Genomic DNA, 55,733 nt, shown 5'->3' with positions numbered 1-55,733 from the left:
GCCGCGCCCGGCCCTCGTTGGCGCTCATTCTTAACCGCGCCTGTTAACCGGATGGTTTCCACGCGCGGCCGCGAGGGGCCGGCCAGCGGCCGGAACAAAGGAAATGTTCGCAATAAAGTAAATGATCTGAAAACAACACTTTCCAGGAAAGATGCCGGTCGCGCGGGTGTGCGCGCTGACAAGAGCGTGAGGATATGAACGGCCGCTGGCTGCTAGGGGCCGCGACACGCGCACTCGTGTCCCGGACAAGGCGCGGCGCGTAGCGCCTCGACGCAGAGCCGGGACCCAGCTCTTGAGTTGCGCGGAACGATGCGCCCCGGCTCTGCAGCGCATCGCTGGAGTAGCGCTGCGCTGCGGCCGGGGCACGAGAGCGTCCTTACGCCGACTTCCGGTTCTGCCGGTTCTTGACGAGGTCGTCGACCACGGCGGGATCGGCCAGGGTCGAGGTGTCGCCCAGGCTGCCGGGCTCGTCCTCGGCGATCTTGCGCAGGATGCGGCGCATGATCTTGCCGGAGCGGGTCTTGGGCAGGCCCGGCGCGAACTGGATCTGGTCGGGCGAAGCGATCGGGCCGATCTCCTTGCGCACCCAGGTGACGAGCTCCTTGCGCAGATCCTCGGTCGGCTGGACGCCGGCCATCAGGGTGACATAGGCGTAGATGCCCTGGCCCTTGATGTCGTGCGGGAAGCCGACCACTGCCGCTTCCGACACCTTCTCGTGCGCGACCAATGCGCTCTCGACTTCGGCGGTGCCCATGCGATGGCCGGAGACGTTGATGACGTCGTCGACGCGGCCGGTGATCCAGTAATAGCCGTCGGCATCGCGCCGGCAGCCGTCGCCGGTGAAGTACTTGCCCTTGTAGGTCGAGAAATAGGTCTGCTCGAAGCGGGCGTGATCGCCATAGACCGTGCGCATCTGGCCGGGCCAGGACCGCGTCAGGCATAGATTGCCGGTGGTTTCGCCTTCCAGCACCTTGCCGTCGGCATCGACGATCTCAGGCACTACGCCGAAGAACGGCTGCGTTGCCGAGCCCGGCTTGAGCTTGGTCGCACCTGGCAGTGGCGCGATCAGGATGCCGCCGGTCTCGGTCTGCCACCAGGTGTCGACGATCGGGCAGCGGTCGTCGCCGACGACGCGGTGATACCACTCCCAGGCCTCGGGATTGATGGGCTCGCCGACCGAGCCGAGCAGGCGCAGGCTCGCGCGCGAGGTCTTCTTCACGGGCTCGTCGCCCGATTGCATCAGCGCGCGGATCGCGGTCGGCGCGGTGTAGAAGATGTTGACCTTGTGCTTGTCGATGACGTTCCAGAACCTGGAATTGTCCGGGTAATTCGGCACGCCTTCGAACATCAGCGTGGTCGCCCCGTTGGCCAGCGGGCCGTAGAGGATGTAGCTGTGGCCGGTGACCCAGCCGACGTCGGCGGTGCACCAGTAGATGTCGCCGTCGTGATAGTCGAAGACGTATTGATGCGTCATCGAGGCGAACACGAGATAGCCGCCCGAGGTGTGCAGCACGCCCTTGGGCTGGCCGGTCGAACCCGAGGTGTAGAGGATGAACAGCGGATCCTCGGCGTGCATGTGCTCGACCGGGCATTCCGTCGTCACCATCGCCGCCGCCTCGTGGTACCAGAGGTCGCGCGTCGGGTTCATGTCGACCTTGCCGCCGGTGCGCTTGACCACCACGACCCAGTCGACGCCATCGGCCTTGGCGAGCGCCGCGTCGACATTGGCCTTCAGCGGCACCTTCCTGCCGCCGCGCAGGCCTTCGTCCGCGGTGATGATCACCTTGGACTGGCAGTCGTTGATGCGCTGGGCGAGGCTGTCCGGAGAGAAGCCCGCGAACACCACGGAATGGATCGCGCCGATGCGTGCGCAGGCGAGCATCGCATAGGCGGCTTCGGGTATCATCGGCAGGTAGATGGTGACGCGATCGCCCTTTCCGACGTTGCGGGTGCGCAGGATGTTGGCCATCCGGCAGACCTCGTCGTGCAGCTCCTGATAGGTGATGTGCCTGGACTGCGAGGGATCGTCGCCTTCCCAGATGATCGCGGTCTGGTTGGCGCGCTTGGCGAGATGCCGGTCGATGCAATTGTAGGCGACGTTGAGGATTCCGTCCTCGAACCATTTGATCGAGATGTTGCCGGGCGCGAACGAGACGTTCTCGATTCTAGTCGGCGCCTTCATCCAGTCGATGCGCTTGGCATGCTCCGCCCAGAAGCCGTTCGGGTCCGAGATCGAGCGAGCGTACATCTCCTTGTACTCGGCCTGGTCGACCCAGGCGCGCTTCGCCCACTCCGCGGGGACGTCGTAGATCTTCTCGGACATGCTTCCCTCCACATACGGCAGGCCGAACGCCAGCGATCGGCGAGCCGACTTGATCATTGGCTGATTATGCGTCGGGCTAACCGGACCCGACAAGGAGCACAAGCTGGACCTTCGGTGGGCCACCGGCCATGCGGAGGATCAAGGCGACCTGCCGCGACTGTCGCAGATCTGAAACAGGCCTTTTACCCGGATGCGCGGGCAAGGGCGGTGCAGAGCTCTCATGCACCAGCGGAGGTATTTAGAAACCTCATCTCACTGATTCGGGACTCGCAATACGGTTCGGAACACCCTAAATGGCCAACCCGGGTCCAGAGAGACCCCAAGGAACAAAATTCAGAACAGCGGCATTGAACGGTAACAGACAGGGTCAAGGCTTAACATTATGATGGATCAGCAGAATCTCGGGACGATGCGGCCCGCTTCAGCCGATCCAGCGGCAATTGCCCTCGCCAAGGCCCTCGGACAATGGCCGAAACCGTCCGGTTTCAGGCGTCCCAGCCCCAAAAAAACCTTCGATACGGCGCCGGCGACGGTCGAGGCGCTCGCCAAGGAACTGGGCTTGCGGCTTGGCGACCAGAACGAGCTGACCATCCGCCGCATCAAACGCGGCAAGGGCTATTCATTCGTCCGCCCCAACGGTGCGCATATCCGCGACGCTCGCACCATCCGCCGGCTGCACGCCATGGCGGTGCCGCCGGCCTATCGCGAGGTGCGCTACTCCGCCGATCCGAACTCGCATCTGCAGGCCGTGGGCCGCGACGCCGCCGGCCGGCTGCAATATCGCTATCACGCCGACTGGGAGAAGGTCCGCGAGCAGCGCAAGGCGCATCGTCTGGAAAAGCTCGTCGGCGCGCTGCCGAAGATCCGGCGCAAGGTTTCGGCGTTCCTGTCCGGTGACGAGCCGACGCGCGAGTTCGCACTCTCGGCCGTGATCGAATTGATCGCGCGCACCGCGATCCGCCCCGGCAACGAATCCTATGCCCGCCTCAACGGTACCCGCGGCGCCACCACGCTGCTGAAGTCCAACGTCACGCTGGAAGACGATTGCTTCGTGCTGACCTTCAAGGCCAAGGGCGGCAAGGCGGTGCGCAAGGAATGCGACGCGGCCAAGCTGGTGCGCGCCATCGGTATCCTGCAAGGCGTTCCCGGCAAGCGCATGTTCCAGTATCGCGACGCCTACGGCATCGTGCGCGCGGTCAACACCACGCAGGTGAACGCGTTTCTGCGCGAGATCGCCGGCATCAAGATCTCGCTGAAGGATTTTCGTACCCTGATGGCGTCGGCCGTCGTCGTGGAATCGCTGTCGCGGATCACGCCGGCGACGAGCCAGCGCGGCCGCAAGAAGCAGGTGCTGGACGCGATCCGCGCCGCCGCGGACAAGCTCTCCAACACGCCGGCGATCTGCCGCAAGAGCTACGTCCACGATACCATCGTCACCGCATTCGAGGAGGGCATCCTCGAGCGTTTCGCCGCGACCATGAAGGGCCAACGCTCCCAGGCCAGACGCGAGCAGCTGCTGGCGCAGGTGGTGGCGACCGCGGCGGTCTGACCTGCCCGTTGCTAGGTCTTGTTGGAAACGCCGCTGTCAAGACCAGGATCGCCACCTGCGGCTGCGGTGGTGAGTCGTTCCAGATAATGCGCCCAGCCTGTTGCATGCGCGGCTGCCTGCGCTTCGGTCGGCAGGCCGCTATGGGTCATGCGTAGCAGCGTGCCGCCGTCGTGCTCGATCAGGTCGATCTCGATCAGACTCGAGCCGGGCGGCACCTCCTGGCCATCCTCCCAGCCGAACGTGTAGGCGAGACGATGCACCGGCACGACCTCGCGGAAAGCTCCGCGGGCGACGCGGCCGCGCGGGCCGACCCCTTTGAGCAGGTAGAGTCCGCCGGGATGCGGCTCCGTGGTGGCGTCGGACCCCATCCAGCTCAAGATCTTCTCGGGGTCGGTCAGGTACGCGAAAACGGTGGCGCGCGGTGCCGCGATCTGGGTCTCGCGCCGCACGATGAACGGTTCGATCATTGGCGATCATCCCTTCCCTCTCACTGGCACATGGCCGCGCCAAGGCGGCCCGGCAAGGATTGCCCGTGACAAACCCGGAGGGCGTTCGCCATGATCGAGCCATGCAGCTCGCGCCGACGCTCGCCTGGCTTGTCGATGTCGCCTCGGATAGTGCCGGGGCGGACTGTCTGCTTGCGGAACTCGGCGCTCATCTCCTCGCCGACGGCGTGCCGCTCGCGGCGGGTGCCCTGACACTGGAGGTGCCGCATCCGTTAATTGCGAAGCGTACCTGGCTGTGGCGTGCCGACGGTGGCCAGGTAATCGAAGCGCTCGGCTTTGCGCCGGGCGGGCTCGCACCGGATCCGCTCAACGACGCCGGCCGCCGCTGGTTGCGCGACATCGCGCTGGGCGAGGTGCACGAAGACGTGGTCGGACGGCCCGATGGGCCGCTGCTCGGCTGGATCGGGCCGCGTCCGTTCACCGCGGATGAAATCAAGCAATTGCGCCAGGCGGCGCGTTTTGCCGCGACGCCCCTCGCCGTGCTCGCCGCGCGCGCCACGTTGCGCGAAACCCTGGATGCTTATCTCGGCAAGCGCAGCGCGGAGCGGGTGCTGGCGGCACCTCTACGGCGCGATCCCGGCGAGACCATTCGGGCCGCGCGGCTCTATGCGGATTTGCGCAATTTCACGATTCTGTCGGACACTTCCCCGCCTGGCGAGGTCATCGCTGCGCTCGACGCTTGGTTCGATCGCATCGCCGGGGCCGTCCACGCCTTCGGCGGCGAAGTGCTGAAATTTATCGGCGACGGTGTGCTCGCGATCTTTCCCGTGCTCGAGTCATCGCCGCGCCGCGCCTGTGACGCTGCTCTGCGCGCCGCAAGTGCAGCCGAAGCAGGTATGACCTATCTCAACAAGGAGCGCCGCGCGCAAGCGCTGCCGCCACTGTCCTTTGGTGCCGCGCTCCATCTCGGCGAGATGCTGTGGGGCAATATCGGCGCCGCCAACCGGCTCGATTTCACCGCGATCGGTCCCGCCGTCAATCTTGCCAGCCGGCTCGAAGGATTGTGCAAGCCGCTGGGCAGGACCGTGTTGGTGTCGGGCGCACTCGCTGCCGAGACGGATATGCCGCTGGTCGCGCTCGGATCGCACTCGCTGCGCGGCATTGCCACGCCTTGCGAGGTGTTCACGCTGCCGGAGCCGCAAGCGCCGATATCGCAGATGGGATAACTCCTAAACCCCGCCCATCTTGCAGACGAGCTTCCACTCCTCCGCCGTCACCGGCTGCACCGACAGGCGCGAATATTTCACCAGCGCCATGTCGGCGAGCTTCTTCTCGGCCTTGACCGCGGCCATCGTCACCGGCGTCTTCAACGGCTTGTCGGCCTTGATGTCGACGCAGACGAATTTTCCGGTCTTGTCGGTCGGGTCGGGATAGGCTTCCTTGATGATCTCGGCGATCCCGACGATCTCCTTGCCCTCATTGGAATGATAGAAGAAGGCCTTGTCGCCCTTCTTCATGTTCACGAGGTTCTGGCGCGCGGTGAAATTGCGCACGCCGGTCCAGGCCTCGCCCTTGGCGCCCTTCGCGACCTGCTGGTCCCAGGACCACACCGACGGTTCGGACTTCACGAGCCAGTAGTTCATGACAACGCGCCCCATCCATTCGTCATGGCCGGGCTTGTCCCGGCCATCCACGTCTTTGCCGCCAGTTCAATATCAAGACGTGGATGCCCGCGACAAGCGCGGGCATGACGAGAAGACGTCATTCCTCTGCCTTGAAGGGGCGCGTCATCAATCCCGAGATCGCGGCATCGATCGTGCTTCGGCCGCTCAGGATCGCCGCGACCGCTTCTGATACCGGCAACTCGATGTCTTGCGAAGCTGCGAGTTCGATCAAGACAGGTGCCGTGAACTCTCCCTCGGCGAGCTTGCCGGCGGGAGGCTGCTCGCCGCGCCCGAGCGCGAGTCCGAGCGCGAAGTTGCGCGATTGCGGGCTCGCGCAGGTCAGGATCAAATCGCCGAGACCGGACAAGCCGGTGAGTGTCTCGCTACGCGCGCCGAGCGCGCGGCCAAGGCGCGTCAGCTCGGCAAAGCCGCGGGTCGTGAGCGCAGCCTGGGCCGAGGCGCCGAGCCTGCGCCCGACCGCAATGCCGACTGCGATCGCCAGCACGTTCTTGGCCGCACCGCCGATCTCGACACCCCGGATGTCCGTGGAGTGATAGGGGCGGAACGTCGGCGAGCCCAGCGCCTGCACAAGCGCGCGCGCCAGCGCCTCATCGCTTGCCGCCAGGGTCACTGCCGTCGGCAGGCCGCGCGCGACGTCGTCGGCAAAGCTCGGGCCCGACAGGATCGCCGGCTGCGTATGCGGCGCGGCCTCGGCGATCACGTCGGTCATGAACTTGTGGGTGCCGTGCTCGATGCCCTTGGCGCAGGCGACGATCGGTACCGGCCTTGCAAGGTGCGAGGCCAGCATGTTGACCGCGCCGCGCAGATGCTGCGCAGGCGTTGCGATCAGCAGCATGTCGGCGCGCGCGGCGAGCGCCAGCTCGCCCGTGACAACAATCTCCGGAGCAAGCCGCACGCCGGGCAGCCGGGGATTGTCGCGGCTCGATGCAATCCGCGTGGCATGCTCCGCATTGCGTGCCCACAGCGTGACGCTCCGCCCGGCTCGCGCTGCCACCGTTGCCAGCGCCGTGCCCCAGGCGCCCGCGCCGATCACCGCGACGGATTGCAGCGCGGCCATCGCTAATATCCCGCCCGGGTATTGCCGTAACCTGCCGGTGCCGTCGCGTTGGCGTCGAGCAGCCACCGTGCGCGCGGCTGCGCCTCCATCGTGTCGGTCAGGCCGAGCGCGAGGCGCTCGGCGCCGGCCCAGGCGATCATCGCGCCGTTATCGGTGCAGAGCGCCGGCGGCGGCATGATCAGTTGCGTCCCGGCCTGCCTTGCAACGTCATGCAGAGCGCCGCGGATCGCTTGATTGGCGGCGACACCGCCGGCGGCCACGAGCGCGTGCGGCGCGCCGAACTGCTCGCGGAAAAGTCTCAAGCCGACGCTCAGTCGGTCGGCGGTCGAGTCGAGCACGGCGGCCTGAAAGCTCGCGCAGAGATCGCTGATGTCCTGCGGCGTGAGCTCAGCCAGCCGGCTCGCTTCGGTGCGCACCGCCGTTTTCAATCCCGACAGCGAGAAATTTGCATTGGGGCGTCCCTGCATCGGCCGCGGAAACGCAAAGCGCGTGGCATCGCCGCCTGCCGCCGCGCGCTCGACCTGCGGTCCGCCCGGATAGGGCAGTCCCAGCATCTTCGCGACCTTGTCGAAGGCCTCGCCGATCGCGTCGTCGACCGTGGTGCCGAGCCGTACATATTGTCCGACGCCGGTGACCGCGACGATCTGGGTGTGGCCGCCGGAGGCGAGGAACAGGCAATAGGGAAACTCGATTCCATCGGTGAGGCGTGGCGTCAGCGCATGCGCTTCGAGATGGTTCACCGCGACCAGCGGCGTGTCGTGCACCATCGCGATCGCCTTCGCGGTGGTCAGCCCGACGATGACGCCGCCGATCAGGCCCGGCCCCGCGGCGGCCGCGACGCCATCGAGCTGGGCGAAGCCGATGCCGGCCTCGCGCATGGCGCGGTCGATGATGCCGTCGAGCAGATCGACATGCGCGCGCGCGGCGATTTCCGGCACCACGCCGCCGAAGCGGGCGTGTTCCTCGATCTGCGATCGCACGATGTTGGACAGGATCCTGCCGCTGCCGTCGCCCGCGCGCTCGATCACGGCCGCGGCGGTCTCGTCGCAGGTGGTTTCTATGCCCAGCACCAGCATTGGCGAATTGTTATCCAATTTGCGCCCTTGCGCCCATCCGTAAAGCAGCGTTCTGGTACGTCCGGTAGCATCCCGGGGCCAGATTGCGCAATCGTCACGCTCTAGCCGTTCAGGTCAATGCGTCACCGCCAAATGGTTCGGGAACACCAGCGATGTCCATTCTTGTCACACGGCCGCATCCCGACAATGAGGCGACGGCGGAGAATCTGCGCGCACGCGGGCATGCGGTGCTGCTTGCGCCGGCGCTCAGGTTCGAGCCCGTCGCCTTCCATGGCGGGAGTGAAGCTCCCTACGGTGCCGTTCTCGTCACGTCGGCCAACGCGATCCGCGCCATCGCGCCGCAATTGCCGGAGCTCGGTCTGTTGAAGCTGCCGTTGTTTGCGGTCGGCGAGCATACGGCTGCTGCGGCGCGCGAGGTCGGTTTTGCCGAGGTGATCGTCGCCGGCGGCGATGCTGCGTCCTTGCGCGACAAGGTGGTGCAGAGCGCGCGCGACAAGATGCTGAAGAAAAAGAGCACGCTGCTGTATCTCGCGGGCGCCGATCTGTCGCGCGATCTCGGCGGCGAACTCGGTGCGGAGGGCTTCCGCGTGGTCACGCAGACCACTTATCGCATGGCGCCGGTCAAGCATCTGCCGCGCGAGGTCTGCGAGGGCTTTGCCGCGCATGGCGTCGAGGCGGTGCTGCACTACTCCCGGCGCAGCGCACGCGCATTCCTGGATGCGGCGCGGGACGAAGGCGTCGAAATCTCGGCACTGGCGATCCCGCATTGTTGCCTGTCCGAGGCGGTCGCGAGCGTGCTGCGCGAGGCCGGCGCGTCACAGGTTCTGGTGGCCGCAGCGCCGAACGAAAGTGCCTTGTTCGACACCTTGGAGCGTGCTTTGCGCACCCGTTTGGCGTAAGAGGTCAGGCCGAATCCGACGCAATCTAGTTCACCCGGGTAATGGAAGTGTGAGGAACCGTCACGATGGCCGACGACAAGCCTGAAGACGCTGGATTGGCGCCCGACGCGGGTCGTACCAAGCGCACCCCGCCCACCATCGACCTCCAGGCGACGGAAGTTTCGACGCAGCCGCAGCAGGTCGCGGGCGAGCCTGAGGCGTCCGAACATGCCGCGCAGGAGCAGGCCAGGTTCGAAGAACCCGGATCGGAAGAGGTCAAGGCCGAGCCGCAGTCCGGGCCTGCAGAGGAACAGGTTTCCGTGGCGGGCGCACCCGTGTCGGCGCCGATTTCCCCCTGGGTCATCGCGCCGTTCTCCGGCGCTGTCGCAGCCGCGGTCGTGATCGCGGTCGGCTGGATGCTGGGCTGGCCCGCGGTGCAGGCGCCGCCGGCCGCGCCTGAGGTCACCAGTGCGACAATCGATGCGCTGAGCGCACGCGTTGCCGCGGTCGAAGCCAGGGCGGGCAGGCTCGCAGCCGATCCGGCCATGGCGGCGCGGATCGACGCGCTGGAGAAATCCGCAAGCAGCCTGCGCAGCGACATTGCCGGTCTGCGTGCGCAGTCCGACAAGACTGCGAGCGCCCTGAACGACGTGAAGGTGACGTCGCCCGCTGCAGCGCCTGATCTTGCCGCTGTCATCGACCGCATCGCCCAGCTCGAGCGCGCCAGCAAGACGGAGCGCGCCGAACTCGCGCAGCAGGGCCAGAAGATCGCCGCTGCCATGACGGTGGACGACAAGCCGCTGCGCAACGTGGTGGCGGCGGCCCTGCTCGACGTCGCCGTTCGCCACGGCGATCCCTATCAATCGCAATTGGCCGCGGCGCGGTCGCTGGCGACCAAGCCCGATATGCTGAAGCCGCTCGACGCGTTTGCGTCGTCCGGCATTCCGACGCCGGTCGCATTGAGCCGCGAGCTCCTCAACATCGTGCCGAAGCTGTCGCCGCCGGCTGAAGCTCCGGCGAGCGACGCCGGCATTGTCGAGCGTCTCCAGGCCGGCGCGTCAAAACTCGTCCGCATCGAGCGTACCGATGGGGTCGGCAACGATCGTGGCGCCATCGTTGCGCGGATGACGGCGGCTGCGCTTCGCAACGACTTCGCAGAAGCGCGGCGCGAGCTCAAGGCTCTGCCTGAGGCCGATCGTGCCCCGGCTCAGGCTTGGCTCGACAAAGCCGATGCCCGCGACGCCGCGCTCGCCGCGTCCCGCAAATTCGCCGACGATGCCATGGCGGATCTCGCCAAATCCGATCCGGTCAAGCCTCTTCAGTAAAGGTTCGTCAGTAAAGGTTCGCGCAACAATCGGCGCGTATAGGGATCGCCATGCTTCGCATCGTCCTCTTTCTCGTCCTGATCGCACTGGCAGCAGCCGGCGCGGCCTGGGTTGCCGACCAGCCCGGCGATCTCGTCCTGACCGCGAGTGGTTTCAGAATCTCGACGACGCTGCCCCGGTTCGTGTTCTTGCTTGGCCTGTTTGCCGTGGCCGTCGTGCTGGTCTGGAGCATCCTGACGATGATCTGGCGCACGCCGGGGCGTCTGCGCCGCCGTCGCCACGAAAAGCGTCAGGCTCGCGGCCGCCACGCCATCACCCACGGCCTGCTCGCGATCGGCCATGGCGATTCCGCGCTGGCCCGCCGTCACGCCGACGCGGCACGGCGGGATGCGCCGAACGATCCGCTCGCGCTGCTGCTGCACGCGCAGTCGGCGCAGCTCGAAGGCAATCGCGACGAAGCGCAGCGCGTCTTCCGCGTGATGGCCGAACGCGAGGACACGCGGCTGCTCGGCCTGCGCGGCCTGTTCATCGAGGCGCAGCGCGCCGACGATGCGGTCGGCGCGCTGATGATCGCGGAGGAGGCGATCAAGCTGTCGCCGTCGTCGACCTGGGCCTCGCATGCGGTGCTCGGCTTCCGCTGCGCGCGCGGCGACTGGAGCGGCGCACTCGCGATTCTCGATTCGAATCGGTCCGCAGGCCTGCTCGACAAGCAGGCCTATCGCCGGCAGCGCGGCGTGCTTCTCACCGCGCGCGCGCTGGAGCTGGAAACGATGGATCGCGACGTCGCGCGCGAGAGCGTGATGGAGGCGATCAAGCTCGCGCCGACCCTGGTGCCGGCGGCGGTGCTCGCGGCAAAATTCGAGAGCGAGGCGCATCAGGTGCGCCGCGCCATGAAGCTGGTGGAAGCCGCCTGGCTCGCCAATCCGCATCCCGATCTCGCGGATGCCTATGCGCATGTGAAGCTCGGCGATACCGCCTGGCACCGCTTGCAGCGGGTCGAGACCCTCGCCGCGAAGACGCCAGCCGACAAGCCCGGTCATATCGAAGGACAGCTCGCGATCGCACGCGCTGCGATCGAAGCCTCGGAGTTCGCCCGCGCGCGCGAGGTGCTCGCGCCTTATCTCAAGGATCCGACCCAGCGCGTCGCGCTGCTGATGGCCGAGATCGAGCGCACCGAGCATGGCGACGGCGGCCGCGCCCGCGCCTGGACCTTGCGCGCGGTGCGCGCCCGCCTCGATCCCGCCTGGACGGCGGACGGCTATGTCAGCGACCGCTGGCGTCCGGTCTCCCCGGTCACCGGCCGCCTCGATGCGTTCCTGTGGCAGACACCGGTCGCGAGCCTGCCTTCGGACAGGGGCGCCACCATCGAATCCTCGGCCTTCGAGGAGGCCATGCTGGCCGCTCCGCCGCCGAAGCGGGTGACGGCGGCTCCCAGCGACGGCCCGGTGGAACCTCCGATGACGGCCCCGGTGCCGGCGCCGGCCGCCCAGGACAATTCACCCCCCCAGGCCCAAGAGCTTGCCAGGGAATCCGCCAAGGAGGAGCCGGTGGTTACGCCGCCCGAGCCGGTGAATCCGGCGTCGGCACCGGCCGAATCATCGCAGCAAGCCGAAACGCCGGTATTCCGAACCCGGGCCGACCTCGGCAAGCCGGCATCGGCGCCTTTCCAGGCGGTCATCCCGATCGTCCGCGCACCGGATGACCCCGGAATCGACGACGACGGCCCGAGCGACGAATTTACGGAACAAATCGGCACGCCGAAGGCCCAGGCCGGCGGCTGGCGCGGCTTCTGGTCCCGCTGGGGCGCGTGAAGCGCATTTCGCCTCCCGCTTGTCCTTGCCAATTCGGGTCATGCCCGATATCAGGAGCGCGCGTATCGGGGCCGGCATCACCCAGGTCCCGGCAGGGTCGCCGCAATAGCTCAGTCGGTAGAGCACGTCATTCGTAATGACGGGGTCGGGGGTTCGAATCCCTCTTGCGGCACCAGCGCTCAAATTCACCGGATCCCCTGAGCGCTCCGATTGACTGGCGCATGAGCCTGCATCAGGGCGCGTTCGGCTGAGTGATCGTGATCACGTAATCTCCGGCGCGGTTCCCCTAACATCCTGTCCCGCCAATACAGGGAGACTTCACATGCGCAAGTTCATTCTGGTTGCCACCATGCTGCTGGCTTCTGCTTCCGCCCAGGCCGGCGGCTCCCGCGGTCTATCCTTGGCCGCTGCCGGCGAACAGAGCTCCGCGTCGCAAACCACGACCTCATCAACGACCAGTGTGACGACGCGGGTCAGCGAAGCCGCGCCGGCCACCGAGGCTCCGAAATATTCCGATCGTCCGCCGGCATTGTCGCTCTCCGCGCCGGCTGCGGCGACCGATCCGACGGTGACCACACCCGCGACCTCTGCGCCGGTCACGACGGCCAAGCCCGCATCCAAGAGCGCGGCAAGGTCGGATAAGCCGAAGCCCAAGCGCAGCTGGACCGAGCGCCGCATCATCAGCGAGCTGCATCGCCACGGCATCTATTGGTAAGCCGCTCGCTCAAAGCAAACGGCCGGGCGAAAAGCCCGGCCGTGGCGTTCTTGAAGTGGTGATCGCGCTTACTGCGAGACCGTCTGCACCACGCTCGCGATCGGGCGCGTGTTCGTGCCTGCGGTCGGCACCTTCATGTCCTTCATCAGCGCCTCGTCATATTCCGGCAGCGTCTGGAGGCTCGCCTTGGCCTTCATCTGCACGACCTTGTAGCCGCCCGCCTTCAGCCGCGCGAGCAGCGTCGGCAGGGCGAGGCCCGTGTTCTTCTGGAAATCGTGCATCAGGATGATGCCCTTGCCGAGCTTGTCCAGCCTCGTCATCACGGTCTCGACGATCTTCTCCGGCGTCGCGCCCTTCCTGAAGTCGAAGGAGTCGATCTCGGTCGAGAACATCGCGACGTTGCGGGTGCCGAAATAGCTCACCATCGCCGGGTTGTGCTGAAGCTGCGGGAAGCGGAAGAACGGTGCCGGATTGGTGCCGAGCGCAAACCGCACTGCGCTAAAACCCTTCTCGACCTCGTCCTTGACCTGCTGCTCCGTCAACTTCTTGCTGTTGAGGTTGACATGCGACCAGGTATGCGTACCGACCGTGTGGCCCTGGGCCAGCACCTGCTTCAGGATTTCCGGATGGTAGGTCGCGTGCTTGCCGACCGAGAAGAACAGGCCCTTGGTGCATTCGTCCGCGAGCGCCTTCAGCACCGCGGGCGTGTTGACCGGCCACGGACCGTCGTCGAAGGTCAACACGACCTCCTTGTCGGTCAGGAAGTCGAACTGCTTGAAGTGCTCGAAGCCGAAGCCGGGGCCGCCCGTCGTGTCGATCTCGACCACGCGGGACACGCCCAACGCGTTCGGATTGGCGCAGGCCTGCTTCGGCTGCATCGGCATGGCCGGGGCGGGCGCAGGTGCCGGAGCGGCTGCCGCCGGCTTGGCAGCGATGGTCGCGGTGGTCTCGACGTCGTCCTTGGCGGCGAGCTTCGCCTGTGCCGGCAATTGGTCGGCGGCACGGGCGGCAACTGTCTTGGGAGCGCCCTGGTCGGCGCGCGCGGAATAATAAAACCAACCGCCGGCGGCGATCACGACCGCCGCAACTACACTGGCCAGCATCAGGCCCAACGCATTACGCATCGCTACTCTTTCCAATTACGCAACCAAACTGGCGGAATTTTCCGCGCGACCAGCCATTAATGCGAACTAAGAGTTAACGTGACACCAACACGACAGCGGCTGTGGAGGAATTTCAGCGGGGTACGCCAAAGTGACCGGGATCACAGAGGATGGGTCTCCCGTGAGCGTCATCACAGTGGAAACGGTTTTGCCGGAGCATCGTGGCTCCCATCGACAACCGGCCCGCTTTGCGCGGTGCCAATGGGAGCTTCAAATGACCAGTTCTGTGAACACCAAGTCGTTTACCAGCAGAATCCGCGACACCAGCCTGGCTCTGGGCTTTGCCGCCATCGTCTCGATCGCTTCGACGAGCGCGAGCTTCGCCTTCTCGCCCGAGGCGCAGCAGATGTGCACCGGCGATGCCTTCCGCCTCTGCTCGGCTGAGATCCCCAACATCCCGAAGATCACGGCCTGCATGATCAAGCATCGCTCTGACTTAAGCGCCGGCTGCCGCGCGGTCATGGACAAGAACCTCGCTAAGGGCGCCTCGCGCAAGGTCGCTGACGCCCAGGATAAGCAGTAGAAGACAAGCAGTAAGCGCGCGCAACCGAGATCGTCAGCTCCCCTCGCGATGTGCCCCGGCGTCAAGTCGGGAGCCCCCGCGGCGGCGCTCGTTCCGCCCGGCCACAAAGCCGTTGCAGCCCCGGGATGGTCGCACTAGCTTCGCCCGCATATCTTTCCGGGTAAGAGGCATTACGCGATGACCAGGTTTCTTTTCATGATCCCTTTGCTCATGTTCGTATCCGGCGCGTCGGCGCAGCAGCCGGGCCAAGACGCTTGCGCGCGGGACGTCACGCGCTTCTGCCGTGCCGTCATGAACAATGGCGATGGCGCCGTGCTCGCTTGCCTGAAGCAGCACCGCGCCCGCCTCAGCAAGGCCTGCGACAAGGTGCTGACGGAACATGGGCAGTGATCGTCATTCCGGGGCGCGCCGTCAGGCGCGAGCCCGGAACGACAGTCCCTACGTACTGCTGCCCGCGGCGGTCGCAACCACCGGCAGCACCTCGCCATCGGCGCGGTCCGGCGTCTCGTCCTTCCAGCGCACCGAACCGAACGGACGCTCGAGCATGCGGCGGATCCGCACCGGCTCGGGGCCGACGTGGAAGTCGATCGCCTGCTGATGCAGTGCGCGTTCGGACTGGGTCGAGCGGTTGCGCTGGCGCAGGTAATCGAACCAGGTGGGACAATGGTAGCGCTCGGTCCACAGCTCGGGATCGGCAATGTCGCGCGCGATCGACCAGCCATAGGCGCCGTTGCGCTGGCGCGAGAGCTGCACGTCCTGCATCACGTTGTGGAACGCGCGCGCGTTTTCTTGTGAGACCCGGTATTCGATCTCGACCACGAGCGGCCCACTGCGCCCGGTGAGTGACAGCTTCACCTCGGGATCGGCCAGCACATCGGCGTCCTCGTTACGGGCGCCGACGCGCGGCATCGCGAGCCAGATGCCGAGCAGCGGCGAGATCAGCATCAGGCTGGCCGCCGTCAGCAGCGCGACCTCGACGCCCGCATAGTCGGTGAGATGGCCCCAGCCCCAGGCGCCGATCGCGATCCCGCCGGAGATCGAGGCCTGGAACGCCGCGAGCGAGCGGCCCGCGACCCAGCGCGGCGCCGACAGCTGCACGCCGATGTTGAACAGCGCGATCGCAGCCATCCAGACCGCGCCGGCCAGCACCAGCGCGGCCGCCGTCAACACCGGCTCGGTGCTCACCGCGAGGGCCGCCATCGCGAAGGCCATCGAGATGGTGCAGGCGCGGATCGCGGCCTCGCCGCTCATGCGCTTGCGCAATTCGTGGATATTGAGCGCGCCGATCACCGCGCCCATGCCGAAGGCGCCCAGCATGATGCCGTAAGTCTGCGCGCCGCCATGCAGGAGGTCGCGTGCGACCAGCGGCATCAGCGCCATCACGGCGCCCCCGATCAGACCCATCACCAGCGTGCGCAACAGCACGATCTTGATCGGCGGCGAATTGGTGATGTAGCGAACGCCCGAGACCATGGCGCGGTTGAGCTTTTCTCGCGGCAGGCGCGAGGGCTCGGTGCTGCGGCGCCAGAGCAGCAGCACCACCAGCAGCGGCAGATAGAGGATCGCATTGCAGGCGAACGCGGCGACGGCGCCGAGCGCAGCGACGATGACGCCGCCGACCGCAGGGCCGAAGCTGCGGGCGATGTTGTAGCTGATGCCGTTCAGCGCGACGGCGGAAGGTAGAGCATCGGGCGGCACTTGTTCGCTGACCGAGGATTGCCAGGCCGGACCGAACAGCGCGTTGCCGCTGCCGACGACGAAGCAGAAGACGAGCAGCAATTCGGGGGTGATCAGGTTGAGGCCGGCCAGAACGGTGAGCGCCGTCGCGCCGATCAGCGCGATCGAGAGTGAGACCAGGGTGACGATGCGGCGGTCATACATGTCGGCGATGGCGCCGGCCGGCATCGAGATCAGCATGATCGGCAGCATCAAGGCGGTCTGCACCAGCGCCACCTGGTCGGCCGACGCCGCCATCTGCGTCATCGCCCAGGCTGCGCCGACGCCCTGGATCAGGAGGCCGAGATTGGAGAGCAGGCTGGCGAGCCAGATGCGCCGGAACAATGTGTACCGCAGGGGCGCGGTGATGCCGTCGGCGGCCATTCTCTGGCGGTTAGGCTGCTCGGTCATATCCCCTTCCATATGGGCCGGTAGAAGTGGTCCTGGCGATTCCGGCAAATTCAGTGATGCCCGCGAAAGTCCTTCGCTGTCCAGTGGTTACGCCGTTATAAGCGGTGCAAAGAGGCAGGTCCTGCCGGGGAGTAACAGATGAAGCTGTCGCGACGGACGATCCTGCAGGGCGTTGGCAGCTTGCCTTTCGCGGTTGCGAGCATGCGGGCCGGGGCGATCGCCCAGACCGCGCCTGCCGCAACGCCGAGCACCGAGGTGCCGCCGGTCCTGTTCATTCATGGCAACGGCGACTACGATGCGCTCTGGATGACGACCCTGTGGCGGATGGAATCCAACGGCATCGCCCGCGAGCGCATGATGGCGATCAATTTCACCGATCCCCTGGCGCGCAGCGACGACAAGGTGGAACAGGCGAACCGCTCCTCGACCGAGGACCAGCGCCGCGAGCTCGCCGCCGCCATCACTGAATTGAAGCGCCGGACCGGGGCGGCGCGCGTGGCCCTGGTCGGCAACTCGCGCGGCGGCTATGCGATCCGCAAGGTCATCAGGAACGGCGGTGCGGGCGATGTCAGCCACGCCGTGCTGTGTGGCACGCCCAATCACGGCGTGTTCGCGACCGACGACCAGCCGAACAACGAATTCAACGGCCGCGGCACATTCCTGCGCGGCTTGAACGAGGGTGAGAGCGAGGTGACGCCCGGTGTGGCCTTCCTCACCCTGCGCAGCGACGGCATGGACAAATATGCGCAAGCCGACGGCCGCTTCATCGGCAAGCCCGGCACGCCGACCAATGTCACCGCCGAGGGGCCTGAGCTGAAGGGCGCCACCAATCTCGTGCTCGGCGCGCTCGACCATCGCGAGGTGGCGTTTCACCCGCGCGCGTTCCGCGAGATCTACAAGTTCATCGCCGGGCGCGAGCCCATGCGCATCGCGATCGTGCCGGAGACCAACGTGAAACTGAGCGGCCTGGTTACGGCCACGCCTGGCGGCGTGCCGACCAACCGTCCGGTCGCGGGCGCAACCGTCGATGTCTTCCGCGTCGATCCTGATACCGGGGAGCGCAAGGGTGGTGCGCTGCACAGCGCAAAGACCGCTGCCGACGGCCGCTGGGGGCCGGCGCAGGTCGATCCCGCCTGGTCGCTCGAATTCGTCCTGACCTCGCCGGATGCGCCGACGACGCACATCTATCGCTCGCCCTTCCCACGCTCGTCCGACCTGGTGCATCTGCGGCCTGCGCGCCCGCTCGGACCGGCCGACAAGGACGCCGGCGCCGTCGTGATCATGTCGCGGCCGCGGGGCTATTTCGGCCTGCCGCGGGACGTGGTGCTGTTCGACGGCAAGGAGCCGGCCGACGTCAAGCCGGGCGTGCCCACGGATGCGACAGCAACCCTGCGGCTTCCCCCCGGCGAGGTCGGGCGTAACATCGTGGCCCAATTTGGCGAAGAACGGATCGTGGCACGCGCCTGGCCTGCCGCCGAGAACAGGATTGCGATCGCCGAGCTGACTTATTAGCTATTTGCCTGCGCCACATCTCTCGGGAGGGAGCCATGAATATCGCCAGTGTGCGTCGGCCCATCATCCCTCCGGCTCCTCCGCGTGCGCCCGACGACATGTCATTCTTCGGCCGTCTCGCGGTTGTCAGGCAAAATATGATCGCGACCTGGGGGCAGCGCGCCTATGAGGAAGAGGTCATCCCGGGCCGTTTCTTTTTCCGCAACAGTTTCATCCTGAACCAGCCGGACGCGATCCGGCACGTCCTGCTCAGCAATTACGAGAACTATACGCGCACGCCGGCCGGCATCCGCATGCTGCGCCCCGTGCTCGGCGATGGTCTCCTGATCGCGGAAGGTCATTCCTGGACATTTCAGCGCCGCACCCTGGCGCCGGCCTTCACGCCGCGCGCCACGGCCAATCTGGTCCCGCACATGACGGCGGTGCTCGACGAGACCATCGCCAAGCTGGATAGCCGCACCGGTGAAGGGATCGACCTGCGCGAGATCATGCAGCGCATGACGCTCGAGATCGCCGGGCGCACGATGTTCTCGTTCGGCATGGATCGCCACGGCGCGACCTTGCGCAACTTCATCATGGAATATGCCGCGCGGCTGGGACGGCCTTACTTCCTCGACATGCTGCTGCCTGTGTCATGGCCGAGCCCGATGGATTTCGCCCGCGCCCGTTTCCGCAAGCGCTGGACCGCGTTCGTCGCGATGCTGATCGCCGAGCGGCGCGCGATGGGCAAGAAGGAAGGTGCGCCGCCGCGCGACTTGTTCGATCTCATGGACGAGGCGCGCGATCCCGAGACCGGCAAGGGCTTTTCCGACGAGCAGCTCGTCGACGAGGTCGCAACCATGATCCTCGCGGGCCACGAGACCACGGCAACCGCGCTGTTCTGGGCGCTCTATCTGCTGGCGCTCGATCCCGATGCGCAGGAGGAGGTGGCGTCCGAGACAAGCGGCGAGCATCTCGACAGCATGGCCGATATCGATCGCCAGAAATTCACCCGCGCCGTGATCGATGAGACCATGCGGCTCTATCCGCCGGCGTTCCTGGTCGCGCGTGCTGCGCGCGACAAGGACAACGCGGCGGGCGTCGAGATCGGGAAGGGCGACATCATCATGATCGCGCCCTGGCTGCTGCACCGGCACGAGAAGCTGTGGGATCAGCCGAACGCGTTCATTCCAAAACGGTTCATGTCGAAAGAGGCGCCGGACCGGTTTGCTTACCTGCCGTTCGGCGCAGGTCCGCGCGTCTGCATCGGTGCGCCGTTTGCCCAGGCCGAATCCGTGCTGGCCCTGGCCCGGCTGATCGGCGCATTCCGTGTCGAGCTTGCCGACCTGGCCAATCCCGTGATCCCGCTCGGTGTCGTCACGACCCAGCCGGACCATTCACCCATGTTCCGCATCACGCGTCGGTGACAGGCGCTCGTCTGGCCGATGGCGTGATCCACCCTAGATAGAGACCGCCATGAGCGACGTCCAGGCCCAGTTTTCCGTTCTGAAACAGACCGCCGATCCCGATGTCGTGGAGGCCCTGGCGCAACTGATCGCCAACGGTCACGACCGTGACCTCAACCGGATCAATGCGCTGGATTTTGCCAACCGTACCGGGCTCGACCAGGAGAAGGTCATTTCCGGATTCCTGCACGCCTCGCGGCTCGGCCTGTTCGACATGAGCTGGAACGTGCTGTGTCCCGGCTGCGGAGGCGTGTTGGGCGCGCATGCCACGTTGAAGTCGTTGAAGCACGACGACTACAATTGTGCGCTCTGCGCCGCCGGATACGAGGCCTCCGTCGACGAGATGGTCGAGGTGGCCTTCACCGTCAGCCCCCGGGTCCGCCGCATCGGTGCCCATGATCCCGAGACGTTGCCGATCTGGGAGTATGTGCGGCAGATGTTCTGGAGCTCGGGCGTCGACATCAACGACGAATCCTTTTCCCGCCTGATCAACGAAGTGACGCTCGAAGCGCTCGAATTGCCCGCTGGCGAGAAGGCGATCCTCTCGCTCAATCTGCCCAGCCAGTTCATCATCGTGTTCGAGCCGGTCACCCATTCCGCCCATTTCCTGGACGTTCAGGGCGAGCCGACCAGCGAGCGTCAGCAGCTTTCGATCATGTTCAACAAGCTGGAGGCGCCGACGGGGACGACCGTGATGCGCCCTGGACCGTTGCGTCTCACGCTCGAGAACCAATCGGGCAATCGCGTGTTGCCTTCGGTCTGGATTGCCGCCGACGCGCTGCATGAGATGATCGGCAAGCGCAAGCCGATCCTGACCGCCAAGCGCATGCTGTCCAACCAGACGTTCCGTGACGTTTTCAAGGCCGACAACCTCAATGTCGACCAGCGGCTGAAGATCACGTCCCTGACGTTCCTGTTCACCGACCTGAAGGGCTCGACCGCGCTGTATGAGCGGGTCGGCGATCTCAATGCCTTCGATCTCGTGCGGGCGCACTTTCGTGCCCTGCTGGAGATCATCGCCGCCGAGAAGGGTGCGGTCGTGAAGACGATCGGCGATGCCGTGATGGCGACCTTCGTCAGGCCCGAGCACGCCATCGTCGCGGGACTGCACATGCGCGCGGCGATGGAGGAATTGAACAAGCAGCGCGGCGCCAACGACCTCATTCTCAAGATCGGTATCCATGAAGGTCCCTGCCTCGCGGTCATGCTCAACGAGCGGCAGGATTATTTCGGCCAGACCGTCAACATCGCCGCCCGCGTGCAAAGCCTGTCGACCGCGCAGGAGATCCACATCACCGGGCCGGTGGCGGACGCGCCGGCGGTGGCCGAACTCCTCCAGCGGCGCGAGATCAAGCCGATCCAGAAACAGGCCGCGCTCCGTGGCATCGCCGACAAGATGGTGGTCTACGAGATCCCGTGAGGCATCATTCGTCATTCCGGGTTCGATCCCGGCGCATCGCCCCGGAATGGCGGTGAACAGATTGCCGAAACGTAATGCAGCGTGCGGAACTGACGCCGTTGCGCCGGTTGAGATTCCCGCTCATATAATGCTGGTCACGGCCGCGCTCCTCGCGGCCGTCATCGATCTCGGTAGGACCTTATGCTCGACGGCTTACGTCAATTCATCGCCGACATTGTCGGTCCTCAAGCCTCGGACCGCGCATTCGGCGACAGCGATTATCGGCTGGCGGCCACTGCACTGCTGGTCCATGTGGTCTCGCTGGACGGCGAGCCGAGCGCGGCCGAGCGGCGCAAGCTGCACAGCCTGATCGAAAGCCATTTCGGGCTCGATCGCGGCACTGCGGATCGTCTGATCGCGGACGCCACCCAGGTCGAGGGCGAGGCGGTGGACCTTTATCACTTCACCAGCGTCATCATGCGCTCACTCGACGAAGAGGGCCGCAAGCGCATCGTCCGGATGATGTGGGAGCTGGTCTATGCCGACGGCCAGGTCAGCGAGTTCGAGGACAATGTCGTCTGGCGTGCGTCCGACCTGCTCGGGATTTCCCAGCGCGACCGGATCGAGCTGAAGCACGCGGTCGCGGAGCGTGCCGGTGGTCAGGTCAAGGATAGCGCCGTCGGCGGCTGACGGCGTCGGCCTCGGCGAATCGCGGCCTGCACGGACACATGACGAAAGTTTAATATCTTCGTCGCCGGCGCCGAATACGCCTGCAAATCAACGGTTTTTCACCACTGTCCGTCGTTCCGATCAAGCGGCCATGCTGCCGGTGCCGCTTGCCTGTTGCGCACGGCCTATGCTCTCGTTCCGCCATTGCGGGGCGAAAAAGCTTGGATTCAAGAGACTTCCATCGTGGCTGAGCGGGTGACGTTGATTACTGGTGCTTCGGCGGGCATCGGGATGGAGCTGGCGCGTGTGTTTGCCGCCAATGGACACCGCCTCGCGTTGACCGCGAGACGGGCGGATCGGCTCGAAGCGCTCGCGAGCGAGGTCGCTGCCAAGGGCGGCAAGAAGCCGATCGTGATCGCCTGCGATCTCGAGAAGGCGGATGCCGGCGAGACGATCGCGGCGGCACTTGTCGCCGCAGGCGTCGAGCTCGACAATCTCGTCAACAATGCCGGCTTCGGCGTGTTTGGCGACGCGATCGAGCGTGATCGCGTCGAGCAGCTCGGCATCATCGATGTCAACGTCCGTGCCCTGACGGATCTGTCGCTGCGCTTTGCCGATCAGCTCATCAGGAACAAGGGCGGTCTTCTCAATGTAGGGTCGGTCGCCGGTTTCCTGCCCGGCCCCGGCATGGCTGTCTACTACGCTTCCAAGGCCTATGTGATCTCCTTGACCGAAGCGTTGCGGGCGGAGCTTGCACCGCGCGGCGTCCGCGTCACCGTGCTTTGCCCGGGGCCGGTGCCGACCGAATTCCAGGCCCGCGCCGGCGTTGGATCGCAACATGATACGGCCGTTCTCAACGTCTCTGCCGCCGAAGTTGCGCGGGAGGCGTATCGCGGCCTGATGGCCAACAAACGGGCAGTCCTGCCGGGTCTCGGCATCAAGATTGTGCCGTTCGCGCTGCGTTTCTTCCCGCGCGGGTTCATTCTTGCTGCCACCAGCCGGTTCCAAAGGCAGAGGCGCTGAAGAACGCCCCGGCGCATCCGTAGTGGCCCGGAGCTTGCTTCGGGAACGGGGCGTGTGTGCGCAAACTCACACGATGTTAACCATCGCTTAGTTATGCTGGCGGTCTGAACCGATAGCACTCGCAGAGGCCATGTCGTTGCGGACGGACAGGTTTGGTGGCGCAGAGGTGGTGCCCTTCCCACGGAGGGCGCCAAGCGCCGCCGCCTCCCAAACCCGGCTGCCGGTTCTGATCGTCCTGCATCAGGAATGCTCGACACCGGGCCGCGTCGGCAATGCGCTGCGCGCGCTCGGCCACCGCCTCGACATCCGCCGTCCCCGCTTCGGCGATCCCCTCCCCGAGACGCTCGACCAGCATGCCGGCGCCGTGATCTTCGGCGGCCCGATGAGCGCCAACGATCGCGATGACTACATACGCCGCGAGATCGATTGGATCGAAATTCCGCTCCGCGAGCAGCGGCCGTTCCTCGGCATCTGCTTGGGTGCGCAGATGCTGGCGATGCAGCTGGGGGCCCGCGTCGCGCCGCATGCGGAGGCGCTGACCCAGATCGGGTACTACCCGATCAGGCCGACCGCCGCAGGCCATGCGCTCTGCCCGCACTGGCCGGCGCAGGTCTATCACTGGCATCGTGAGGGATTTGAGCTGCCTGTCGGCACCGAGCTGCTCGCCGAGGGCGATGATTTTCCGGTGCAGGCGTTCCGCGCCGGCAATGCCTTCGGCGTGCAGTTTCACCCCGACGTGACCTACGCGATGATGCATCGCTGGACCACGCGCGGCTATGACGGTTTCAGCGCGCCCGGTGCGCGGCAGCGGCACCATCACTTCGCGGATCGTGCCGTCTACGACGTCGCCGAACGCGCCTGGCTCGATCACTTCATCAATGGCTGGCTGGCGCGCCGGCCGGTGCTGGCGCAAGCCGCCGAGTGATCGCGCCTTCACGCAAGTCCTTGCCTCTGCCCTCGATATGCTAGGCTCTCTGCAAACGAGCGCGCACCAATGCGTGCCGGCAAGCAAGGGAGAGCGCCGTGGCCTACGAACACATTCTCTATGAAGTGAGCGACAAGATCGCGACCATCACGCTCAACCGCCCCGACCGCATGAATGCGTGGACGCCGATCATGGAACGCGACGTGCGTCACGCGATGGAAGCGTCAAGTGCCGATGACGATGTCCGCGTCATCGTGCTCACCGGCGCCGGCCGCGCCTTCTGTGCCGGCGCCGACATGGATGCACTGAAGGGGCTCGACCCCGATGACGTCAGGCGTGCCTCGAACCTGCCGCCGTTCGACATGAATCGTCGGCCGGATTGGCAAACGCGCTACGGTTATTACCCTTCGATCAGGAAGCCTGTGATCGCCATGCTCAACGGCGCCACGGCCGGCATCGGGCTGGTGCACGCACTGTATTGCGACCTGCGCTTTGCTGCCGACAACACCGTGTTCACGACGGCGTTCGCGCGGCGCGGTCTGATCGCCGAGCATGGCATCAGCTGGATGCTGCCGCGAATCGTCGGCCACGCCAATGCGCTGGATCTGTTGCTCTCGGCGCGGCGCGTGTCGAGCGCGGAGGCGCTGCGGATCGGGCTGGTCAACCGGCTCTCTCCGCCCGACAAGCTGCGCGAGGAGACTCTTGCCTATGCGCGCGATCTCGCCGATTTCGTCTCGCCGAGCGCGATGGCTGTGATCAAGCGTCAGCTCTATGAGGTGCCGTTCCAGACGCTTGCCGAGGCGACGATCGAAGCCAACCGGGAGATGATGGTGGCGCTGAACGGGAGTGATTTCCGGGAGGGCGTGGCGAGCTTCATGGAGAAGCGGCCGCCGAGGTTTACGGGCAGGTAGGGGAGGAGACAGTCCGTCTTCGCCCTTTGGGCTCGCCGGACACCACGCTTCGCCCTTTAGGCTCCGGCGTGGCTGCGCCACGCGTAGCCCGAAGGGCGAAGCGTGGTGGAGCCAGGCGGGATCGAACCGCCGACCTCGTCATTGCGAACGACGCGCTCTCCCAGCTGAGCTATGGCCCCTTTGCTGGCCGCTCTGGTGAATGCGGCCGACAACCGGGCGCCATTTAAGTCCCCGCCAAGGTCAAGTCAAGGACGGGCGTAACCCGGTTTTAGCCATTCCGGTGCCCGAACTTCCCTTGTTTGGGTCTGACGGAACCGATATCTAGCAAACGGGGCGTCAATCCCGACCGAGCCAGAGTTTCCAAAAGCCAGAGGCCTCATAAGCCATGCGTGCCGTTCTCGACATCGTCATCATCGTGCTCGACCTCTACGTCTGGCTGCTGATCGCCTCCGCGATCCTGTCCTGGCTCATCGCGTTCAACGTGGTGAACACCCGCAATCAGTTCGTGTCGGCGGTGGCGGAGTTCCTGTACCGGATCACCGAGCCGCTGCTGGCGCCGATTCGCAATTTCCTGCCCAGTCTCGGCGGCCTCGACATCTCGCCGATCATCCTGATTCTGATCATCATGTTCATCGAGCGGGTGATCCTGTACTACATCTACCCCAACGTGATCTGAGCAGGCTGGAGCGCCTTGGTTGCGAAAGAAGCTTCTAGGGAACCCTGGCGTTACTCGGCCTCAGGAATCAGCCTCGCGTTGCGGGTGACGCCGCGCGGCGGGCGCGACGACATCGACGGCATCGAGCAACTCTCGGATGGCCGCAGCGTGCTCAAGGTGCGGGTACGCGCCATTGCCGATGGCGGCGAGGCCAACAAGGCCGTTCTGGTGCTCCTGGCGAAATCGCTCGGCATTCCCAAGAGCAGTGTAAAGCTGCTATCCGGAGCCACCTCGCGGCTGAAGCAGATCGCGGTCGACGGCGATCCGGCGCGGCTCGGCGAAGCCCTGCGCCAGCTTGTGTCGGCCAAATCGAACGACTGAGGGACTGACATGACGGCCAAGATCATCGATGGAAAAATCATTGCCGCGGAGTTGCGCGCCCGGGTCGCTGAGGAAGTCGCCCGTGTCAGGCGCGAGCACAATCTGATCCCCGGCCTTGCTGTGGTCCTGGTCGGCAACGACCCCGCCAGTGAGGTCTATGTCCGCTCAAAACACACACAGACCCAGGCCGCCGGCATGGCCTCGTTCGAGCACAAGCTGCCGGCCGACGTCTCGCAGCAAGATCTGCTGGCGCTGGTCGCAAAGCTCAACCGCGATCCGGCCGTGCACGGCATTCTGGTGCAATTGCCGCTGCCGAAGGGGCTGAACACCGAAGCCGTCATCAACGCCATCGACCCCGCCAAGGACGTCGATGGCTTGCATCCGAACAATGCCGGCCGGCTCGCCGGCGGCTTCGAGGCGCTGTCGCCCTGCACGCCGCTCGGCTGCATCATCCTGACTAGAAGCGTGCACGCTTCGCTCGAGGGCATGAACGCCATCGTCATCGGCCGCTCCAACCTGGTCGGCCGCCCGCTGGTGCAACTGCTGTTGAACGAGAACGCCACGGTCACGATCGCTCATTCGCGCTCGCGCGATCTGCCAGGTCTCGTAAGGCGCGCCGACCTCGTCTATGCCGCGGTCGGTCGGCCCGAGATGGTGCGTGGCGACTGGCTGAAGCCGGGCGCGACCGTGATCGACGTCGGCATCAATCGCATCCCGAAGGAAGACGGCAAGACCCGTCTCGTCGGTGACGTCGCCTATCAGGAAGCGCTTGCCGTTGCCGGCGCGATCACCCCGGTGCCGGGCGGCGTCGGTCAGATGACGGTGGCGTGCCTGCTGGTGAACACGCTGCGGGCAGCCTGTGCGATCGCAGGGCTGCCGAAACCGGCGGTGTAGGTAAACTCTCGTGTCCCGGACGCGACGCTGAGCCGGGACCCATGGCGCCACTGTACTGGGCCCCGGCTCAGCAGCGCATCGTTTCACGCTGCGCTGCGTCCGGGGCACGGAAACCTAGCCCTTCTTTTTCTTCTCGCGCTCGATGCCTTCGAGGATCAGCTTGTGCGCCTCCTCTGCGCCGCCCCAGCGCAGGATCTTCACCCATTTGCCCTTCTCGAGATCCTTGTAGTGCTCGAAGAAGTGCTGGATCTGCTGCAGCGTAATGTCCGGCAAGTCGGAATAGCTCTTCACCTTGTCATAGCGCTGCGTGAGCTTGGACGACGGCACCGCCAGAATCTTCTCGTCGCCGCCGGCTTCGTCCTCCATGAACAGCACGCCGACCGGACGCACGCTCATGACGGCGCCGGGAATGATGGCGCGGGTGTTGATGATCAGCACGTCGCAGGGATCGCCGTCATCCGACAGCGTGTGCGGGATGAAGCCGTAGTTACCGGGGTAACGCATCGGCGTGTAGAGGAAGCGGTCGACCACCAGTGTGCCGGCCTCCTTGTCCATCTCGTACTTGATCGGTTCGCCGCCCACGGGGACCTCGATGATGACATTGACGTCGTGTGGTACGTTTTTCCCGATCGAGACCGCATCGATACGCATTCAAGGCTCCGTTGTTGCCGAGGTGAAATCGCGCCCGGCAGCGATTTTGGCGCTGTCATACGCGGGCTTGGCCCGCTGATCCATCGCGTTTTTGTGAAATAATGAATCCTGCGATCACCGGCCCAAAAGGCAACGGCATCGACCGACGGAAAACGCTGCCGAATCAGGTTTCAGCAGCTCAATTGGTCCAGGCGAAGGCAACCTTGTCGAGCGCCTTCGGCCCGAACCGCTCCGACGAGCGCGCCACCATGCGGCCGCCCAGGGCCCGGTAGAACTCGGTCGCCGGGTCGTTGTCCGAGAGCGCCCACACCACCATGCTCTTCAGCCCGCTCTGCATCAGGTCGCGGCGGGCGGCCGCGAACAGGCGGCGGCCGAAGCCGAGCCCCTGGAATTCCGGGCGCAGGTAAAGCTCGTAGATCTCGCCGTCGAAATGCAGGCTGCGGGCGCGGTTGCGGCCGTAATTGGCATAGCCCGCGATCTTGTCACCGAACACGAGCACGCTGACGCGGCTGCCCTTGCGGATCGCGCTGTCCCACCATTGCGGACCGCGACGGTTGATCAACTTTTCCAGCTCGGCGCCGGGAATGATGCCCTGATAGGCCGAGCGCCAGGCTTCGTCATGAGTGGACGCCACCGCAGTTGCATCTGCAGCTTTGGCCGGCCGGACCTCGATCAGGGTTGTGCTCATGGACACGATCAAACCAAGTCGCCGCGCCGGCGGCAAGAGCTATCGTTAATTATCGGTTAACCTGTGGACTTTCTGCATCAGTATTATGGCCATGTTGTACCGAAAGAGGACAAGCCGCCGTTCTAAACGGTATCCTCCGGCCATGTGTCGGTGCAAAAACTAGGCTGCGGGAACGGGAAACGGCAATGGCAACGCAGAAAGTCCGCCGACAATGATTCGTTCCTACTAGTCTGGCTGTCGCAGTTCGCGTTCGTCCCTCGGCAACTCATGCGGCTCGTCAACACCATCGCGCTTCTGCCTCTGCTGGTCTTGCTGACTGCGCCGCCGCTGTGCGCACAAGGCGCGTTTGGCCCATCCGAAGAGGAGGGCGAACCGCTTCGCCGACAAGCGTGGCGGGTGCCGTCGTCGGATGGCGACCTTGCCGCGCGTGCGCTCCTGTTTCGTCCCCCTGGCCCAGGTCCATTCCGGCTCGCGGTGATCGCGCACGCCTCGACGCAGAACGCTCTGCGTCGTGCGCAAATGCCGCCGCCGGAATACCGCCCGCTCGCCGCCTATCTCGTCGCGCGTGGATTTGCCGTGCTGGTGCCGGAACGGCTCGGCCATGGTGCGACCGGCGGCCGCTATGTCGAGGACCAGGGCGGCTGTGACGAGGCCGACTATGCACGCTCGGGCCGCGCCACGGCCGATGCAATCTCCCTCGCGCTGGGCTATTTGCGAGAACAGGATTTCGTTCGCAAGGATGCCGCGATCGTGATCGGCCATTCGGCCGGCGGATGGGGGGCGCTGGCGCTCTCCAATGCCGATCCGAAGGCAATCTCTGCGATCACAGTGTTTGCGCCGGGGCGCGGCGGCCATGCCAACGATGAGCCGAACCAGGTCTGCGCGCCGCATACGCTGCTTGCCGCGGCGGCGGAGTTCGGCAAGGCGGCGCGCATTCCCGTCACATGGCTCGTTGCCGTCAATGACAGCTATTTCGCGCCGGCATTTTCGCAGAAACTCGCTGATGCGTTTCGCGGCAGTGGCGGCAAGGCCGAGTTTCGCTCGCTGCCCGCCGTCGGCAGCGAGGGCCACTGGATGATCGAAAGCGAAGCCGGCGTCAAAGCCGCAGGCAGCGAACTCGCGCGGGCACTGAACGAGAATAGGCCAGCGGCCATCAAGAAGCCTCGGGACAATCGCTGATGGAAATATGGCCCGACGACGACGTGATCCTGTTCGACGGCGTCTGCATCTTCTGCTCGCGCTGGGTCCGGTTCGTTGCGAAGCGCGACATCGGAAAGAGGTTTCGCTTCACGGCCATCCAGTCGGAATATGGGGCGCGGCTGGCGCGCACATTCGGCATCGATCCGGCTGATCCCGACACCAACGCGGTGATCCATGGTGGCGAGGTCTTCATGAAGTCGGATGCCGCGCTGACCGTGCTGTCGCTTTTGCCGGGATGGGGTTGGGTGCGCGCACTATTCGCGATGCCGAAGCCGCTGCGGGACGCCGTCTACAGCCTCGTCGCGCGCAATCGCTATCGCATCTTCGGAAAGTATGACGCCTGTTTCGTGCCTGATGCGGATTTGCGGGCGAGAGTGATCGAGTAGCCCGTCATTGCAAGCGCAGCGAAGCAATGCAGGATCTCTCCGCGGCGGCAGTCCGGATTGATTCGCTGCGCTCGCAATGACGGAGTTCGTGACTACGGCTTAACCAGAGCCGCCAGCACTTCCTTCGCCGCCCGCTCGCCACTGTCCCTTGCGCCATGTGCCGTCGTGAAGAAGGTCGGCGATGTCGCTTCGCCCGCGAAGAACAGCCGCCCATCCACCGGCGCAGCCAGCACGGCGCGATCCCCCGCATGCCCAGGCCGCGCGTGCGAGTAAGACCCTCGCGCAAGCGGGTCATGCGCCCAGCGCGACTCGTACAGCGGCTTCAGCTTGCGGCGGATGTCGTTGCCGAGGAAGCCAGCGATCTCGTCGGTGCTGTGCGCGGCGATGGCACCGCCGCCGGCGTCTTCCAGCGCGCGGGCAAAGCTGCCGCCGAAGAAGCCTTCGATGCAGGGCTGGCCGAACGGGCGGATGTGGTAAGTGCCCATCTCGGTGCGCATGGTGGCGCCGCGCAGATTGCCCTCCTTCGGAAAGGCCTCGGCGTCGTCGAGCGCCAGCGTCACCTTGTCGTTGACGCCGAGCGGCAGGCCGGCCGCGGCATCGATCTTGGCCGGGAGCTGCGGCGAGAAGCGGACCGCTTCCTCGGCGATCAGATTGGTCGGTACGGTGACGATCACCTTGTCCGCGGTCAGCGTGCCCTGCGATGTCTCGATGCGGATACGCTTGCCCGAATGGTCGATCAGCGCGGCGTTGCAGTTCAGCGCCACCGGGCAGGGTGCACCATACGCTGCAACCAGCGCGCCATAGCCACGGCGGACGCGCCAGTTGAGGCCAGTGTCCTCATAGGCGTCCCAGTCCAGCGTGGACATGTCCTTGAGTTCGCAGCCGTTGATGTAGGTCGAGATCGCGTCGATCATCGGATTCCAGCGATTGCCGGCCTCGAGGCTCAGCCTCGCGGGTTCGTCCTGGCCCTTCTGCGCGGCTTCCCACAGGCGCTCGTAGAACGCGTCCATCGCGCGCATGAAATCGTCGCGCTCGGTCTGGGGGAAGGCGTTTCCGAAGGCGCGCTCGCGCCAGGGCGGCAGGTCCTTGTTGACCTCGAAATCGAGCTGTCGGGCGATCGGCACGAAGGAGTTCTTGTCCGCGGAGTGAAGCCAGCCGCAGCCGACGTCGAACGTCACCTCGGGCGAGGCCTGCACGGTCCAGGCCCGGCCGCCGAGCCTGTCACGCGCCTCCAGCACGATGACGGCGAGGCCACGGCCCGCCAGCGCGTGTGCCGCGCCGAGGCCGGCGGCACCGGCGCCGATGATCGCGACGTCGACGGAGAAGGGGAGGGAGGTCATGGGCGGGCTCTAGCACGTTCGCGAAGAGTGCTGAAGCCGGGCCGGCGCAAACCTTCCGCAGCGCACGCGGATTCCGGATGCCACCTTGTCTCCGGTTGCGCGACATTCGTGAAGAAGACCGATGTGGCATCGGATCCGAACCGACTTGTTTTTCGTGCCAAGGTTGTATTCAATTTCGCATTCTCTTTGATCCATTCTTCGAGGAATTTCCCCATGCTGAGCATCGACCCGGGTGTAGAGCACAAGCGAACCGCAATTCTGGTGGTTCACGGTATCGGCAGCCAGCGCGCGCTGGAAACTGTACGCGGAGTCATCCGCGGCGTTTGGCGCAACAAAGGCAATCCCGACGACAAAGGCAACAAACTCTGGACGCATCCGGAGAAGAGCGGTGTCGACATCGATCTGACGGTGATGACGACCAGCGAGGTGCCGGGATCGGCGGACAAGCGCGTTGTCGATTTTCACGAGCTCTACTGGGCTCATCTCATGAGCGAGACCAAGGCGGTCGCCGTGCTGCTCTGGCTCTACGAGTTGTGCCGCAAGGGGCCGGTCATGAGAACCGGACTCAACGGGCTCTGGTGGGCCGCGTCCATCTTTCTGTGCCTGATGAACCTCTCGTTTGCCGTGCTGGCAATCAGAGGCGTGTTGCTGTTCTCGGAAACCAGCGCGCAAAATATCCTGATTGCGCCCTTGCTTCTAATTTTATGCAGCCTTGTGTTCGGCCTTTACGTCGCACTCAAATGGCAGGCACTTCGTCTCGTCTTGTGGCTGGCTGCCTTCTGCGTTGCGGGTTTCGCCGCCGGCCTCGGCTATCTGTGGCTTGAGGGTACTTTCCCCGGCGGAAACGGATTCCTCGACGGCGCCGAGATCTTGACGCTGATTGGTCTTCCGACCTTGGATGCGTTGCTGGCGACGTACCTTGTGATGGGACAGCAGGGATTGCGCGCGTTCTGGCGCACACTCGCGGTCTCGCTGCTCGTGTCCCTTGCCTTCATCTGGGCCGATCAGCACTGGTACGACAGATCGCTGGCCGAAACGGTGCTCAAGGCTTGGCCCTGGGGATTGAATTCGCCTTGGAGCGCCCCGATCGCATTTGGTGTGATCGGCATCTATCTCGCCGCCAACGGTGCGTTCCTCCAGCCCTATCTCGGCGATGCCGCGCGTTATTTCCGCGGCTCACCGGCCAATGTCGCCGTTCGTCGGGCCATCCGGAAGGAGGCCGTGGACACGCTGGCGCGCCTGCATGAAAGCGGCCGATACGACCGTATTGTCGTCGTCGCCCACAGCCTAGGCACTGTCGTCGCCTACGATATGCTGCGAGCCTATTTCAGCAGGATTTGCGACGAGTTGCCGCCGGTCACGTTGCTCGGCCAGGAGTTTTTGGACGTCGACGGTGCGCCGTGGCAGCCCGAGAAAGTGGCCACCCATGAGGAGAAAGTGGAGCTTCGCCGCAAGGCACGGCAGTTCATCGCAAACATCGCTGACGTGACCGTCAGGCGGCCTGTCGAACAGCGGGATTTCAAGAGCTGGCTGGTGACCGACTTCGTCACGCTCGGAAGCGCACTATCCCACGCTTATTTCCTGATGTGCGAAGAGGCAAAGGACCCCGATGCCGCCGAGAAGAATGGACACGAGAGATTGCGCGCGGATTTCAGGCGTCGTGTCGAGGAGCGCGAGTTTCCGACCTGTCCGCCGAAGCGGCTCCAGCAGGATGGCTTGTTGGCCTTCGACAATCCGAGGAAGAAGATCCGGCAGATCCACCATGGTGCGCTGTTCGGGTTGACGCGCTGGACCAATATCTACTTTCCGATCGAGCAGATCTTCTGGGGCGACGCGATCGGCGGACCGTTAGCCCCGACCTTCGGCCGGCACATCGTCGACCTCCCGGTCTCGACGAGATTGGCCGGCGGTGCAGACTTCTTCACCCACACCGCCTATTGGAATGTCGACCGGAAACCCGATACCTGGAAGGCACCGCATCTTGCGGCTCTGCGGGACGCGATCAATCTCTCCGACAAGACACCGACGATCGACTTCGTCAGTCGCGGCGAGGATGCGCCGGGCGAAGCCGGGTAACTCTTACGCCACCGCTTCCTTGGCCTTTTCCGCGCGCTTGCGCTCGTTCGGGTCGAGGTGCTTCTTGCGCAGCCGGATCGACTTCGGGGTGACCTCGACGAGCTCGTCGTCCTCGATATAGGCGAGCGCCTTTTCCAGCGTCATGCGGATCGGCGGGGTCAGCCGCACCGCTTCGTCCTTCGAGGTCGTGCGGATGTTGGTGAGCTGCTTGCCCTTGAGCACGTTGATCTCGAGATCGTTGTCGCGGGTGTGCTCGCCGACAATCATGCCCTTGTAGACCTTCCAGCCCGGCTCGATCATCATCGGGCCGCGATCTTCCAGCTTGAACATGGCGTAAGCCACCGCCTCGCCCTGGTCGTTCGAGATCAGGACGCCGTTGCGACGGCCCTGGATCTCGCCCTTGTAGGGGGCGTAGCCGTGGAACAGGCGGTTCATGATCGCGGTGCCGCGTGTGTCGGTGAGCAGTTCGCCCTGATAACCGATCAGGCCGCGGGTCGGCGCGTAGAACACCAGGCGCTGGCGGTTGCCGCCCGAGGGCTTCATCTCGATCAGCTCGGATTTGCGCTCGCTCATCTTCTGCACGACGACGCCGGAATGCTCTTCGTCGACGTCGATCACGACCTCCTCAATCGGCTCCATGGTGGCGCCGGTGGCCTCGTCCTTCTGGAACACCACGCGCGGGCGCGACACCGAGAGCTCGAAGCCTTCGCGGCGCATGGTCTCGATCAGGATCGCGAGCTGGAGTTCGCCGCGGCCCGAAACTTCCATCGCGTCCTTGTCGGCGGATTCGACCACGCGCAGCGCGACGTTGCCCTCGGCCTCGCGGAGCAGACGGTCGCGGATCATGCGGCTCGTCACCTTGTCGCCTTCGGTGCCGGCGAGCGGAGAGTTGTTGACGATGAACGACATCGACACGGTCGGCGGATCGATCGGCTGCGCCGGTAGCGGCACCTCCACGGTCGGATCGCAGAAGGTGTCGGCGACGGTGCCCTTGGTGAGGCCTGCGATGGCGACGATGTCGCCGGCTTCGGCTTCCTCGAGCGGCGTGCGCTCGAGGCCGCGGAACGCCAGGATCTTGGTGATGCGCCCGGACTCGACCAGCTTGCCGTCGGCGTTCAGCACCTTGACCTGCTGGTTCGGCTTGAGCGTGCCGGAGGAGATGCGGCCGGTGATGATGCGGCCGAGATAGGGGTTGGCTTCGAGGATGGTGCCGATCATCCGGAACGGACCCTCTTCGACCTTCGGCGGCGCGACGTGGCGCAGGATCAGGTCGAACAGCGGCTCCATGCCCTTGTCCTGCGGACCTTCGGGGCTATCCGCCATCCAGCCCTGCTTGGCCGACCCGTAGAGGATCGGGAAGTCGAGCTGCTCCTCGCTGGCGTCGAGCGCCGCGAACAGGTCGAATACCTCGTTGATGACTTCGGTCGGGCGCGCGTCGGGGCGGTCGACCTTGTTGATGACGACGATCGGCTTCAGGCCGACCTTGAGCGCCTTGGAGACCACGAACTTCGTCTGCGGCAGCGGGCCTTCGGCGGCGTCGACCAGCACCAGGGCGCCGTCCACCATGTTGAGGATGCGCTCGACCTCGCCGCCGAAATCGGCGTGGCCGGGGGTATCGACGATGTTGACCCGGGTGTCCTTCCATTGCACCGAGGCCGCCTTGGCCAGGATGGTGATGCCGCGCTCGCGCTCCAGATCGTTGGAGTCCATGGCGCGCTCGGTCACCTTCTGGTTCTCGCGGAACGTGCCGGACTGCTGGAGGAGACGGTCGACCAGGGTCGTCTTGCCGTGGTCGACGTGGGCGATGATGGCGACGTTACGAAGGTTCATGAGTGAGCTTCTTTGCGGTCGAACAATGGGTTAAGCGCGATCTCGCCGGTCAGACCGGGACCTCTTCTCGAAACAACGCTGGAAGACTGGAAACAGGGCGCTCTGCGCCCAAAAAGGAAGCCCGGCCATGTCAGACCGGGCGCCCTGCGCGTTGCGGCGCAATATATGCAAAAACGGCCAAAAAACAATGTGTTCTTTGGCCGTTGGTTGATTGAATTTTGTCCGGGAATCCCCGGGGCTTAGCTCCCGTTCCGGGCTCGTGGGGCCTTTCGCCCCTTGATGGCCGCCCAGATCAAGACGACGCCTCCGATGCCGATGACTAGTCCCAAAAAGACCAGCGACGCAATGTCGGAGGGGATCTGGCCACCCTCGACCACGGACATTCCGCCGAACAGGAGCGCGCAGAGCCCCGGCAGCAGCATGAAGATTCCGGCGACCGCCATCAGCGCGGTCAGGCAGCCGCTGCGCTTTTCCGTTGGAGGAGACGGCGGTCCCGGGGGTGGTGGTGGGTCGCTGATGCTCATGCCTGCATGACTCCCCCGGTCGCCTGTACAGCCAGCGCGGCGCGGATGCCGTCGATCTTGCCGTTGCGGTAGAACAGATTGTAGGTGTCGAACGGAATGATCGCTCCCTGCTCCGTCACGAAATGGATGCAGCTGCGCTTGACGTTGCCGACGCAGAAATTGAAGCGATCGAGGAATTGCACGATGGTGACGCGGAAGACGTTCTCGTAAGTGAGGCCCTGCGGCACCTCGAAGCTCGGCAGGCAGCACAAGAGCTCGCAGACGCGCTCGGACGTGTTGAGCGGGCCCGACGACAGTGAGAACAGATCGACGAATTTCTCCCGCAGCATCGGGTATTTTTCCGGGCTGATGGTGTTGGGCATCACTGCGACGAGCTGCTCCTGTTGTAGCAGCGAGGTCAGCGGCAATACCTTCTCGCCGTTGCGCAGGCCGTAGCCGATCGAGATGCTCTCAGGGTTGCAGGGCAGCGGGATCATGTCCTCGTCGCCGAACACGCCGGTCTCGACCACGCGCCTGCGAATCTCCGATAGCATGATGCGGTGGGTCGTCTTGTCGAAATTCTCGTTGCGGCCGGCATCCTGCACCGGCTGCAGCGTGACGCCGCGAACGCATTTCCAGGTCAGCGCGTGGCGGACGATGTCGCCGATCTCGGCGTCATTGACGCCGCGCTTGACGGTCGCGACCAGCGTGGTCGAGATGCCATAGTGCTCGAGATTTTCCAGCGCCTGCTGGCGGATCTTTCGCAAATCCGCGCCGCGCAGATTGATCAGCGCGTCGCGCTGCAGCGAATCGAACTGGAGATAAACCTCCAGCCCGCGCTTGTTCTCGGCGAGCCGCGCCACGAAGTCCTTTTCGCGAGCGATGCGCAGGCCGTTGGTGTTGATCATGACGTGGCGAATCGGGCGGTCGCGCACGGCGTCCAGGATCTCGAAGAAATCCGGATGCAGCGTCGGCTCGCCGCCGGATATCTGCACGAGATCCGGCTCGCCTTCGCTCGCGACCAGCGCGTCGAGCATCTTCTCCACAGTCGCGAGCGGAGTGAATCTCGTTCGTGCCGGCGAGGATTCGGCGAAGCAGACCGGGCAGGTGAGGTTGCAGTGCTCGGTGATCTCGATCAGCGCCAGGCAGGAATGCTGCTCGTGGTCGGGACAGAGGCCGCAATCATAGGGGCAGCCGAATTCCGTGCGTTGCTGGAATTGCAGCGGCCGGTCGCCCGGCTTGATGAAATCCTTGCACAGCCGCCAATAGGCAGCGTCCGTCGACACCAGCGTCGACTGAACGCCATGCTCCCTGCAGCGCTTTTCGTACCAGACCTCGTTGCCACAAATCTCGATCTTGGTCGGCACCAGCTTCAGGCAGGTCTCGCAAAGGGATTGGGTCTGGCCCCAGAAGATGTAGGGACGCGACTTACGCAACGGCGCGTTCATGCATGGGTCTCGCTTCGGGCGCGGTGGCCAGCATGACGCCGGCGTAGAGCAGGATGGACAGCGACAGCAGGTGAAACAGCGTGAAAGGACCGATCAGCGTGCCGTAGGGCTTGAGGAATTCCCACAGGAAGCGCTGCGCTCCATAATAGGCGAGAACCAGGTAGAAACCATTGGTGATCGCAAAGGCGTTGCGGTTCACGACGGTCAGCACATAGACAATCGCGAATACGGCCATGGCCGCGCTTTCGTACAGCTGCACGGGATGGCGCGGAATGCCGTCGCCGAAATCATGGGCCCAGGGGAGCGCCGTCGGCGTGCCGTAAGTGAAATCGTCGAGACCCGCGCAGTAGCAGCCGATCCGGCCAATCGCGATGCCGATCGCCAGCGGCAGCGCAAACCGCGCTCCGGTTCGCATGGTGATCCCTGCGGACCATTTGTAGAGCTCGATCGCCACGATGCCGCCGGCCAGCGCGCCCTCGACCGAGCGCGCGATGCCGCTCTGCCCGGACAGCCACAGATTGGCGGAGCCAAACAGATAGGCGCCGATGCCCGCGCCGAACACCAGCGCGGCGATATAGGGCAGCGCGAAGGATTGCGCCGGAAACTGCAGGCGCTGTCGCGACAGCCAGTAGACGGCCGCCGCGGCCGCCAGCCACGCCAGGATGTCGAAGAGAGTGTGAAGCAAAGCCCCGCCCATGCGGGGGATACTATAGCATGGCAGACGTTGAGAAGCGCGCGGCACATATTTGTGCCCTCCCTCCTTACGTCTCCTGCCTCAAAAGCCAGTAGCGCAACAGGCCCCTTGCGGGAGAAGGAAGAAAGCAAGTGGAGCTATCCCGCCTCCCGCTCCTCGGTCGGGTAAACCCCGCGCAGCACCTCCTCGAAATGCATTTTCACGGCATCGTTGCACAGGCAGGCGCGAAGCTTCAGGCCATCGCGGCTGCGAACCAGGATCGAGCCTCGCCGCGTGTCGAGAATCCGTTCCGCCTTGAACGACTGAAGAACGCGGCTGGCATAGCTGCGCCCGACCCCGAGCAGCGTCGCGAGCTGTTCATGGGTCAGCGGTACGCTGGTCTCGTCGCCGGTCCGCTCCATCGCCGCCAGAATCCATTTGGCGGTACGCTGTTCTATCGAATGGATCGCGTTGCAGGCGGTCGACTGGAAGATCTGGGCCAGCATGCAATCGGCATAGCGCGCAAAGATGTTGCGCAGTGACGCCGAGCGCAGCTTGGCCGCTTCCAGCTTGGCAACGTGAATGCGCGCAAACGGCCCGCCGAATTTGACGCAGATCCGGGTATAGGCCGGCAGAAACCCCTCGCTGACGATGCCACCCACAGCGCCCTCGCGGCCGACCAGAATGGTTTCGACGTCGCGACCGTCCTCGTTGGGGACGAGGAAGGTCGCGAGCGACGGCCCGCAGGGGAAGTGGACGACCTGCACGTCGTCGCCGGGATTGTAAAGCAATTGGCCTGCCGGGGAGTCTTCGACGGTCGCGTGCGGCGCAAGTAGCGCGTAGTCGGCCGGGCTCAAACGCCGCAGCAGATTGTTGGCCGGCCGGCTCTCGACCTCGGTGATCTTGCCGATACGCGCATCCATCGTGAAACTCCTGTCCTTCCCCCACCCTAGCGAGTTCCGTGCATCCCCTGTGTGCACAAGTGGACAGACTGAAGAACGATGATGTGGTGAGTTTCGTTCCGGGAACCTTTCGATGCGCTACGAGCAGGCATCGTGTCGCGGCAGTCCTGATCCTAAAACCCCCAACGAAAGACGCGATCATGGCACCCGCATTTTCCAACGGCTCAGGCTGGCCAGCCGATGTTCTGATCGTCGAGGACGATCCGATCATCGCAATCGATTTCGAGGACCGCCTGCTCGGATTTGGTGTGAGCGGTGTGCGGACCGTCGGATCGGTGACGCAGGCGCTGGAGGCCATTGCGAAGCGTACGCCCGACTTCGCGCTGCTCGATGTCGAGCTGATCCGCGAGACCAGCTTTGCGATCGCCGAGCGGTTGACCGCGCTGGAGGTTCCGTTCGTCTTCGTCACCGGCTATGGCGCCGAGGCGCGCATTCCGTCCGAATTGGCGGGCCGGCCGCGGTTGCAGAAACCGTGCTCGAGCGATGCGCTGGAAGCGGCGCTCAAGCTACGCGCCGCCGATTAAATCAGCGGTCAGCTTTGCTTCGGTTCGAGCGTGGTCGACCACAGCGCCACGTCAGCGCGGTCGCGCAGGGTCACCGTCATTTGCCCCGAGGCGCCGTCGATCTTGACGTGACCGAAGAACTGCATGCCCGCGGCCGGCGGCAGGTTCTGGCTGTCCTTGCCCGGCGCCTTGACGAAGCGAATCTCGGGGCCAAAGGTGTTGTCGAGCGCGTTCGGACCGAACGTACCGGCATGCAGCGGACCCGACACGAATTCCCAGAACGGCTCGAACTCCTGGAACTGCGCCTTGTTCGGATCGTAATAATGCGCGGCGGCGTAATGCACGTCCGCGGTCAGCCACACCGTGTTGGTGATCGGCGCCATCTTGATGAAGCGGAGGATGTCGGCGATCTCGAACTCGCGGCCACGCACCGGGCCGTCACCCTGCGCAATGGCTTCCGATCCGCCCTTCGGCGTGTCCGAGACGATCAGGCCGATCGGCATGTCTGACGCGATCACCTTCCATGTCGCGCGCGAATTGAGGAGACCGCGCTTGAGCCAGGCGATCTGGTCCGGACCGAGGAAGTAGCTGGCGGGACCGTAGGCGGTCTCGAGATTGGCGCCGTTCGGGCCGCGATAGCTGCGCTCGTCGAGCACGAACACGTCGAGATGCGGGCCGTAGGCGATCTGGCGATACACGCGGCCGGGCTCGATGACGCTCTCGCGCATCGGGTACATCTCGTGGAAGGCGCGCCCCGCGCGGGCCGCGAGCAGCGAGATGTCCCGCACCTTGTAGGCGGCCGGCAGCTCTTTCGACAGCGACCAGTTGTTGGTCACCTCGTGGTCGTCCCACTGAACGAAGATCGGCACCTCGGCATTGAAGGCTCGGAGGTTGTCGTCGGTGAGATTGTATTTGTGCGCGGCGCGGTACTCGCCCAGCGTCTCCGCGACCTTGGCCTTCTCCGGGATGGTCAGATTCTTCCAGATCTTGCCATCGGCGAGCCTCACCTCGGATTGGATGGGACCGTCGGCATAGATCGTGTCGCCGGAATGCAGGAAGAAATCCGGCCGGTGCTTGCGCATCGCCGAAAAGGTGAACATGCCGCCGTCATCGGGATTGATGCCCCAGCCCTGGCCGGCGACATCGCCGCCCCAGACGAAGCTGACGTCGCGGCGGTCGGCCGGCGCGGTGCGGAAGCGGCCGGTCACGGCTTCGCCCTCGACCGCGCTGTGCGAGAGATCGCGGAAGCGGACGCGGTAAAAGATGTCCTGGCCGCCCGGCAGATTCTCCAGCAGCATTTTTGCCGTGAAGTCGCTCTCGGGGAGCGCCGCGATCGGCGGCAGCGCGCGGGCATCCCTGAACGTATCAGTCGTCGCCACCTCGACCAGCATCTGTGCCGGCCGGTCGGTACGCGCCCACACCAGGCCGCCATCGGCGGTGACGTCACCGGACTGCACGCCATGCGTGACCATCGGCCGATCGGCCGCGCGCGAAAGATACGGCATTGCGATCGTGCCGAGCGCACCGGCGCTGGTGGCGAGGAAGCGGCGGCGGGAGAATTTGATGTTCATGAAGGATGGCTCCGAAGGCGAGCTTGCATCAAGGCACGTCATTCCGGGGCGCAATTGCGCACCCGAGAATCCCTTTCTCCTCGCGAATGCAGCTCGATGGATTTCGGGCTCGCGCGTTGCGCGCCCCGGAATGACGGCGGAAGCTATATTGAGACAATGTGACGCGGCCATTACGCCGGCAAGCGCCTACGCGTTGCCGGCGGCCCTGAACTGCGCGCCGGCGCGCTGCAGGTTCTGCGGCAGGCTCATCAGCAACGCCTTGCGGTCGGCGACCGCAGAGTGGAACTGGTCGAGTGCGATGTTGAAGGCGGTGAGTGCGCCTTCCTCGATCGCGCCGTGATCGTAGCAGCGCAGCGTATCGCGCAGGATGTCGTCGGCCTCGGTCTGCATCTGGTCGAGCTCTTCGGCCGTCTCGCACTTGCGTGCAGCGGCGATCATGTCGAGCAGGCGTTCGCGCTGATGATTGTTGCTGTCGCGCTCGTCTCTCTTGAGGTAACCCGCAAACCATGCGCCGATCGAGCCCATGGCGGACAACGCCATCAGGCTCCACCAGATGTAATCGCTGTACTTGTCGAGGAAGGTCTTTTCCTCGCCGTCGACGAAGGCGGCCGCACCCGGATGTACCGGGATGACCGCATCCTTGTCGGTATCAGGCGTTTCGATCTTCGCCGCGAGCGGGAATTCGCTCACCAATTGCTGGCGCACGGCGAAGAGCTGGCGCGTGAACGCCGCAATGGTGGTTTCGGCCACGCCTTTGCGCGCCACGATGTGATGCGAAAAGCTGATGGTCTTGACCTCGTCCTCCGGGCGGGCAGGCGAGCCGCCATAGGTGCCGGCGGGAATCTCGGACGCTTCGTAGACCGGATGGTTTTGCGCGATCGCATCCGCCGAATCGATCGCGAGGAAGGTGGGCGCGCCGAAATCCTTGGTGGAGGCGGCGATCGCATCCGACGTGATCTTGCTGTTGACGGGGCCGGCCGCGAGATAGACGTCGGCCTTCTGCGCCTTGATCGCCTCGGCGGCTTCGTTCGCCGGGAATTGCACGATCTCGACCTTGGCGGGATCGATGCCGTATTGCTGGAGGATCACCTTGAGCAAATTGACGTTGGCCTGGGTGCGGCCGACCACGCCGACGCGATGGCCGGCGAGCTGTGCGATCTTGGTGATCTTCGGGCCCCGCTTCTTGCCTTTGCCCGGCACGGACCACAGCACCACGACGTTCTTGCGCAGGGTCGCGACCGCTTGCGCATTCTTGGGCACGTCGACGTCGCCGCGCACGATGGCGAGATCGACCTTGCCTTCCGCGAGCGCGTCGGCGCTGGCGGTGGCCCCGTCGGTCTGGATCGGCCGCAACCGCACCTGGCCCTTGCTCTGCGAGAAGGCCTGCGTCAGCGCCTGCACGACCTTGACGTCATCGCTGTTGGCGGGGCCGACCGCGATCTTGAGCGTCACCGGACGCATCGCGAAGTAATAGCCGCCGGCGAGCGCGCCGACGATCGCAAGCACGAGAGCCAGGGACACGAGCGCCGTCTTCCGCGCCGCGGATCGCGGCGAAGGCGGAGGGGGCGCTTCGGCCAGGTCCAATCCCCCGGTCATCGATCTCCCAAACAGGCGCTTGAGGCTCAGTTTCATCTTGGCCGGCGATCTACCGTTGCAATTGTAGCAAATTTCCTTGTCCGGCGGGGTTACATCTCCGTCATGGTTAGCGGGCGCGGGAAATCCGTATGAACCCGGGCGTCGGCGCGGTGTTAGAGTAAAGTTCCCCCCAAAAGGCAAGGAGACGATCATGGCAGAACGGCTCTCGGCGGAGGCGCGCAGGCAGGCGCTCGGCGGACTACCGGGCTGGACCGAGGTCCAGGGCCGCGACGCCATCGGGAAAACCTTTGTCTTCAGGGATTTCAACGAGGCGTTCGGTTTCATGACCCGCGCCGCGCTGGTCGCCGAGAAGATGGATCATCACCCCGAATGGCGCAACGTCTACAAGACGGTGGAGGTGGTGCTGTCGACCCATGACGCCGGCGCCGTCACCCCGCGCGACATCGCGTTGGCCAAGGCGATGAACGCCATCGCAGGCTGATACCAGGCGGCGTCTTGCAGGGATGTGCTGCATCCCCATCTTGTGATCAGCCGGGACTGGGATGACCTCCGCCTCCGGCAGAACGGGGAGTTTGAGCATGGCTGCCGAGCACAGCGTCGGCTTCGAGCCGGCCGATCGGCTCGCGGAAGATCGCGAGAGCGTGCGCCGCCGCTTCTGGCGCAAGCTGAAGCGTGTCGCCGCACACTTGCCGTTCGCGGAAGACCTGCTTGCCGCCTATTACTGCGCGTTCGACCGGCAGACGCCGCGCCACGTCCAGGCGTCGCTGCTCGGGGCGATCGCCTACTTCATCCTGCCGTTCGACTTCGTCACGGACGTGATGCCGATGCTCGGCTTTGCCGATGACGCTGCCGTGCTCGCCACTGCCATCCGCATGGTCGCCGGCCACATCACGAACGAGCATCGCGAGGCCGCACGCGCCGCGCTGAAGCGTGGGGTGGGTGAGGCGGAGGAAGAAGCAGCGTAGCAGACGCGGCCTCTCGGTTCAGTCACTGACGTCACGGAATACTGATCGCCCGCCCCTGTGCACAATTGCGCACTAGACGGGCGATGACAGTGAGTGTGTGGCGTGCAGGTTGCGACAAACGCGCTTCCGCCACAACATCCTCAAGGATGCAGGATCACCTTGCCCATCGCCTGACGTCCCGCCAGCACCTTCAGCGCATCCGCCGTCTGCGCCAGCGGGAAGGTGCGGTCGACATGCGATGAGATCTTGCCTTCCGCGGTCCACTTCACGAGCTTTTCCAGATTGGCGCGGTTCTTGGCCGGGTTGAGCCGGGTCCAGGCGCCCCAGAACACGCCGCGGATGTCGCAGCCCTTCAGCAACGCGAGGTTCAGCGGCATTTTCGGAATGTCGCCGGCGGCAAAGCCGATGACGAGGAAGCGGCCCTCCCAGGCGATCGAGCGCAGCGCCTGCTCCGCATAGGCACCGCCCACGGGATCGAAGATGATGTCGACGCCCTTGCCGCCGGTGAGCTTGCGCAGGCCTTCCTTCAGATCTTCCTTGGCGTAGTTCAGCGTCAGTTCGGCACCATGCGCTTTCGCGAATTCGAGCTTCTCGTCCGACGATGCGCAGGCGATCACTTTCAGGCCCATCAGCTTGCCGAGTTCGCAAGCGGCGAGGCCGGTGCCGCCGGCCGCGCCGAGCACCGCGAGCGTCTCGCCGGGCTTCGGGCTCGCGCGATCTTCCAGCGCATGCAGCGCGGTGCCGTAGATGATGATGATGCCGGCCGCGCGGTCGTAGTCGAGATTGTCTGGGATTTTCACGATCGACGCCGCCGGCAGCGCGATCTTCTCGCGCGCGCCGTTGTGACCGCAGGAGGCGACCACGCGATCGCCGACCTTCAGGTCGGTGACGCCGGCTCCGATGCTCTCGATCACGCCCGCGACTTCCGCCGCTGGCGAGAACGGGAACGGCGGCTTGATCTGGTACTTGCCCTGGATCATCAGGATGTCGAAGAAGTTCAGCGCCGCCGCCTTGATCGCGATCACGGCCTCGCCGGGGCCTGCCACCGGATCAGGTACATCGGCGAGCACGAGATCGTCGGGCTGGCAATATTGCGAGCAGAGGATGGCTTTCATGGCAGCACCTGAGGCGTTTCGAGTGGAATTATAGTTGGCCCGTTTCTGCCGGATTTAGTGCGGCCCGACAATCCGGATTCTTTGTCTCGGGTCACGCGACGGCCTATATCCTCCCGTCATTGCGAGCCAACGGGTCCGCGCGAAGCGCGGCCCGATGACAGGTCCGCGAAGCAATCCAGAATCCGTCCTGCGGAAATAGTCTGGATGGCCTCGCGCTCGCAATGACCGCGTGTATGGCAACAGCGAGGATTCGAACGATGTTTGAAACGGGCCTGCTCAAGAACAAGCGCATCCTCGTCAGCGGCGGCGGCTCGGGCCTTGGCGCCGCGATGGGCCGTCGCTTCCTCGCGCTCGGCGCCGAGCTCGTGATCTGCGGCCGCAAGCTCGACCGACTGGAAGCGGCGGCGCGCGAAATGCGCGAGCAGACAGGCGGCAAGGTCACGACGATCACCTGCGATATTCGCGACGGCGTAGCCGTCGACAGCATGATGGATCAGATCTGGCGCGAGGCGCCGCTCGACATCCTCGTCAACAATGCCGCCGCGACGTTCATCGCTCAGAGCGAGCATCTCTCCTTCCGCGCCGCGGATGCGATCCTGGCGCCGACGCTGCATGGCGCGATGTATTGCACGCTCGCCGCCGGCAGGCGCTGGATCGAGGACAAGCATGGCGGCGTCGTGCTGTCGATTCTCTCGACCTCCACCGTCACCGGCCGCGCCTTCACGGTTCCGTCGGCGATGGCGAAGTCGGCGGTGCTGGCGATGACCAAGAGCCTTGCCGTGGAGTGGGGCCCGAAGGGCATCCGCACTGTCGCGATTGCGCCGGGTCCGTTTCCGACCGCGGGGGCCACAGGGCAGCTCCGCCCCGAAGGCCGAGACGCAGGCTGGACGTCGCGCAACCCGCTTGGACGCACCGGCGAGCATAGCGAGCTTGCCGATCTCGCCAGCTTCCTGGTCTCCGACCGCGCCGGTTACATCAACGGCGAGATGGTGGTGATCGACGGTGGCGCTCATCTGCGCAGTTCCGGCGCCGAGGATCTGCTCGGCTGGACCGAGGCGCAATGGGCCGAGCAACGCGCCGCACGATCCAGGGCCTAGCCGTCACTGATACCGCTAACTGCCTTCCCAAATTGGACTTTCCCGGCTATCCCTGCCCGGGGACAAAGCGCGGTCGGGCCATCTTCCAGTCACAATATTGAGGGAACCACTCCAGGCATGTGGCGGGTGCTGATTCTAGCTTTGATGACTGGCGTCATGGCCGGCGGAATTGTCGATTCCGCGCGGGCGCAGACGGCCCAACCGGCGGCCAAGTCCGTTCCAAAAGAGTCTGCTCCAAAAGAGGCGACACCGAAGCCGGCGGCGCCGCCGGCCCATACGACTGCAAAGGCGGCTTCAAAGCCCGAGAGCAAACCGGCGGCATCACCCGCGGCAGTTGCGGGTGGCGCTGAGCCGACTTTGATCGGGCAGTTCGGCACCTGGGGTGCCTATTCGGCGACGCCCAACGGCAAGAAAGTCTGTTTCGCCCTGGCCAAGCCTTCGTCGTCGAAGACCAATCCGCCGAACCGGCCGCGTGATCCCGCCTACGCCTTCGTCTCGACCCGGCCGGCGGAGAAGGTCAACAACGAAGTCTCGGTCATGATCGGTTACGCGCTGAAACCGGGCTCGGAATCAACCGTCGAGGTCGGCGGCGCCTCCTTCGCGATGTATACACAAGGAGACGGCCTCTGGATCAAGAACGCGGCCGAGGAGGAGCGGATGGTCGAGGCCATGCGCAAATCCGCCGACCTCGTGGTCAAGGGCGTCTCGGCGAAGGGCACGGAGACGACCGACACCTTCTCGCTGAAGGGCCTTGCCCAGGCGCTCGACAAGATCGCCCACGACTGCAAGCGGTAAGGCTGTCGGCGTTAAGGCTGCAGGCGATAAGGTCGCAATCGGTGGTTCCGGTTGCTATATAAGGGCCGTTCCAGATTTCCTCCGTCATTCCGGGGCGCGCGAAGCGCGAACCCGGAATCTCGAGGTTCCGGGTTCAGCTCTTCGAGCTGCCCCGGAACGACCACAGCCATTAGGTCCATTCAATGCAACCGACGACCGAGCCGCACAACGCAACCCCGGTGGAGAAGACTCCGCTCGAAACCTATGTGCCGCCGGCAAAACCGTCGCTGATCGGCCTGTCGCGCACCGAGCTTGCCGACCGCCTCGGCGAGATCGGCGTCGCTCCGGCGCAGCGCAAGATGCGCGTGCAGCAGCTGTGGCACTGGCTCTATTTCCGGGGTGCCCAGAGTTTTGACGACATGACTTCGATCTCGAAGGGCATTCGCGCCGAGCTCGCGCAGCATTTCACGGTCGACCGGCCCGAAGTCGTGGCCGAGCAGATCTCCAACGACGGCACCCGCAAATGGCTGCTGCGGCTGCCGAGCGGCGATTCCGTTCAGAAGGCGCATGAGGTCGAGTGCGTCTACATCCCCGAGACCGACCGCGGAACGCTTTGCGTCTCCTCGCAGGTCGGCTGCACGCTGAACTGCGCCTTCTGCCATACCGGCACCCAGCGCCTGGTGCGCAACCTCACCGCCGGCGAGATCGTCGGACAGGTCATGGTCGCGCGCGATCGTCTGAACGATTGGGCCGATCGCGAGGACGGCACGCGCCGCGTCACCAATATCGTGATGATGGGCATGGGCGAGCCGCTCTACAATTTCGATGCGGTGCGCGATGCGCTACTGATCGTCGGCGACAATGAAGGCATCGGCATCTCCCGCCGCCGCATCACGCTGTCGACCTCGGGCGTGGTGCCCAACATCGTGCGCGCCGGCGAGGAGATCGGCGTCATGCTCGCGATCTCGCTGCATGCGGTGCGCGACGAGCTGCGCAACGAGCTCGTGCCGCTCAACCGCAAATATCCGATCAAGGAGCTCTTGCAGGCCTGCCGCGACTATCCCGGCGCCTCGAACGCGCGCCGCATCACCTTCGAATATGTGATGCTCAAGGGCGTCAACGATTCGCTCGACGATGCAAAGCTGCTGGTGAAGCTGCTCAAGGGCATTCACGCCAAGATCAATCTGATCCCATTCAATCCCTGGCCCGGCACCGCCTACGAATGCTCGGACTGGGACCAGATCGAAAAATTTTCCGAATACATCTTCAACGCCGGCTATTCCTCGCCGGTGCGCACCCCGCGCGGCCGCGACATCCTCGCCGCCTGCGGCCAGCTCAAGTCGGAGACGGAAAAGCTCAGCGCACGCGAGCGCCAGGCGCTGCGCGCCATGGCGATGACGGATTGAGTTGTTCATGTTTGGCTCTCGCCACCTCGTCATCGCGAGCGAAGCGAAGCAATCCAGAATGTCACCGCGGAAGCAGTCTGGATTGCTTCGTCGCATCAGCGCAAAATTGTTGCGCAATTTTGTCGCGAGCTTCTCGCAATGACGGGTGAGTGTGGCTTGCCATGTCCCTGATCGGCCGCCTTGTCGTCATCTTCATCGGCTTCCTTGCTGCCTGCTTCGTCGGCGGCATGATCGTCGTCGTCGCGCTGCTGTTTCCGGAGTTCGCCGATCTCGGTGCCGGTCCCGTCGATCAGGGCACGATCGACATCCTGCTCGGCTTCGGCTTCATCTTCGTCTCCGGCTTTGCGCTGGTGCCGGCGGCGGTGATCGTCGCGATCACCGAGGCGTTCTATATCCGTAGCGCGCTCGCCTACGCCGTCGGCGGCGGCGTCGTGGGACTCGCCTGTTATCTCGGTCTCGTTCCCTTCCACGCTGAAACCTTCCAGTTCGAGGACATCGTCCGGCGTCACCTGGAAATCATGACCGGCGCCGGCATCGTTGCTGGCGTGGTCTATTGGCTGATCGCCGGCCGCAACGCCGGCGCCTGGCGCAATCCGCCGCCCCCGCGCAAACCGCCGCCGCCACTGCCGTCGAATTCGCGGCCGGATGCGCGGTGAGTCCCGCTGTCATTCCGGGTTCGGTGCTGCGCACCGCCGCGGAATGATGACGGCAAGGGTTTCCATCCCCTTCCCACTCCGCTAAACCGCGCGCCATGAACCGGACTGGACTCTTCATCGCGCTTGCGCTGTGGCTCGTGATCGGCGTCGTCTTCGGGATCTACCCCGAGCTCGACCTCAAGCTTGCATCGCTGTTCTTCGATCCCGCGACCAGGACATTCCCGCTCAAGCTGAACGGCTGGGCCGGCTTCGCGCGCGACGCGGCGATGTGGATCGCCTGGGCATTCGCGCTGCCCTCGATCGTCGCGCTCGTGGTCAAGATGATCCGGCCCGACCGGCCGCTGATGGTGCCGGGGCGCACCGTCATCTTCCTGCTGGTGACGCTGACGATGTCGGCCGGCATTTTGACCAACCTGACGTTCAAGAATTACTGGGGCCGTCCGCGTCCGGTGGTGGTGACCGAGTTTGCCGGCGATCAGCAATTCGTGCCGTGGTGGGATCCCCGCGGCGGCTGCGGACGCAACTGCTCGTTCTTCTCCGGCGAGGGGGCGACGGCATTCTGGACGCTCGCGCCGGCTGCGCTGGCCCCGCCAGCGTGGCGGCCGCTCGCCTATGCCGCCGCCGTGGTGTTCGGCGCCTTGACCAGCGCCCTGCGCATGGCGTTCGGCGGCCACTTCTTCACCGACGTGTCCATCGCCGGCCTCGTCACCTTCGTCGTGATCTGGTTCGCCTACGCGCTGATTTACCGGTGGCCGCGGACGCGGTTTTCGGACGAGGCGGTCGATGCCGCCCTGACCCGGCTGAGCATGCCCGGCTACCGGCTCCGCCAGCGCCTGTTCGGCCGCAAGACCGGTCCCGAGCCGTCGGTTTGAGCCATTAAATGGGTGCCGAGCCCTGCGAAATTTGATATTCGCGCGGTCAAGTTCGCACCTTCACCAGCCCTTGAGACCCGATTGGAAGCCCCATGACCACGATCCTGAAAAGCCTGCCCAAGGGTGAGAAAGTCGGCATCGCGTTTTCGGGCGGCCTCGACACCAGCGCGGCGCTGCTCTGGATGAAGCAGAAGGGCGCGCGCTGCTACGCCTACACCGCCAATCTCGGCCAGCCGGATGAGGCCGACTACAACGAGATTCCGCGCAAGGCGATGGAGTTCGGCGCCGAGAAGGCGCGGCTGGTCGATTGCCGCACGCAACTCGTCCACGAGGGCATCGCCGCGATCCAGTCCGGCGCCTTCCACATCTCGACCGGCGGCATCACCTATTTCAACACCACCCCTCTGGGGCGCGCCGTCACCGGCACCATGCTGGTCGCGGCGATGAAGGAAGACGGCGTCAACATCTGGGGCGACGGTTCGACCTTCAAGGGCAACGACATCGAGCGCTTCTACCGCTACGGCCTGCTCACCAATCCCGGCCTGAAGATCTACAAGCCGTGGCTCGACCAGCAGTTCATCGATGAGCTCGGCGGCCGCGCCGAGATGTCGGCGTTCATGACCGCGCAAGGCTTCGCCTACAAGATGAGCGCGGAGAAGGCGTATTCGACCGACAGCAATCTGCTCGGCGCCACGCACGAGGCCAAGGATCTCGAGAGCCTCGACAGCGGCATCAAGATCGTCAATCCGATCATGGGCGTGCCGTTCTGGCGCGACGACTGCAACGTCAAGGCCGAGAAGGTCGTGGTGCGTTTCGAGGAAGGCCAGCCCACGGCGCTCAACGGCCAGACCTTCTCCGATCCCGTCGCGCTGTTCCTCGAAGCCAATGCGATCGGCGGCCGCCACGGTCTCGGCATGAGCGATCAGATCGAGAACCGCATCATCGAGGCCAAGAGCCGCGGCATCTACGAAGCGCCCGGCATGGCGCTGTTGCACATTGCCTATGAGCGTCTCGTCACCGGCATCCACAACGAGGACACCATCGAGCAGTACCGCATCAGCGGCATGCGCCTCGGCCGTTTGCTGTATCAGGGCCGCTGGTTCGACTCGCAGGCCCTGATGCTGCGCGAGACCGCGCAGCGCTGGGTCGCGCGCGCCGTCACCGGCGAGGTCACGCTCGAGCTCCGCCGCGGCAACGACTATTCGATCCTCAACACCGAAAGCCCGAACCTCACCTATGCGCCGGAAAGGCTCAGCATGGAGAAGGTGGAGGATGCGGCCTTCACGCCGGCCGACCGCATCGGCCAGCTCACCATGCGCAACCTCGACATCGTCGACACCCGCACCAAGCTGAAGCTCTACAGCGACACCGGCCTGCTCTCGGGCAGCGAAGGCTCGCAGATCTTCCGCCTCGAGAGCGACAAGGGTTGAGCCTTTCGTAGCCCGGATCGCGCTTTCGCTCGATCCGGGCTGCGAATTTAATGACGGTGTCATACTTGATCGCTACGCTTCCTGATCCTGTCGGAAACCGGATTGCGGAGCATCGAGCATGGTCAGGGGATCGGCACTCGCCTCTCTCATTGTCCTCTGTTGGACATCGTCACTGTCGGCGCAGACGATCTATCCGATCGATCGTGCCGAGATCCTGGCCGGAGCCAAATTCGACTTCAAGGTCGAGCTCCCCGGGCCCGTCGATCCCGCCAGGCTGAAGGTGACGGTGAACGGCGCGGATTATGCGACCGCGTTCGGCCGTGCCGGCACCTTCATCGACCGCGAGGACGGCAAGGAGCAGTCGGCCCTGATCCTGCGCGACGTCACGCTGACCAGGCCGGGCAGCATTGCCGTGGACGTGAGCGACGGCACGCACCAGCGCAGCGTCACCTGGACGGTCTACGACACGGGCCCGCGCAAGGCGAAGAACGTCATCCTGTTCATCGGTGACGGCATGTCGCCGGCGCATCGGGTCGCGGCGCGGATTCTGTCCAAGGGGATTTCGGAGGGCAAGAGCCGCGGCAAGCTCGCGATCGACGACATGCCCCATATGGCGCTGGTGGCGACCGCGGGTTCGGATTCGATCATCACCGATTCCGCAAACTCGGCCAGCGCCTATGCGACCGGGCACAAGAGCGCCGTCAACGCCCTCGGCGTCTATGCGGACCGCACCGCAAGCCCGCTCGACGATCCCAAGGTCGAGACCATCACGAGCCTCGCCAAAAGGCGGCTCGGCATGGCGATCGGCGTCGTCACCAATACCGAGATCGAAGACGCGACGCCGGCGGCGATGGTTGCGCACACCCGCCGCCGTGCCGCCTATGACGACATCGTCGAGCAGTTCTTTGCGGCGAAGCCGGATATCCTGATGGGCGGCGGCAGCGCGAATTTTCTGCCGAAGTCGGCCGCCGGCTCGAAACGCAAGGACGAGACCGACTTCATCGCGAAGTTTCGCGATGCAGGCTATCAGGTGGCGACCACCGCCAGCGAGCTCAGCGCCTCTGCCGCAAAGCAGGAGACGAGCAAGCTGCTCGGCCTGTTCGCCACCGGCAACATGGACGGAGTGCTCGACCGCAAATTCCTGAAGGGCGGCGGCGTCAAGAAATTCCCTGAGCAGCCCGATCTGACCGAGCAGGTGCAGGCAGCTTTGAACATTCTCTCGAAGAACGAGGCCGGCTTTTTCCTGATGGTCGAGTCCGGACTGATCGACAAATATGCGCATGCCCTCGACATGGAGCGCGCCGTCTACGACACGATCATGCTCGACAACGCGGTGCGCCAGGCGCGTGAATGGGCGCGGGCACGTGGTGACGACACCCTCATCCTGGTCGCGGCGGACCACAATCATCCCAACAGCCTCGTCGGCACGATAAACGACGACATGGCCACCACGCCCAACGTGCCGCTGCGCGAGCGCGTCGGCGTCTACGATCGGGCTGGATTTCCCAATTATCCGGCCCCCGACGCGGAAGGCTATCCGGCGCGGATCGACGTGAGCCGGCGGCTCGCCATCTTCTCGGCCAGCCTGCCGGATCACTACGAGACGTTCCGTCCGAAGCTGGACAATCCCAACGAGCCAACCGTCAAGGCTGGCGACGACGGCACTTTCAATGCCAACGACAAATACAGAGACGTTCCGGGCGCGGTGCTGCGCCCCGGCAATCTTTCGGCGCTGATCGGCGCCAGCGTGCATTCGGGCGAAGACGTCATCCTGACCGCGACCGGGCCGGGCAGCGAGCGCGTGCACGGGTCGATGGACAATACCGAAGTGTTTCGTGTCATGGCCGACGCGTTGGGATTGGCTGCGGGGCAATGACGCAGCGGTTCACGAGGAGGAAGGGCGGCGTGAAGACCAGCTTCACGCAGCTGCGGAAGAGCAGGATCTGCCGCTCCAGCCGCTTCGGGTCGTTGAGCGTCTTCGACATGATGATCGCGCCGTCGACCACGCACGAGATCATCTCCGCGAGGTCGTCGAGGTCGATCGCCTCGCGCGGCGGATAGACCGCAGCGATGCCGTCCAGGATCGCGCGGAAATGCGCATTCCAGCTCTGGACAGATTGTGCGGTCAGGTCGCGAACCTCGCGGTCGAACAGGCGCTCCTGATAGCAGATGCTGGCGATCAGGCAGCCGGGATGGCCGTTCGGCAGATCGGCCATCACCTCGGCGAGCAGTTTCAGCGAGATCAGGAACGACTGCAGCGGGTCGTCCGATAGCTCGCGCCCCCGCCTGAAGATCTCCTCGAACAGGCGATCGTTCGTCTCCACGTAGCGGCGCAGCATCTCCCGTGCGAGGGCGTTCTTGTCCTTGAAGTGATAGAAGAAGCCGCTCTTGGTCAGTCCGGCCTCGGCGATGACCTCGTCGATCGAGGTCGCTCCGAAGCCCTTTGCGAGCACCGCCGCTTCCGCAATCTCGAGAATGCGCTCGCGCGTCGCTTCGCCCTTTCCCATCGATGCCTCCAAAACCGTACCAACGGTGCGGAATTTGCCGCGCAGGCCAGCGCGCCGATCCGATTGCCTCACGCAAGTCTTTGATTTGTCTCTGCTTGCGGGAGGAAGTTCAGCCGCACCACGGGGCTTCTAGAGCGTCGCGACATTATGCGGCACCACATGCCGGGACCGAAGACGGTCATGGCGCGACCGAAAGAAGAGCGGTCCGTGCAAATGATGGAGCGATCAATGGCGAGATGCAGAAACGATCTGCCGCAGCACCGCGGCGGCATCTTCCTGACCGATGGCGGCATGGAAACCACCCTGATCTTCCACCAAGGGCTGGAGCTGCCGCACTTCGCAGCATTCGTGCTGCTGAACAGCGCCGATGGTCGCGCGCATCTGAAGCGGTACTACGAAGCCTATCTCCGCATCGCGCGGCAGCATGGACTCGGCTTCGTGCTCGACAGTCCAACCTGGCGCGCCAATCCTGACTGGGGCGCCAGGCTCGGCTACGATGCGGCCAGTCTCGAGTCCATCAACATGCGGTCCATCGGCTTCCTCGAGGAATTGCGCGGCGCCTGGGAGTCCCCCGGCATGCCTTGCGTCATCAGCGGCGCGATCGGTCCGCGAGGCGACGGCTACAAGGCCGGCAACATGGACGCGGGGGAGGCGGAAGCCTATCACGCGGCTCAGATCGCGGCCTTCGCCCTGGCCGGCGCCGACATGGTGACCGCGTTCACGCTGAACAGCATCAACGAGGCCGTCGGCGTGGTACGTGCGGCCAAGAGGCAGGAAATTCCGGTCGCGATCTCCTTTACGGTCGAGACCGATGGTCGCCTGATCAGGGGCGAGTCCCTGCGCGAGGCGATTGAAGCGGTCGACGATGCGACGGAGCATGCCTGCGAATATTTCCTGATCAATTGCGCGCACCCAATTCACTTCGAGGGCGCGCTCGCGGCCGGCGAGGCGTGGGTTCAGCGCATCCACGGCATCAGGGCCAATGCGTCCATCAAGAGCCATGCCGAGCTCGACGAGTCGGAGACGCTCGACAGCGGCGATCCCGTCGATCTCGGCCGCCGTTACCTCTCGCTCAGGCGCGCGTTTCCGCAGATGCGGATTCTCGGGGGCTGTTGCGGTACCGATCACCGGCACGTCGCGGCCGTTTGCGATGCCTGCCTGCCGCCAGAGGCGATGTCCGCGTGATACGAATGAAATGGCCGGGAGCAATCCCGGCCATTTGTGCTTCTGGTTCGTGTCTCAGCGCGGCGGGGCCGTGCCGGGCGGGGGCGGCGGCAGCGAGGCCGTCCCGCCATTGAGCAGCGGCGTGATGCGGCGGACGGTGACGCGCCGGTTGATCACGCTCGGCCCTTGCGTCTGCTCCTTCAGATACTGCTCGCCATAGCCTTGCGACGTCAGGTTCTCCGCCGGGACACCGAACTGCTGCGTCAGCAATTCGGCTGCAGACTGCGCGCGACGGTCCGACAATGACAGATTGTCGACCTCGTTGCCGACCGCGTCGGTGTGCCCCTCGATCAGGAACACCTCGCGCGGGTTGCGCTGGATCGCACGGTTGAGGCCGTCGGCGATCACCTGCAGCCGGGCCGCCTGGTCCGGTGGGATGGTCCACGATCCCGTCTCGAAGTTGATCGTGTTGACGTCGATGCTTGGCATCTGCATGCGAACATTGGGGCTGTAGCGGATCTCGTCGAGCGAGTAGCGCCGATCGATCCGCTGCACCGGCGGTGCCTCCATGGTCTCGTAGATCACGTCCGGCGATGCCTCCTGAGCATCGACGATGTAGCGATCGTAGGGAATGCTCACGACCGGCGGCGGCACGTCGACATAGAAGCCGCCGACCGCGCGCGGATCGCGATAGCTGTTGTCGATGATGACGAGCTCCTGCCCGCGCGTGTCCCTGCGGATGCGGCGCAGCAGCCGGCCATCGGAGCCGACCACGGTGATGATCTCGCTGCCGTCGGGACGAATCACGACGGTGCGAGTCTCGCCGCCGACGATGTCGGTGCGGATATCTCGGGCCCCATAGCGGAAGCGATAGAGATCGTTGCCGCGGACATAGGCCTGCCCGCCCGGATCGCGGACGATGATGCGATCCGGCTCGGTATAGATGGTGCGGCCGCCTTCGATGGTCTCGCGGCGCTGGTTGTGGAGATCGGCGATGGTGGCGCCGATCACGGCGCCGGCCACGACGCCCGCGCCGATCGCGAGCGGCGTGAGGTCACGCTGCGGCGGACGCGGCGGCGGCGGCAGCGGTGCTGCAACCGTGGGCGCGGCCCGGAACGCCGGCGCGACCGTCGGCGGCGCGTATTGCGCCCTGTCCGGCGGCGGCGCAGCGGCGGGCGTGCCAGGGACGACTGTCGGCGCCGCGGCGCCGGCAGGAGGCGCCGGCGGCCGGGCCGGGGCACCAGCCTGCGGGGGCACAGGCGGAGCTCCGGTCGCAGGCGCTCCCGCAGGCGGCGTGCCGCCCTGACGGCCGGGAGTCGGCGTAGCGGTCGGAGCCGGGGTTGCGCCAGGTGTGGGCGACGGGGCCGCGCCTGGACGCCCGGGTGGCGGCGTCGGGGCGACGGCGCCAGGTGCCGGTGGGGTCGTCGGTGTGGTCGTCGGAGCGGGCGTGGCACCCGGGCGACCAGCCGGCGGCGCGCCAGGCGTGCTGCCCGGAGCGGGCGTTGCCGTTGGAGCAGGCGTGGCTGTCGGAGCAGGTGTGGCGGTCGGAGCAGGTGCTCCCGGTCGTGCCGCCGGTGCGGCGGGCGCAGGAGTCGGCGTCGCGGTGGGCGCCGGCGCAGGCCGGCCCTGAGGAGCTGCTGCGGGCGGCGGGGCCGGTGGCGTCGGAGCCGGGCGGGCACCTGATGGTGCCGGAGGCGGCGTGTGCGGCTGTGCGGCGGGAGGCGGCGTCGGCGCGCGTGGCTGCGGAGTCGCCGCGGGAGGCGGTGCTGGCGGCGTGGGAGCCGGGCGCGCGGCAGGCGGCGCCGGAGGAGGCGGTGTCGGGGCGTGC

General features: G+C 65.3%; 52 protein-coding genes and 2 tRNA genes. 33 read left to right on the top strand and 21 right to left on the bottom strand.

From position 1 onward, the window contains the following. Window positions 1-376: 376 nt before the first annotated feature. On the bottom strand, window positions 377-2,323 hold the full coding sequence (gene acs / locus EHH60_RS24350) for an acetate--CoA ligase (RefSeq protein ID WP_199751907.1): 1,947 nt from the start codon (window positions 2,321-2,323) through the stop codon (window positions 377-379). A gap of 382 nt (window positions 2,324-2,705) precedes the next feature. Between acs and EHH60_RS24345 the strand changes: the two genes are divergently transcribed. Continuing rightward, the gene (locus EHH60_RS24345) at window positions 2,706-3,872 is read left to right on the top strand and encodes a DNA topoisomerase IB (protein WP_124161957.1); all 1,167 of its coding nucleotides are present in this window, start codon (window positions 2,706-2,708) and stop codon (window positions 3,870-3,872) included. Window positions 3,873-3,883: 11 nt separating this feature from the next. On the opposite strand, the gene EHH60_RS24340 is transcribed toward EHH60_RS24345, so the two are convergent. Continuing rightward, complete coding sequence (locus EHH60_RS24340) at window positions 3,884-4,339, bottom strand: SRPBCC family protein (RefSeq protein WP_124161956.1); 456 nt, start codon at window positions 4,337-4,339, stop codon at window positions 3,884-3,886. Window positions 4,340-4,440: 101 nt separating this feature from the next. Between EHH60_RS24340 and EHH60_RS24335 the strand changes: the two genes are divergently transcribed. Then, entirely contained in the window at window positions 4,441-5,544 is a 1,104-nt protein-coding gene (locus EHH60_RS24335) for an adenylate/guanylate cyclase domain-containing protein (protein WP_124161955.1), read from the top strand. 3 nt (window positions 5,545-5,547) lie between these two features. Here the strand turns inward: EHH60_RS24335 and EHH60_RS24330 are convergent, their stop codons facing one another. The 3 genes from EHH60_RS24330 to tsaD form a co-directional block, all read right to left on the bottom strand. Continuing rightward, entirely contained in the window at window positions 5,548-5,961 is a 414-nt protein-coding gene (locus EHH60_RS24330) for an EVE domain-containing protein (protein WP_124161954.1), read from the bottom strand. A 118-nt stretch (window positions 5,962-6,079) separates the two neighbouring features. Then, window positions 6,080-7,060: an NAD(P)H-dependent glycerol-3-phosphate dehydrogenase gene (locus tag EHH60_RS24325; protein WP_124161953.1), complete on the bottom strand. Its 981-nt coding sequence runs from the start codon at window positions 7,058-7,060 to the stop codon at window positions 6,080-6,082. Window positions 7,061-7,062: 2 nt separating this feature from the next. Continuing rightward, window positions 7,063-8,136 carry a tRNA (adenosine(37)-N6)-threonylcarbamoyltransferase complex transferase subunit TsaD gene (tsaD, locus tag EHH60_RS24320; RefSeq protein ID WP_124161952.1) on the bottom strand — a complete coding sequence of 358 codons (1,074 nt, stop codon included), beginning with the start codon at window positions 8,134-8,136 and terminating at the stop codon, window positions 7,063-7,065. 152 nt (window positions 8,137-8,288) lie between these two features. Between tsaD and EHH60_RS24315 the strand changes: the two genes are divergently transcribed. From EHH60_RS24315 to EHH60_RS24295, 5 genes are all read left to right on the top strand, one after another. Then, window positions 8,289-9,035 carry a uroporphyrinogen-III synthase gene (locus tag EHH60_RS24315; RefSeq protein ID WP_124161951.1) on the top strand — a complete coding sequence of 249 codons (747 nt, stop codon included), beginning with the start codon at window positions 8,289-8,291 and terminating at the stop codon, window positions 9,033-9,035. Between the two features lie 65 nt (window positions 9,036-9,100). Beyond that, window positions 9,101-10,339, top strand: coding sequence for a COG4223 family protein (locus EHH60_RS24310; RefSeq protein WP_124161950.1), 1,239 nt, complete (start codon window positions 9,101-9,103; stop codon window positions 10,337-10,339). Between the two features lie 50 nt (window positions 10,340-10,389). Then, window positions 10,390-12,150: a heme biosynthesis HemY N-terminal domain-containing protein gene (locus EHH60_RS24305; RefSeq protein WP_124161949.1), complete on the top strand. Its 1,761-nt coding sequence runs from the start codon at window positions 10,390-10,392 to the stop codon at window positions 12,148-12,150. A gap of 99 nt (window positions 12,151-12,249) precedes the next feature. Then, a tRNA-Thr gene (locus EHH60_RS24300) sits at window positions 12,250-12,325 on the top strand. A gap of 147 nt (window positions 12,326-12,472) precedes the next feature. After that, a complete protein-coding gene (locus EHH60_RS24295; protein WP_124161948.1) occupies window positions 12,473-12,865 on the top strand; it encodes a hypothetical protein in 393 nt (130 codons plus the stop codon). A 68-nt stretch (window positions 12,866-12,933) separates the two neighbouring features. Here the strand turns inward: EHH60_RS24295 and EHH60_RS24290 are convergent, their stop codons facing one another. Further along, window positions 12,934-13,989, bottom strand: coding sequence for a polysaccharide deacetylase family protein (locus EHH60_RS24290; RefSeq protein WP_124161947.1), 1,056 nt, complete (start codon window positions 13,987-13,989; stop codon window positions 12,934-12,936). 253 nt (window positions 13,990-14,242) lie between these two features. Between EHH60_RS24290 and EHH60_RS24285 the strand changes: the two genes are divergently transcribed. Next, window positions 14,243-14,551 carry a hypothetical protein gene (locus tag EHH60_RS24285; protein WP_124162056.1) on the top strand — a complete coding sequence of 103 codons (309 nt, stop codon included), beginning with the start codon at window positions 14,243-14,245 and terminating at the stop codon, window positions 14,549-14,551. A 177-nt stretch (window positions 14,552-14,728) separates the two neighbouring features. Further along, the gene (locus tag EHH60_RS24280) at window positions 14,729-14,941 is read left to right on the top strand and encodes a cysteine rich repeat-containing protein (protein ID WP_124161946.1); all 213 of its coding nucleotides are present in this window, start codon (window positions 14,729-14,731) and stop codon (window positions 14,939-14,941) included. 48 nt (window positions 14,942-14,989) lie between these two features. On the opposite strand, the gene EHH60_RS24275 is transcribed toward EHH60_RS24280, so the two are convergent. Continuing rightward, on the bottom strand, window positions 14,990-16,678 hold the full coding sequence (locus tag EHH60_RS24275) for an MFS transporter (protein ID WP_124161945.1): 1,689 nt from the start codon (window positions 16,676-16,678) through the stop codon (window positions 14,990-14,992). A 138-nt stretch (window positions 16,679-16,816) separates the two neighbouring features. On the opposite strand from EHH60_RS24275, the gene EHH60_RS24270 reads away from it, so the two are divergent. From EHH60_RS24270 to EHH60_RS24235, 7 genes are all read left to right on the top strand, one after another. Next, window positions 16,817-18,190: a hydrolase gene (locus EHH60_RS24270; protein ID WP_124161944.1), complete on the top strand. Its 1,374-nt coding sequence runs from the start codon at window positions 16,817-16,819 to the stop codon at window positions 18,188-18,190. Window positions 18,191-18,225: 35 nt separating this feature from the next. Beyond that, complete coding sequence (locus tag EHH60_RS24265; protein WP_124161943.1) at window positions 18,226-19,596, top strand: cytochrome P450; 1,371 nt, start codon at window positions 18,226-18,228, stop codon at window positions 19,594-19,596. A gap of 49 nt (window positions 19,597-19,645) precedes the next feature. Next, window positions 19,646-21,055, top strand: coding sequence for an adenylate/guanylate cyclase domain-containing protein (locus EHH60_RS24260; RefSeq protein ID WP_124161942.1), 1,410 nt, complete (start codon window positions 19,646-19,648; stop codon window positions 21,053-21,055). 180 nt (window positions 21,056-21,235) lie between these two features. Then, window positions 21,236-21,724: a tellurite resistance TerB family protein gene (locus tag EHH60_RS24255; RefSeq protein ID WP_124161941.1), complete on the top strand. Its 489-nt coding sequence runs from the start codon at window positions 21,236-21,238 to the stop codon at window positions 21,722-21,724. 222 nt (window positions 21,725-21,946) lie between these two features. Further along, window positions 21,947-22,726: an SDR family NAD(P)-dependent oxidoreductase gene (locus EHH60_RS24245; protein ID WP_124161940.1), complete on the top strand. Its 780-nt coding sequence runs from the start codon at window positions 21,947-21,949 to the stop codon at window positions 22,724-22,726. A 130-nt stretch (window positions 22,727-22,856) separates the two neighbouring features. Then, the gene (locus tag EHH60_RS24240; protein ID WP_124161939.1) at window positions 22,857-23,651 is read left to right on the top strand and encodes a glutamine amidotransferase; all 795 of its coding nucleotides are present in this window, start codon (window positions 22,857-22,859) and stop codon (window positions 23,649-23,651) included. 98 nt (window positions 23,652-23,749) lie between these two features. Next, the gene (locus tag EHH60_RS24235) at window positions 23,750-24,562 is read left to right on the top strand and encodes an enoyl-CoA hydratase (RefSeq protein ID WP_124161938.1); all 813 of its coding nucleotides are present in this window, start codon (window positions 23,750-23,752) and stop codon (window positions 24,560-24,562) included. A gap of 103 nt (window positions 24,563-24,665) precedes the next feature. On the opposite strand, the gene EHH60_RS24230 is transcribed toward EHH60_RS24235, so the two are convergent. Further along, window positions 24,666-24,741: transfer RNA gene (locus EHH60_RS24230), tRNA-Ala, on the bottom strand. A gap of 206 nt (window positions 24,742-24,947) precedes the next feature. Between EHH60_RS24230 and EHH60_RS24225 the strand changes: the two genes are divergently transcribed. The 3 genes from EHH60_RS24225 to folD are packed head-to-tail and all read left to right on the top strand — an operon-like array spanning window position 24,948 to window position 26,492. Continuing rightward, on the top strand, window positions 24,948-25,238 hold the full coding sequence (locus tag EHH60_RS24225) for a YggT family protein (protein WP_018645113.1): 291 nt from the start codon (window positions 24,948-24,950) through the stop codon (window positions 25,236-25,238). Between the two features lie 15 nt (window positions 25,239-25,253). Further along, window positions 25,254-25,598, top strand: a complete 345-nt coding sequence (locus EHH60_RS24220) for a DUF167 domain-containing protein (protein WP_124161937.1) — start codon at window positions 25,254-25,256, stop codon at window positions 25,596-25,598. Window positions 25,599-25,607: 9 nt separating this feature from the next. Further along, window positions 25,608-26,492, top strand: coding sequence for a bifunctional methylenetetrahydrofolate dehydrogenase/methenyltetrahydrofolate cyclohydrolase FolD (folD, locus tag EHH60_RS24215; RefSeq protein WP_124161936.1), 885 nt, complete (start codon window positions 25,608-25,610; stop codon window positions 26,490-26,492). 114 nt (window positions 26,493-26,606) lie between these two features. On the opposite strand, the gene ppa is transcribed toward folD, so the two are convergent. Both ppa and EHH60_RS24205 read right to left on the bottom strand, forming a co-directional pair. Beyond that, window positions 26,607-27,143: an inorganic diphosphatase gene (gene ppa, locus EHH60_RS24210; protein ID WP_124161935.1), complete on the bottom strand. Its 537-nt coding sequence runs from the start codon at window positions 27,141-27,143 to the stop codon at window positions 26,607-26,609. A 178-nt stretch (window positions 27,144-27,321) separates the two neighbouring features. Further along, entirely contained in the window at window positions 27,322-27,831 is a 510-nt protein-coding gene (locus EHH60_RS24205) for a GNAT family N-acetyltransferase (RefSeq protein ID WP_024338772.1), read from the bottom strand. 267 nt (window positions 27,832-28,098) lie between these two features. On the opposite strand from EHH60_RS24205, the gene EHH60_RS24200 reads away from it, so the two are divergent. Together EHH60_RS24200 and EHH60_RS24195 are read left to right on the top strand one after the other, a co-directional pair. After that, window positions 28,099-29,010: an alpha/beta hydrolase family protein gene (locus EHH60_RS24200; protein WP_124161934.1), complete on the top strand. Its 912-nt coding sequence runs from the start codon at window positions 28,099-28,101 to the stop codon at window positions 29,008-29,010. Then, on the top strand, window positions 29,010-29,417 hold the full coding sequence (locus EHH60_RS24195) for a thiol-disulfide oxidoreductase DCC family protein (protein WP_124161933.1): 408 nt from the start codon (window positions 29,010-29,012) through the stop codon (window positions 29,415-29,417). Before EHH60_RS24200 ends, EHH60_RS24195 begins: the two co-directional genes overlap by 1 nt. A gap of 92 nt (window positions 29,418-29,509) precedes the next feature. On the opposite strand, the gene EHH60_RS24190 is transcribed toward EHH60_RS24195, so the two are convergent. Continuing rightward, entirely contained in the window at window positions 29,510-30,757 is a 1,248-nt protein-coding gene (locus EHH60_RS24190; protein ID WP_124161932.1) for a flavin monoamine oxidase family protein, read from the bottom strand. 108 nt (window positions 30,758-30,865) lie between these two features. On the opposite strand from EHH60_RS24190, the gene EHH60_RS24185 reads away from it, so the two are divergent. Next, window positions 30,866-32,833, top strand: a complete 1,968-nt coding sequence (locus EHH60_RS24185) for a hypothetical protein (protein ID WP_124161931.1) — start codon at window positions 30,866-30,868, stop codon at window positions 32,831-32,833. A 3-nt stretch (window positions 32,834-32,836) separates the two neighbouring features. Here EHH60_RS24185 and typA read toward each other — a convergent pair whose 3' ends face one another. From typA to EHH60_RS24160, 5 genes are all read right to left on the bottom strand, one after another. Then, window positions 32,837-34,663, bottom strand: a complete 1,827-nt coding sequence (gene typA / locus EHH60_RS24180; protein ID WP_124161930.1) for a translational GTPase TypA — start codon at window positions 34,661-34,663, stop codon at window positions 32,837-32,839. A 239-nt stretch (window positions 34,664-34,902) separates the two neighbouring features. Next, entirely contained in the window at window positions 34,903-35,187 is a 285-nt protein-coding gene (locus EHH60_RS24175) for a hypothetical protein (RefSeq protein ID WP_124161929.1), read from the bottom strand. Further along, complete coding sequence (locus tag EHH60_RS24170) at window positions 35,184-36,614, bottom strand: radical SAM protein (protein WP_124161928.1); 1,431 nt, start codon at window positions 36,612-36,614, stop codon at window positions 35,184-35,186. The genes EHH60_RS24175 and EHH60_RS24170 overlap by 4 nt, the downstream gene beginning before the upstream one ends. Continuing rightward, the gene (locus EHH60_RS24165) at window positions 36,595-37,311 is read right to left on the bottom strand and encodes a prolipoprotein diacylglyceryl transferase (protein ID WP_124161927.1); all 717 of its coding nucleotides are present in this window, start codon (window positions 37,309-37,311) and stop codon (window positions 36,595-36,597) included. The genes EHH60_RS24170 and EHH60_RS24165 overlap by 20 nt, the downstream gene beginning before the upstream one ends. Before the next feature lie 134 nt (window positions 37,312-37,445). Then, the gene (locus tag EHH60_RS24160; protein WP_124161926.1) at window positions 37,446-38,210 is read right to left on the bottom strand and encodes a Crp/Fnr family transcriptional regulator; all 765 of its coding nucleotides are present in this window, start codon (window positions 38,208-38,210) and stop codon (window positions 37,446-37,448) included. Between the two features lie 179 nt (window positions 38,211-38,389). Between EHH60_RS24160 and EHH60_RS24155 the strand changes: the two genes are divergently transcribed. After that, a complete protein-coding gene (locus EHH60_RS24155) occupies window positions 38,390-38,773 on the top strand; it encodes a response regulator (RefSeq protein ID WP_124161925.1) in 384 nt (127 codons plus the stop codon). An 8-nt stretch (window positions 38,774-38,781) separates the two neighbouring features. Here EHH60_RS24155 and EHH60_RS24150 read toward each other — a convergent pair whose 3' ends face one another. After that, window positions 38,782-40,323, bottom strand: a complete 1,542-nt coding sequence (locus EHH60_RS24150) for an alkaline phosphatase D family protein (RefSeq protein ID WP_124161924.1) — start codon at window positions 40,321-40,323, stop codon at window positions 38,782-38,784. Window positions 40,324-40,509: 186 nt separating this feature from the next. Continuing rightward, a complete protein-coding gene (locus tag EHH60_RS24145; protein ID WP_124161923.1) occupies window positions 40,510-41,955 on the bottom strand; it encodes a TAXI family TRAP transporter solute-binding subunit in 1,446 nt (481 codons plus the stop codon). 154 nt (window positions 41,956-42,109) lie between these two features. Between EHH60_RS24145 and EHH60_RS24140 the strand changes: the two genes are divergently transcribed. Both EHH60_RS24140 and EHH60_RS24135 read left to right on the top strand, forming a co-directional pair. Further along, window positions 42,110-42,400, top strand: coding sequence for a 4a-hydroxytetrahydrobiopterin dehydratase (locus tag EHH60_RS24140; protein ID WP_124161922.1), 291 nt, complete (start codon window positions 42,110-42,112; stop codon window positions 42,398-42,400). Between the two features lie 97 nt (window positions 42,401-42,497). Then, window positions 42,498-42,884, top strand: coding sequence for a YkvA family protein (locus EHH60_RS24135; RefSeq protein WP_199751904.1), 387 nt, complete (start codon window positions 42,498-42,500; stop codon window positions 42,882-42,884). 140 nt (window positions 42,885-43,024) lie between these two features. Here EHH60_RS24135 and EHH60_RS24130 read toward each other — a convergent pair whose 3' ends face one another. Beyond that, entirely contained in the window at window positions 43,025-43,999 is a 975-nt protein-coding gene (locus EHH60_RS24130; protein ID WP_124161920.1) for an NADPH:quinone oxidoreductase family protein, read from the bottom strand. A gap of 257 nt (window positions 44,000-44,256) precedes the next feature. Here EHH60_RS24130 and EHH60_RS24125 point away from each other — a divergent pair, with 257 nt between their 5' ends. The 7 genes from EHH60_RS24125 (at window position 44,257) to EHH60_RS24095 (ending at window position 52,110) form a co-directional block, all read left to right on the top strand. Continuing rightward, the gene (locus EHH60_RS24125; RefSeq protein WP_124161919.1) at window positions 44,257-45,096 is read left to right on the top strand and encodes an SDR family oxidoreductase; all 840 of its coding nucleotides are present in this window, start codon (window positions 44,257-44,259) and stop codon (window positions 45,094-45,096) included. A 117-nt stretch (window positions 45,097-45,213) separates the two neighbouring features. Next, window positions 45,214-45,891 carry an invasion associated locus B family protein gene (locus tag EHH60_RS24120; RefSeq protein WP_124161918.1) on the top strand — a complete coding sequence of 226 codons (678 nt, stop codon included), beginning with the start codon at window positions 45,214-45,216 and terminating at the stop codon, window positions 45,889-45,891. 182 nt (window positions 45,892-46,073) lie between these two features. Then, window positions 46,074-47,276, top strand: a complete 1,203-nt coding sequence (gene rlmN, locus EHH60_RS24115; RefSeq protein WP_124161917.1) for a dual-specificity RNA methyltransferase RlmN — start codon at window positions 46,074-46,076, stop codon at window positions 47,274-47,276. A gap of 161 nt (window positions 47,277-47,437) precedes the next feature. Beyond that, window positions 47,438-47,932, top strand: a complete 495-nt coding sequence (locus EHH60_RS24110; RefSeq protein ID WP_124161916.1) for a hypothetical protein — start codon at window positions 47,438-47,440, stop codon at window positions 47,930-47,932. Window positions 47,933-48,027: 95 nt separating this feature from the next. Beyond that, on the top strand, window positions 48,028-48,804 hold the full coding sequence (locus EHH60_RS24105; protein ID WP_124161915.1) for a phosphatase PAP2 family protein: 777 nt from the start codon (window positions 48,028-48,030) through the stop codon (window positions 48,802-48,804). A gap of 92 nt (window positions 48,805-48,896) precedes the next feature. After that, the gene (gene argG / locus EHH60_RS24100) at window positions 48,897-50,234 is read left to right on the top strand and encodes an argininosuccinate synthase (RefSeq protein WP_124161914.1); all 1,338 of its coding nucleotides are present in this window, start codon (window positions 48,897-48,899) and stop codon (window positions 50,232-50,234) included. A 118-nt stretch (window positions 50,235-50,352) separates the two neighbouring features. Further along, window positions 50,353-52,110, top strand: coding sequence for an alkaline phosphatase (locus tag EHH60_RS24095; protein WP_124161913.1), 1,758 nt, complete (start codon window positions 50,353-50,355; stop codon window positions 52,108-52,110). Here EHH60_RS24095 and EHH60_RS24090 read toward each other — a convergent pair. Continuing rightward, window positions 52,073-52,741, bottom strand: a complete 669-nt coding sequence (locus EHH60_RS24090) for a TetR/AcrR family transcriptional regulator (RefSeq protein WP_124161912.1) — start codon at window positions 52,739-52,741, stop codon at window positions 52,073-52,075. The two genes, EHH60_RS24095 and EHH60_RS24090, sit on opposite strands and share 38 nt — an antisense overlap. A 228-nt stretch (window positions 52,742-52,969) precedes the next feature. Here EHH60_RS24090 and EHH60_RS24085 point away from each other — a divergent pair, with 228 nt between their 5' ends. Then, window positions 52,970-53,926: a homocysteine S-methyltransferase family protein gene (locus EHH60_RS24085; protein WP_124161911.1), complete on the top strand. Its 957-nt coding sequence runs from the start codon at window positions 52,970-52,972 to the stop codon at window positions 53,924-53,926. Window positions 53,927-53,980: 54 nt separating this feature from the next. Here the strand turns inward: EHH60_RS24085 and EHH60_RS24080 are convergent. Continuing rightward, a partial coding sequence (locus EHH60_RS24080; protein ID WP_245454573.1) for an OmpA family protein occupies window positions 53,981-55,733 on the bottom strand: 1,753 nt, incomplete at its 5' end.

It is taken from the genome of Bradyrhizobium sp. RP6 (assembly GCF_003837805.1).
Taxonomy (GTDB): Bacteria; Pseudomonadota; Alphaproteobacteria; order Rhizobiales; family Xanthobacteraceae; genus Bradyrhizobium.
The sequence above is the reverse complement of the archived record's forward strand: the minus strand, read 5'-3'. Positions and strand labels throughout refer to the sequence as shown.

Bases quoted from the DNA above. Each gene is read 5' to 3' on its own strand.
- acs (WP_199751907.1), bottom strand. From the start codon at position 2,323: ATGTCCGAGAAGATCTACGACGTCCCCGCGGAGTGGGCGAAGCGCGCC.
- EHH60_RS24345 (WP_124161957.1), top strand. From the start codon at position 2,706: ATGATGGATCAGCAGAATCTCGGGACGATGCGGCCCGCTTCAGCCGAT.
- EHH60_RS24340 (WP_124161956.1), bottom strand. From the start codon at position 4,339: ATGATCGAACCGTTCATCGTGCGGCGCGAGACCCAGATCGCGGCACCG.
- EHH60_RS24335 (WP_124161955.1), top strand. From the start codon at position 4,441: ATGCAGCTCGCGCCGACGCTCGCCTGGCTTGTCGATGTCGCCTCGGAT.
- EHH60_RS24330 (WP_124161954.1), bottom strand. From the start codon at position 5,961: ATGAACTACTGGCTCGTGAAGTCCGAACCGTCGGTGTGGTCCTGGGAC.
- EHH60_RS24325 (WP_124161953.1), bottom strand. From the start codon at position 7,060: ATGGCCGCGCTGCAATCCGTCGCGGTGATCGGCGCGGGCGCCTGGGGC.
- tsaD (WP_124161952.1), bottom strand. From the start codon at position 8,136: ATGCTGGTGCTGGGCATAGAAACCACCTGCGACGAGACCGCCGCGGCC.
- EHH60_RS24315 (WP_124161951.1), top strand. From the start codon at position 8,289: ATGTCCATTCTTGTCACACGGCCGCATCCCGACAATGAGGCGACGGCG.
- EHH60_RS24310 (WP_124161950.1), top strand. From the start codon at position 9,101: ATGGCCGACGACAAGCCTGAAGACGCTGGATTGGCGCCCGACGCGGGT.
- EHH60_RS24305 (WP_124161949.1), top strand. From the start codon at position 10,390: ATGCTTCGCATCGTCCTCTTTCTCGTCCTGATCGCACTGGCAGCAGCC.
- EHH60_RS24295 (WP_124161948.1), top strand. From the start codon at position 12,473: ATGCGCAAGTTCATTCTGGTTGCCACCATGCTGCTGGCTTCTGCTTCC.
- EHH60_RS24290 (WP_124161947.1), bottom strand. From the start codon at position 13,989: ATGCGTAATGCGTTGGGCCTGATGCTGGCCAGTGTAGTTGCGGCGGTC.
- EHH60_RS24285 (WP_124162056.1), top strand. From the start codon at position 14,243: ATGACCAGTTCTGTGAACACCAAGTCGTTTACCAGCAGAATCCGCGAC.
- EHH60_RS24280 (WP_124161946.1), top strand. From the start codon at position 14,729: ATGACCAGGTTTCTTTTCATGATCCCTTTGCTCATGTTCGTATCCGGC.
- EHH60_RS24275 (WP_124161945.1), bottom strand. From the start codon at position 16,678: ATGACCGAGCAGCCTAACCGCCAGAGAATGGCCGCCGACGGCATCACC.
- EHH60_RS24270 (WP_124161944.1), top strand. From the start codon at position 16,817: ATGAAGCTGTCGCGACGGACGATCCTGCAGGGCGTTGGCAGCTTGCCT.
- EHH60_RS24265 (WP_124161943.1), top strand. From the start codon at position 18,226: ATGAATATCGCCAGTGTGCGTCGGCCCATCATCCCTCCGGCTCCTCCG.
- EHH60_RS24260 (WP_124161942.1), top strand. From the start codon at position 19,646: ATGAGCGACGTCCAGGCCCAGTTTTCCGTTCTGAAACAGACCGCCGAT.
- EHH60_RS24255 (WP_124161941.1), top strand. From the start codon at position 21,236: ATGCTCGACGGCTTACGTCAATTCATCGCCGACATTGTCGGTCCTCAA.
- EHH60_RS24240 (WP_124161939.1), top strand. From the start codon at position 22,857: ATGTCGTTGCGGACGGACAGGTTTGGTGGCGCAGAGGTGGTGCCCTTC.
- EHH60_RS24225 (WP_018645113.1), top strand. From the start codon at position 24,948: ATGCGTGCCGTTCTCGACATCGTCATCATCGTGCTCGACCTCTACGTC.
- folD (WP_124161936.1), top strand. From the start codon at position 25,608: ATGACGGCCAAGATCATCGATGGAAAAATCATTGCCGCGGAGTTGCGC.
- ppa (WP_124161935.1), bottom strand. From the start codon at position 27,143: ATGCGTATCGATGCGGTCTCGATCGGGAAAAACGTACCACACGACGTC.
- EHH60_RS24205 (WP_024338772.1), bottom strand. From the start codon at position 27,831: ATGAGCACAACCCTGATCGAGGTCCGGCCGGCCAAAGCTGCAGATGCA.
- EHH60_RS24200 (WP_124161934.1), top strand. From the start codon at position 28,099: ATGCGGCTCGTCAACACCATCGCGCTTCTGCCTCTGCTGGTCTTGCTG.
- EHH60_RS24195 (WP_124161933.1), top strand. From the start codon at position 29,010: ATGGAAATATGGCCCGACGACGACGTGATCCTGTTCGACGGCGTCTGC.
- EHH60_RS24190 (WP_124161932.1), bottom strand. From the start codon at position 30,757: ATGACCTCCCTCCCCTTCTCCGTCGACGTCGCGATCATCGGCGCCGGT.
- typA (WP_124161930.1), bottom strand. From the start codon at position 34,663: ATGAACCTTCGTAACGTCGCCATCATCGCCCACGTCGACCACGGCAAG.
- EHH60_RS24175 (WP_124161929.1), bottom strand. From the start codon at position 35,187: ATGAGCATCAGCGACCCACCACCACCCCCGGGACCGCCGTCTCCTCCA.
- EHH60_RS24170 (WP_124161928.1), bottom strand. From the start codon at position 36,614: ATGAACGCGCCGTTGCGTAAGTCGCGTCCCTACATCTTCTGGGGCCAG.
- EHH60_RS24165 (WP_124161927.1), bottom strand. From the start codon at position 37,311: ATGGGCGGGGCTTTGCTTCACACTCTCTTCGACATCCTGGCGTGGCTG.
- EHH60_RS24160 (WP_124161926.1), bottom strand. From the start codon at position 38,210: ATGGATGCGCGTATCGGCAAGATCACCGAGGTCGAGAGCCGGCCGGCC.
- EHH60_RS24155 (WP_124161925.1), top strand. From the start codon at position 38,390: ATGGCACCCGCATTTTCCAACGGCTCAGGCTGGCCAGCCGATGTTCTG.
- EHH60_RS24150 (WP_124161924.1), bottom strand. From the start codon at position 40,323: ATGAACATCAAATTCTCCCGCCGCCGCTTCCTCGCCACCAGCGCCGGT.
- EHH60_RS24145 (WP_124161923.1), bottom strand. From the start codon at position 41,955: ATGAAACTGAGCCTCAAGCGCCTGTTTGGGAGATCGATGACCGGGGGA.
- EHH60_RS24140 (WP_124161922.1), top strand. From the start codon at position 42,110: ATGGCAGAACGGCTCTCGGCGGAGGCGCGCAGGCAGGCGCTCGGCGGA.
- EHH60_RS24135 (WP_199751904.1), top strand. From the start codon at position 42,498: ATGGCTGCCGAGCACAGCGTCGGCTTCGAGCCGGCCGATCGGCTCGCG.
- EHH60_RS24130 (WP_124161920.1), bottom strand. From the start codon at position 43,999: ATGAAAGCCATCCTCTGCTCGCAATATTGCCAGCCCGACGATCTCGTG.
- EHH60_RS24125 (WP_124161919.1), top strand. From the start codon at position 44,257: ATGTTTGAAACGGGCCTGCTCAAGAACAAGCGCATCCTCGTCAGCGGC.
- EHH60_RS24120 (WP_124161918.1), top strand. From the start codon at position 45,214: ATGTGGCGGGTGCTGATTCTAGCTTTGATGACTGGCGTCATGGCCGGC.
- rlmN (WP_124161917.1), top strand. From the start codon at position 46,074: ATGCAACCGACGACCGAGCCGCACAACGCAACCCCGGTGGAGAAGACT.
- EHH60_RS24110 (WP_124161916.1), top strand. From the start codon at position 47,438: ATGTCCCTGATCGGCCGCCTTGTCGTCATCTTCATCGGCTTCCTTGCT.
- EHH60_RS24105 (WP_124161915.1), top strand. From the start codon at position 48,028: ATGAACCGGACTGGACTCTTCATCGCGCTTGCGCTGTGGCTCGTGATC.
- argG (WP_124161914.1), top strand. From the start codon at position 48,897: ATGACCACGATCCTGAAAAGCCTGCCCAAGGGTGAGAAAGTCGGCATC.
- EHH60_RS24095 (WP_124161913.1), top strand. From the start codon at position 50,353: ATGGTCAGGGGATCGGCACTCGCCTCTCTCATTGTCCTCTGTTGGACA.
- EHH60_RS24090 (WP_124161912.1), bottom strand. From the start codon at position 52,741: ATGGGAAAGGGCGAAGCGACGCGCGAGCGCATTCTCGAGATTGCGGAA.
- EHH60_RS24085 (WP_124161911.1), top strand. From the start codon at position 52,970: ATGGCGAGATGCAGAAACGATCTGCCGCAGCACCGCGGCGGCATCTTC.